The following is a 57,671-nucleotide window of genomic DNA, read 5'->3' as shown; positions in this document are numbered from 1 at the left end:
TGTCAAAGAAGTTCGAGACGGCAGACTGGGTGTCTTTACCCTTGATCAAGTAGGTGATGTTGATGGCTTTGACGATTAAAGACATTAAAAGTCAATTAGAGGCCATTAATGACCTCACTAACCCTCTTTTTGCTACTTTTGATACAGATAGCCGTGCAGGGGTCAAGAAGGCTTCAGAGGCGAGAAAAAGGGCTATTCAAGCTATACTTGATGAAGACCAGCGCCTAGAGAATATGTTACGCTATGAAAAATCCTTATATGCTCAAGGCTATCAAGCCATTGCTGGTATCGACGAAGTAGGTCGTGGCCCCCTTGCAGGTCCAGTTGTCGCAGCCTGTGTTATTCTGCCGAAAAACTGTAAAATCACTGGGTTGAATGATTCCAAAAAAATACCTAAATCTAAACATGAAATGATTTATAATCTGGTTATAGAGAAAGCAATCGCAGTTGGTATTGGTTTAATGACTAACGAAGTGATTGATGAAGTTAATATTTATCAGGCTACTAAATTAGCCATGCAAGCCGCAATCAATAACTTAGAAGGTGACAATTTGACTCCTGATTTTCTCTTGATTGACGCGATGAAACTTGAGAATTCTATTCCTCAAGAATCAATTATTAAAGGAGATGCCAATTCTTTATCTATAGCGGCAGCTTCAATTGTTGCTAAAGTCACTCGTGATCGCTTAATGGTTGATTATGATAAGGCATACCCAGGTTACGATTTTGCCAAAAATGCTGGATATGGAACAAAGAATCATTTGGAAGGCTTGCGCAAATTGGGCGTGACTGAAATCCACCGACGTACATTTGAACCAGTTAAATCCATGCTTTAATACTAGTTTTCAGCAGAAAAATAGTAGTTTTTCGTTTAAATACTTTTTAACTAGTTACGAGGAGATGTGAAATGACTGAATTTGAAAAAATGATTGCGGGTCAAATGTATGATGCTAGTGATAGCGATCTTAAAGCCATGCGTCAGAAAAAACGTGACTATATGGCACGCTTCAACAATGAGTTAGATGGGGATAAAAGAAGTCTAATTTTGAAGGAATGGCTCGGGTCGACTGGTGATAATATCTTTATGGAAGCCAATTTTGCCTGTGATTATGGTACCAATATCTACCTAGGTGAAAACTTCTATGCTAATTTTAATACGACTATGTTGGATGTTTGTGAAATTCGCATTGGTAATAATGCTATGTTTGGACCTAATTGTCAGTTATTGACGCCTTTACACCCACTTAATGCTGAGGAAAGAATTGCTGGGCTTGAATTTGGTGCTCCGATAACTATTGGAGACAACGTTTGGCTGGGTGGTGGTGTAACTATCTTACCTGGAATCACTCTGGGTGATAACGTCGTTGTTGGAGCTGGCAGTGTCGTTACAAAATCCTTTGGGGATAATGTTGTTCTCGGTGGAAATCCTGCTCGTGTGATAAAAAATTTATAATGAGTAAATCCCTTTTAGGGATTTTTTTCTTATTCGAATAATATAGTGAGAGGTATTATTATGAATAATTTCGAACTATACAAATTGAAAAAAGCTGGACTAGAAAATCATCGCATTTTAAAAATTATCGCCTATCAGGAAAAATATGACAAAAAACTTTCCTTACGTAATATGGCACTCATATCTGAATGCAAGCAACCAATCATTTTTATTGAGAATTATAAATCTTTAGACATTGGTGCAATAAAAAATGAATTCAATCTTTTTCCTTCCATTTCAATTTTTGATAAAAACTACCCAATTTCTTTAAAATCAATCTATAATCCACCAGTTCTTTTATTTTATCAAGGGGATATTAGCTTATTAAATCAGCCTATTTTAGGTGTAGTGGGCTCGCGTCAGGCAACAAAAAAAGGTATTCATGCCGTTGATAAAATTATCGAAGAGTTAAATAGTAAGTTTGTTATTGTAAGTGGATTAGCCAGAGGGATTGATACGGCTGCCCACTTTGCAGCTATCAAAAATGGAGGGAAAACAATTGCTGTAATTGGTTCAGGGATGACTAAATTTTATCCAAAAGAAAATCATCGACTGCAAAAGTATATTGCGAATAACCATCTATTGATTAGTGAATATGGACCAGCAGAAGAACCTTTAGCTTATCATTTTCCTCAACGGAATCGGATAATTGCAGGGCTATCATTAGGAATCATAGTCTGTGAAGCCAGAGTCCGTTCTGGAAGTCTAATTACTTGTAAGTATGCACTGGATGAAGGAAGAGATATTTTTGCAATACCAGGAACGATTGTCAATAATAATTCAGAGGGATGTCACCAGCTTATCAAAGAGGGTGCAAAATGCGTCACAAATGGCTTAGACATCCTTTCCGAATACCAATAATTCTCAAGTTTCTTCCTATATAACAAATTTTTTTATTGACAGTTCCAAAAAAATGGGATATTATTCTAGAAGCTTTAACCAATAAGTTATAGGAAGTGTGTCAATTTGGTAACGAAAACTACAAGTAAGGCAAAAACTACTAGTAAAAAAGCCACAAGTAAGAAAAAAACAACCAGTCCAAAAAAGAATTTGGTCATCGTTGAATCACCTGCAAAAGCAAAAACAATTGAAAAATATTTAGGACGCAACTACAAAGTTGTCGCATCAGTTGGTCATATCCGTGATTTAAAAAAATCATCAATGTCAATTGATTTTGAAAACAACTACGAGCCAGAATATATCAATATTCGTGGTAAAGGTCCACTGATTAATTCACTTAAAAAAGAAGCAAAAAATGCAAAACAAGTTTTTCTGGCAAGTGACCCGGACCGTGAAGGAGAAGCAATTTCATGGCATCTATCTCATATTTTAGGACTTAATCTTGAAGATAAGAATCGTGTTGTCTTTAATGAAATCACGAAAGATGCAGTAAAAAATGCATTTATTGAGCCTAGACAAGTTGATATGAATCTAGTTGATTCTCAACAAGCAAGGCGTGTTTTAGACCGTATTGTTGGGTATTCTATCTCACCAATTCTTTGGAAAAAAGTCAAAAAAGGTTTATCTGCTGGTCGTGTCCAATCTGTTGCACTAAAGCTTATTATTGACCGCGAAAATGAAATTAAAGCTTTTAAACCTGAAGAGTACTGGACAATCGATAGTCTCTTTAAAAAAGGTACAAAGAAATTCCAAGCTTCTTTTTATGGGGTTGACGGCAAGAAAGTTAAATTAAATACTAACGAAGAAGTAAAAGACGTTCTTTCTCGCATTAAAAATGATGATTTCACAGTCGAGAAAGTTGAGAAAAAAGAACGCCGTCGTAATGCTCCATTACCGTATACAACTTCCTCATTACAACAAGATGCTGCCAACAAAATTAATTTCCGTACGCGTAAAACAATGATGATAGCTCAAAATTTATATGAGGGTATCAATCTTGGTAGTCAAGGAACACAAGGTCTAATTACCTATATGCGTACTGACTCAACAAGGATTAGTCCATCTGCTCAAAACGAGGCAGCTACTTTTATTAGTAATCGTTTTGGTAGCAAGTATTCTAAACATGGAAGTCGTATTAAAAATGGAAGTGGCGCACAAGATGCCCATGAAGCAATCAGACCTTCAAATGTTAATCATACGCCAGAGTCAATTGCCAAACACTTAAATAAAGATCAACTCAAACTCTATACTTTAATATGGAATCGTTTTGTTGCCAGTCAAATGACTGCAGCTATCTTCGATACTGTTAAAGTTACTCTTGAGCAAAATAAAGTTACTTTTGTTGCAAATGGTAGTCAAATTAAATTTGATGGTTATATGGCAGTCTATAATGATTCAGATAAAAATAAAATGTTGCCTGAAATGACAGAAAGTGAAACAGTTAAACGAGAGTCAAGTTCACCAGAACAACACTTTACACAACCACCAGCTCGTTATTCAGAAGCAACTCTAATCAAAACCTTAGAAGAAAACGGTGTTGGTCGTCCGTCGACATATGCTCCAACCTTGGAAGTTATTCAAAGACGGTACTATGTTAAATTAGCTGCTAAACGATTTGAGCCAACAGAGTTAGGTGAAATCGTTAATAAACTGATTGTAGAATTTTTCCCTAATATTGTTGATGTGGCATTTACGGCCAGTATGGAAGCTGAACTTGACCAAGTTGAAGAAGGACAAGTTAAATGGCAGACTGTTATTGACCATTTCTACAAACCATTTTCAAATGATCTTGTTAAGGCTGAAGACGAGATTGAAAAAATTCAAATTAAAGATGAACCAGCTGGTTTTGACTGTGATCTTTGTGGCCATCCAATGGTTATCAAATTAGGCCGTTTTGGTAAATTCTATGCTTGTAGCAATTTCCCAGATTGTCGTAACACAAAAGCAATCACCAAAGAGATTGGCGTCACTTGTCCAATCTGCCAAAAAGGGCAAGTCATTGAACGTAAAACAAAACGCAATCGTATTTTCTATGGTTGTGATCGTTATCCTGAATGCGACTTCACTTCTTGGGATATTCCAGTCGGCAGAACATGTCCTAAATCTGGTGATTACTTAGTTGAGAAGAAAATTCGAGGTGGTGGCAAACAAGTTGTATGTAGTAGTGAGACGTGTGATTACAAAGAAGAAAAAGTTAAATAACAAAAAAGAATTTTAGGATGTCCTAAAATTCTTTTTTAATTTGTTTTAATGGTTGCTAGCAGTTCTTCAATCATTGGACTAAAAGAATAATCATCACGATAGGCAATACCAATTGGATAAAAATCATTTTTATCTTGGAAAGGAATCCAAACTAGTTCTTCAATTTGGCTTAGCGGTTTAAATTCAGAGGCTAGAATTGCTACAGCATCTAAACTCTTTAAACTGTGAATAATAACCTCCCAGTCATCATGCTTGAAGACAATATTTGGTTCAAAACCAAGTGTTCTTGCACGACGAGGTAGCATCTCACCTAGCATGAAATTCTCTGATAATGATGCAAATTTACAATCTTTTAAATCGATTAATCGCAACGATTCTTTTTTTGCCAATGGATGATTTTTTGGAAGTACAATACTGACTTGATAACCTTTGGTTGTTGTCTGTAATGGTTCAATGGTAATATTGTTGAAGATACTCGGAAATGATAAGAGCCCAATATCAATTTGCCCCAATGAAAGTAGTTCCTGGAGTTTGCGTGAACCGTCTTGGATCATCGAAATTTCAACGTTTGAGTGTTTTGCCATGAAGGTTGAAATTTGTTTCATAAACTGAATTGCAAAAAGACCCGTTAAACCTATTCTGATCGTTTCTTTCTTTTCCTGACCTAATTGTTGAATTTCTTCTGTAATTTGATTGAAATCTGCTAATAAATCTTTTCCTCGTTTGTAGAGTATTTCCCCTGCCTCGGTTAGAAGTAGTTGACGTCCACTTTGTGAAAATAAAGTAGTATTTAATTCAGCTTCTAGTTTTTTTATTGATTGAGAGAGGGTAGGTTGTGTAACAAATAAACTTTTTGCTGCATGCGAATAGTTCTTTGTTTCAGAGACTGTGATGAAATAAGTTAATTGTCTGATATCCATGATAATTCCCTTTCCTATGATTAGTATAGCACACTTCAATGTACATTTTCTGGTCATTATCATTATAAAAATGTATTTTACTGTAAAACATATAGTACAATAAGTTTTACTAAGTTTAGTTATCTGCGTCTATATGTTAATATAAATATAGTTAGTGAAATCACAAGCAAAGAATATGAAGGAGACATCTTATGTCAGAAGTTACAAAAAGACAAACAGCTAAGTCATTTACTATAAATATCTTAAATGGTTTAGCATTAGGCACTGTTATTGTTCTTATCCCAGGAGCTATTCTTGGAGAATTGATGAAAGCTCTTTTACCATTGTGGTCAGGTTTCGGAACACTTATAGCCGCAGCAGGATTAGCAACAACTATGATGGGTCTTGTTATCGGGATGCTAGTTGGTAATAACTTTAAGTTCAACCCAATTCAATCTGCTTCATTAGGTCTAGCAGTAATGTTCGCTGGTGGTGCTGCCAATTTTGTTAAAGGAGCATTTATGCTTCAAGGTACTGGTGACATCATTAATATGGGTATCACAGCAGCTCTTGGTGTATTATTAATCCAATTCTTATCAGATAAAACTAAATCATTTACATTGATTATTGTACCAACAGTTACTCTACTATTAGTAGGTGGTATTGGACATTTTCTTTTACCCTATGTTAAAATGATTACAACTATGATTGGTCAAGGTATTGCTTCATTACTTGGTTTACAACCAATTTTAATGTCAGTATTGATTGCCATGATTTTCTGTTTCCTTATTGTGTCACCAATTACAACTGTTGGTATTGCCTTAGCAATTAGTTTAGCGGGTATTGGTTCAGGTGCAGCCAATCTTGGTATCTGCGCAGCAAGTTTCGGTCTTTGTATGGCAGGTTGGGCAGTAAATTCAAAAGGTACCGCTTTAGCTCACGTTCTTGGTTCACCAAAAATTTCAATGGCTACTGTTTTAGCTAAACCAATTATTATGTTACCAATGCTTTCATCAGCAGCAGTTCTTGGTGTTTTAGCTGCATTATTTAACATTCAAGGTACACCTGCAAGTGCTGGTTTTGGGATCAGTGGTCTAATTGGCCCAATCAATGCTTTGAACTTAGCAAAAGGTGGCTGGTCATTTGCCAACATTCTTATTGTTGTTATTGTCTTTGTTGTTGCTCCAATTGTATTGAACTATGCATTTAATTATTTATTTATCAAAGTCTTAAAATTTATCGATCCTAACGACTATAAATTGGATGTTTAGTGAGGAGAAATAGATGAAATTAAAATGTTATAATGTCCGCGGTGAAGAAGCCGTACTTGCTGAACAATGGGCAAAAAATAATCAAATCGAAGTATCTTTAGAAGAAGGCCCATTAACTCCTGAAACAGCTAAAAATGCTGCTGGTTTTGATGGTGTTGTTAATGCACAAATTGGTCCATTGGACGATGCAGTTTACCCAATCTTAAAAGAGCTTGGCATTAAACAAATTGCACAACGTAGTGCAGGTGTTGATATGTACAACTTAGATTTAGCAAAAGCTAATGATATTATTGTCAGTAATGTACCAAGTTACTCACCGGAGTCAATTGCTGAATTTACAGTTACTATTGCCTTGAACTTAATCCGTAAAGTTGAATTAATCCTCGAAAACGTTAAAAAACAAAACTTCACATGGAGCCTTCCTGTTCGTGGCCGCCTTTTAGGCGATATGACCGTCGCTATTATTGGCACTGGAAGAATCGGCCTAGCGACAGCCAAAATTTTCAAAGGCTTCGGATGTAAGGTCGTTGGATTTGATATTTATCATAGCCCTGCTGCACAAGAAATTTTGGAATATAAGTCATCTGTCGAAGAAGCAATTAAAGACGCTGATGTGGTTTCACTCCATATGCCACCTACAGCTGTAAATATTCATATCTTCAATAAAGATATGTTTAGTAAATTCAAAAAAGATGCTATCTTACTAAATATGGCACGTGGTGCTCTAGTTGAAACACAAGATTTACTAGATGCTTTAGATAATGGTCTCTTAGCCGGTGCTGGAATTGATACATATGAATTCGAAGGTCCATACATTCCTAAGAATTTCGAAAATCAAGAAATCACTGATGCCCTCTTTAAACAATTGATAACTCATGATAAAGTTATTTATACACCTCATGCTGCCTATTATACAGATGAAGCTGTTAAAAACTTAGTTGAGGGTGGTCTAAATGCAGCTGTTCAAGTTATAGAAACTGGAACAGCTGACACGCGTGTCAATTAATTAATTTTTACAAGGAAAAGTCCGTTATAACGGACTTTTTATAAAATGTCTATTATAACGGACATTTTTCATAATGTCTGCTATAATAGACATAGTGAAGGAGAAGATAATGAACTATCTAGCAGTAATAGGTGATGTGATTGATTCAAAGTCACTGGAAAATCGTTATGACGTCCAAAACAATTTTAAAGCCTGTCTTCAAGCCATTAATGAAAAGTATAAAGAAGAAATAGTTTCAAAATTTTCACTAACATTAGGTGATGAATTTCAGGGGCTTCTCTCCACCCAAGTCAATATTTTTCAAGTAATTGATGATATTATTTTGCTTATGAAACCATATCAGATTCGTTTTGGGATTGGCTTAGGACAAATTTTAACAGACATAAATCCAGACGTAAGCATTGGTGCTGATGGACCTGCATATTGGAATGCTAGACAAGCCATTAATTACATTCATGAAAAAAATGATTATGGCCAAAACCATTTAGCCTTTCAATCTGATAATAAACTAACAAGTAAGGTCATTAATAGTCTGCTAGCAGCAGGAGAAGCTATCAAAAACAATTGGGTGACAAGTCAGCAGGAAGTTTTTGAAACCATGTTATCAGAAAATATTTATGCTGAGGACTTTAATCAAGCACTATTAGCAAAAGAAATGAAACTGGACCCAAGTGCTCTCTCAAAACGTCTAAAATCTAGCAGCATAAAAGTCTATTTTAGAACAAGATTGACGGCATGCGACCTCTACCAGCAAGGGCTTGAGGAGGAAACTAAATGACTGGATTATCGACATTTTTAACAGACAACCCACTAATAATTATGTATTTAATAGCTCATTTTTTATCTGATTTTCAATTGCAGAGTCAAGAAACATCAGATAAAAAGAACTCAGAAATGAACTATTTAATAAAACATCTTCTAGGCGTTGCTTTGCCACTTGTAATTATTTCTATCATGATTCCGTCAACTGTCGACATTAGCCTACTCGTATGGCTGAGCCATGCAGTTATTGATTTCAGCAAAACTTACTTAGCCAAATTATTGAAACTAACACAGATTAAAAGCTTTGCCATTGACCAAATCCTCCATATAATATGTATCTTAGGTTTCGTTTTCCTACTTTGGAAGGGACAAGTTCCTGCATTTTTAGAGAATTCTTATCTCAAAGTCATCTTATTTATGGTTTTAATCACCAAGCCAAGTAATATTGCATTCAAAATCTTTTTTGAGCGTTTTCAGCCACGGACGCAAGCTAAACTTGATACGATTAGTGGTGCAGGTGCCATGATTGGTAATTTGGAAAGAATTGTCATTGGAATTTGTATTGTCTTGGGCCAGTTTGCGTCAGTAGGACTTGTTTTTACTGCCAAATCTATTGCTCGTTATGATAAAATTTCCAAGGATCCTGTTTTTGCTGAGTATTATTTAATTGGTTCTTTATTTAGTATTTTATCTGTTTTTGTAGCAGCTTGGATTTGTTTTTTTTAGAACAAATTACATAGATATAGTTATGTAAAAGAGAGAAAGTTTTTTTTAGTTTTAGTTATAAATTTGCTATAATATAGCAATTAAAAATTTTAGAAAGATTTGTGGAGTATTTTTACTCTAAAGAGGTATTGGTCTATTGTCTCAATCTTATATTAATATTATTGGAGCCGGTTTAGCTGGCTCGGAAGCTGCTTATCAAATTGCTAAGCGTGGTATTCCTGTCAAACTTTATGAAATGCGTGGTGTTAAATCAACACCTCAGCATAAGACTTCAAATTTTGCTGAATTAGTTTGTTCTAATTCATTTCGTGGTGATAGTTTAACAAATGCTGTCGGACTTTTGAAGGAAGAAATGCGTCGTTTGGATTCAATCATTATGCGTGCTGGCGAGAAACATCGTGTGCCTGCTGGTGGTGCAATGGCTGTTGACCGCGAAGGTTATGCGGAATCTGTGACTACGGAATTAGAAAATAATCCTTTGATTGAGGTTATCCGCGGTGAAATTACGGAGATTCCAAATGATGCCATTACCGTTATTGCAACTGGTCCTTTGACTTCAGATGCTTTAGCCGAAAAAATTCATGCTTTAAACGGTGGTGATGGATTCTACTTTTATGATGCGGCAGCTCCAATCATCGATAAGTCAACGATTGACATGAACAAGGTTTATCTCAAGTCTCGTTATGATAAAGGAGAAGCTGCTTATCTGAACTGTCCAATGACTAAAGAGGAGTTCATGGCATTTCATGAGGCTCTCACGACAGCAGAGGAAGCACCGCTTAATTCTTTTGAAAAAGAAAAATATTTCGAAGCATGTATGCCAATCGAAGTTATGGCCAAACGTGGGATTAAAACAATGCTCTACGGGCCAATGAAGCCTGTTGGATTAGAATACCCGGAAGATTACTCTGGACCTCGTGACGGCGAATTTAAGACGCCTTATGCAGTTGTTCAATTACGTCAAGATAATGCTGCTGGAAGTCTTTATAACATGGTTGGTTTCCAAACGCATTTAAAATGGGGAGAGCAAAAACGAGTTTTCCAAATGATTCCTGGTTTAGAAAATGCTGAATTTGTAAGGTATGGTGTGATGCATCGTAATTCCTACATGGATTCTCCAAATTTACTTGAGGAAACATTCCAATCACGCGCTAATCAAAATCTTTTCTTTGCTGGTCAAATGACAGGTGTTGAGGGTTATGTTGAGTCTGCAGCCTCTGGTTTAGTAGCAGGAATTAATGCAGCTCGTCTATTCAAAGGTGAAGAGAAAGTTGTTTTCCCATCAACTACTGCAATTGGTAGCTTACCTTATTATGTCACACATGCAGATAGTAAGCATTTCCAACCTATGAATGTTAACTTCGGTATTATTAAGGAACTTGAAGGCAAACGAATTAGAGATAAAAAAGAACGGTATGAAGCTTTCGCTAAACGCGCTTTAACAGACCTAGAACCATTTTTAAGTAAATAAAAAGAACCCTAGGGTTCTTTTTATTTACTTATTAAATGGAAATTTGATATGTTTAACGTTCTCAATTGCATCAGCAACCTTTTGATTGAATTCAACTGAACGAAGGGTATCTTTATCTCTTAATTCTTGACTTTTTTCTAGCATATTTAAATCAGCAAAGTAGAGTTTTACTAATGACCCTTGAGGATATTTACCACTTTTAGGTGACATTGTGATAACTTCATTGAGCTTACAATCTGCATAATGCTTATCTGGACGAGCCGGAATAGTAGCAACAATAAACCCTTGCTTTTCAATATGTGCCTTGGCATCATCTAAAGAAATATTAACAACATCATCCAAACGTCTTAAATTTTCTTGGCGTTGATGACGTTGATCCATATATTTTTCAACAATTGGTCGTGTATTTTCCATTCCTTTTCCAATTAATTCAGTTGTGTCAGGAATAAATGAAATAACTTTACCTAATGTACCTAGTGAATTCGTAAGTCGTCTTTTTTTTACCATGTCTTTTCCCCTATCTAAGGATTGATAAGTATATTATAACAAAATGCTTGTCTAATAATGAAAATAAAACTTACAGAATTGTAAGTTTTGGACTTGCTCTTGTAAGTTTAACAGGCAAGATAATGTTTATAATTAAGAGTATAAAAAAGGTTATAATAGAAATAGGAGATTAGCACATGTTATTAGAAATTAATCATTTACAAAAGACCTATCGAACACGATTCTCAAAGGAAGTTACACATGCCTTACAAGATATAGACTTTAAAGTGGATAATGGTGAGTTCATTGCAATCATGGGAGAATCTGGTTCAGGTAAAACAACTCTCTTAAACATTTTAGCCACCCTAGAAAAACCAACAAATGGTACGGTTTTATTAAATCGTGAAGATATTACAAAAATTAAAGAAAGCCAGTTAGCACATTTCCGCCTTAAAAATCTGGGTTTTGTATTTCAAGATTTTAATTTACTAGATACCTTGTCTATCAAGGATAATATCTTTTTACCATTAGTACTTGACAGGAAATCGTATCATGAAATGGAAAAACGATTATCCCAAATTGCAAGGAAACTACATATTAATAACTTGGTAAATAAACGTCCTTTTGAAATATCTGGTGGACAAAAACAAAGAGTAGCAATAGCCAGAAGTTTAATTACCCAACCACAGATATTATTAGCAGATGAGCCGACAGCTGCCTTAGATTATCGAAATTCTGAGGATTTATTAGATCTATTTGAAGAGATAAATATGGATGGTCAAACCATTCTCATGGTGACTCACTCTTCAAATGCAGCAAGTCATGCAAAACGCGTCTTATTTATCAAAGATGGTCGTATTTTCCATCAAATGTACCGAGGAAATAAATCTAATAGTGAATTTAGTAAATCAATTTCACTTGCAATGACAGGTTTATTGGGGGGTGAATAGCATGTTCTACCTAAAATTAGCATGGAATAATTTAAAAAAATCAAAAGAAGTTGTAGCCCCTTTTTTATTAGCCAGTACTGTTTTATTTGTGCTGAGTTGTATCGTTTCAATTATTTTATTTAGTCCCATTACAACTAATATGTCCTATGGTAACATCCTATTAACAATGGCGATGGTGATCCTTAATATCTTTACATTGATAATGGAGATATATAGCTATAATTTTTATTTAAAGCAAAGAAACCGTGAATTTGGACTATATAATATATTAGGTATGAATAAAAGCCAAATTGGACTTGTATCAAGTATTGAATTGCTGATAATCTTTGGCTTGACAATTATTCTCGGAAGTCTATTCTCTTTTATATTTTCAAAATTATTTTATTTAATTTTTGTAAATTTATCTCACATGAATCAATTATCCTTACCGTTTAATAGTAAAGGATATATCATTACAAGTTTCCTATTCCTAGGATTCTTTGTCATATTAGAACTCGTAGGACTCTTAAAAATTAAAAAAACATCTCCCCTTTTACTTTTTCAGGATCATCAACATGGAGAATTAGAGCCAAAAGGAAATATCTTATTTGCTTTTTTAGCCATCCTATCAATCGGAATTGGTTATTACCTTTCCCTAAGTTCTGAAAAAATAGCAGCCTTAGCAGTCTTATATCGGTTCTTTATTGCTGTTGTCTTTGTAATTATCGGAACCTATCTCTTTTATATTTCATTTGTTTCTTGGTATCTAAAAAGAAAAAAAGCTAATAAACGATATTATTACAAGCCTGAGCACTTTATTTCAACGTCCCAATTAATTTTTAGAATGAAGCAAAATGCTCTTGGTCTAGCAAATATTACACTTTTAGCTTGTATGGCATTTGTTGCTATTGCAACAACAACAGCTCTGTATACTAATACAGAAGATGCAATCGACAAATTGTTTCCCAAAAACACTTCAATTGAATTTGTTTCAGAAAATGAGACAGTAGCCAAAAAGCAATTGAATGATTTTGTTTTAAAACCACTACAATTAAGTCAAACAGATTACATTGAATCAACTAGCACTATGTTAGCATTTCCAGGAGCTAAAGGTAGTAAACTTCAAGTCACTGCTAAGGATTTAAATCAACCTATCCCAACTAAAACTAGTTATACCTACTTAATACATTCTAAAGAATTTGAAAAATTTGGAAATAAAGCACCAAAACTTAGTAAAAACCAAGTTGCTTATTTTACACAAAAAGGTGATAGTCAACTTAAGTCAATATCTGTCCTTGGAAAAACTTATCAGGTAGTTAAAAATTTTAAAAAAGTAGTCTATCCAGATGTTACGAATACCTATTACCCATCACTAATAATCGTCAAGGATCAGACAGTTTTTAACCAAATAGTAGAACTTGTAAATACTGAACAAAAATATAAGATCAGACCTAACTATAAAGTCTATGCTGAGCTTAATCAGAAACAATTAAATCAAATTCTAGATAAGAGTGGAAACATCAGTAACACAAAAGAATTTATTGCTCATGTCGATCAAAAAAATAGATTTAAAGATGAATCATATACTCTGTTTGGTGGATTTCTATTCACAGGATTTCTTTTGGGACTTACCTTTATAATGGGTGCTGCCTTAATAATTTACTATAAACAGTATACTGAAGGCCACCAAGACAAAAAGAGTTATAAAATCTTACAAGAAGTTGGAATGAGTCAAAAACAAGTTAAAAAGACAATTAACTCTCAAATTCTCCTTGTCTTTTTCATGCCAATAATAATGTCAATCATCCACTTTAGTGTTGCCCTAGTGATGATTAAACAGATGTTATTACTCTTTGGAGTTACTAATACAAGCCTTATCTATACTGTTTGTGCATCGACAATAGCTATTATCATTGCGATATACTTTATCATTTATAGTATTACTAGCCGAACTTATTATAAAATTATAGAAAGATAGAAAGATGGCGATTTTTCGCCTCTTTTTTGTTAAAATAGTCATATGAAAATACATCAAAAAATTTTTATCATTGAGGATGACTCGACAATAAAGAATATGCTAACGCAACATTTATCCCCAAATTATCTAGTAGCAAGCGTCCTAAATTTTAGAGATATTAAACGTGAAGTCACAGACTTTGCCCCAGACTTAATCTTGATGGATATTACCCTTCCCTATTATAATGGATTTTATTGGACAACTGAAATCAGAAAAGAGCTGACAGTTCCAATAATTTTTATATCTAGCTCCTCAGATGAAATGGATGCTGTAATGGCTCTAAATATGGGTGGAGATGATTTTATCAGTAAACCCTTTTCACTAACTATTTTAGATGCAAAAATTTCTGCCTTCTTAAGAAGAGCGCAACAATTTACCAAATCAGACTTGACCTTTCAAGATTTCACCCTCATGTTTGATGGCAATTTGGTTAAGGGTGAGGAACAAATTGCCTTGTCTCCGACAGAACACAAAATTTTAGCTCTGCTATTCTCAAAGCAAGGACAAGTAGTAACCAAGGAAGAAATTTTGACTAACTTATGGGAGAATGATCAGTTCATTGATCAAAACACCTTGAATGTCAATATGACCAGACTTCGCAAACGCGTCGGTGAGCTTGGGATGGATAACATTCATACGGTGAGAGGAGTAGGTTACGTACTGAAATGATTAGATTATTTATTAAAGAGTACAAATCTTGGTATATCTTATATTTTCTCTTACTATTTCTAAATTTTCTTGTTTTTTATTTGGTCCATTTACCACTCGATTATTTTATTACTGCTGGATGGGTTTCATTAGGGGTTCTATTGCTATATACAGTTCCCAGTTATTTGAAATTCAAAAGGAAAATAGAAATCTTACAAGATTTTATTTATGTAAACGAGTTAAATGATTTACAATCTCCCAGTGAACTTGCCTACTTGAATGTTATTCAAAAAATCTTAAGTCAAAGTGATTTTAGTCAACAAGAGCTGATCAAACAAAAAGAAAACTTAAACCAAATGATAAAAATGTGGGTCCATCAAATGAAGATTCCGCTTTCTGTTCTTTCACTAATGGAACAAACCAAGGCTTATGATAAGGTAGAAGGTAAGATTCAGCTATTTAAAATGGAAAATTACCTGAAACAATTATTAACCTATTTGAAGTTTTCTGATTATAATGATGATTACATTTTTGAACAGGTCCAAGTAGCAGATCTAATCAAACAAATCATCAAAAGTTATGCTTATGTTTGTATATCTAAAGATATTAGTATTAGTGTATCTGGTCGATGTAAACTTAAGACTGATAGAAAATGGCTCAGTTTTGCTTTAGAACAAATTATTGACAATGCCATTAAGTATTCCAAACATGGTGGCAACATAAAAATTGAACTAAGAGATGATAGTATTGAAATATCAGATACAGGTATCGGAATACTAGATTCGGATATCAATCGTATTTTTGATGATGGTTTCACTGGTTTTAATGGTCATGAACATCAAAAAGCCTCTGGTCTTGGGCTTTATATGACAAAAAAAGTACTCAACAACCTTGAGTTAGAGATTTCTATTACTAGTGAAGTTGAACAAGGTACACAAGTTAAAATCACAAGGTTAAAGAGGTAAGTAGAAGATAGCAGCCAATCTTAACAAAAGTTGAGCATGTTTCAAAAAATTGTTATCATAACAATTTCAGACTGCACACTAGAAAAGAAATAGATAGGCAATTACCCTTTTTAATTAATGAGGCGTATAACTTGTGATAGGAGATTAATAATGGCAGAAATTTGGGATATCTATGATATCTACCGCAATAAAACTGGTCGTACAATGGAACGTGGCAGTAATTTTAAAGAAGGCGACCTCCACTTAGTTGTCCATCTTTGTATCTTTAATACTAATGGTGAACTCTTAATACAACAACGACAAAAGGATAAAGAAGGCTTTCCAAACATGTGGGATATCTCCGTCGGTGGCAGTGCCTTAGCAGGTGAAACACCTCAGCAAGCCGTCATGAGAGAAACTCTGGAAGAATTAGGTATCTGCATAGACCTCTCGCAAATCCGTCCACAGTTTACAATCAATTTTGATCAAGGATTTGATGACACCTTTCTAGTCATTGCAGATGTAAATCTGAATAGTTTAACCTTACAAGAAGAAGAAGTACAAGATGCCAAATGGGCAAGTCGTCAAGAAATTTTCAAGATGATGACAGAAGGAAGTTTTATTCCATATCATCTAGGGAAAATTCAACTCTGTTTTGACATGCTTGGTCAATATGGAGCACACGTTAATGGTATCGGTGCCTATACACCAGAAATGTTAGAACTGCCAAAAGATAGGACAAATCCATGACCGACAATCGGAAAATGACATCACAGTCTTTAAGAGTGTTGGTCAGCAGTTTTAGATATGTAACAGCCCAAGTAATTGTTGAAAAAGCTCAAAAAATGGGCATAGGTGATATTTACAAATCTTCATGAAAAACAAATAAAGCTATACAAAATTATGTAAATGCCTCAATACTCTTTAGTAAGGCAGGAGAAGAGGTCGGTCGTAAAGAAATTGAAGTCAAATAAGGAGAACTTGAAATTGAATAAATTAGCAATAATTACTTATCAAGATTATATGAAAAACATTTATAAAAGTCATCAGGGTGACCAAGGTCTTTTTATGAAACTAGTTGAAGAAGTTGGAGAAGTAGCTCAAGTTCTCAATATTAAAGAAGGTAGAAAACAAGCAGACATAAATATCGACGAAGCTCTATCTCAGGAATTAGCTGATATAATACATTATGCTTTTGCAATTGCATCCATTAATAATATTGATTTAGAGTCAGTAATTCTTGAAAAAGATAAAAGTGCTTCATTAAAATATGGAAGAACTGAGAATTTAATTAACTATATTCAAAAAGAAAAAACAAAATAATGACTTATAATATAGAAGTTTCAAGACAAAACACATATCAAGATTCCCGAATAAATATTTGGCTGTAGCCTCATTTATCAATACATCTAATGATGTCATTGTTCCAGTTATTAAAGACAGTCAGGGTCGCTATATATCTTTAGATGGACACAGTCGCTTAAAAGTTGCCCTTGACAAGGGAATTTCAACAGTAAAAGTCTATGAGAACCAAGCCGATGCTTATATTTTCGATTTTGTTCAAGAAGCAAAAAGCCGGCAGATAGAATCAATTAGTGATATGTCAGTTTTATCCCATGCAGATTATCAAAGCAAATAGATTGATTATTGCACTGATTATTTTAAAAAGTAATCCAATAGGATTGCTTTTTTTATTAGCGTGACTTTGTCCAATATGTTAAAATGAAAGAAAATTACAAAGGAGTTTCTTATGACTAATAAATTAACAGATAAAGTAACTTTCAGACATGGAGCAAGTGTTACTAATCGTATTGTCATGCCGCCAATGCTAACTTTTTCAGGTTTAGAAGGTGGTTTCGCTTCTGAAGACACACTAAAATACTATAATGCAAGATCTCAAGCTGCAGGCATGATGATTGTTGAATTTCATTATGTTTCCGAAAATGGTGGACCTTGTACAAAAGCTGGTGTACCAGAACAATTAGGAATCTATGACGATGACCACCTAGAGTCAATCACAAATATTGCTAAGGCTCTAAAGAAAGACGGCAATAAAGCAATCTTACAAATCCATCATGGTGGACGTGAAGCCATGGGACGAGCTGCAAAAGGCAAGGAAGTCTTAGCACCATCAGCAATCGATTTTGACTTTTTAGATTATCCTGTTCGGGAAATGACTAATGAAGAAATTGAAGAAATCATTAAAGATTTTGGTCGTGCAACAAAACGTGCCATTACAGCTGGCTTTGATGGGGTTGAGATTCATGGTGCTAACCATTATGGATTACAACAGTTCTTTTCAGCAATTTCAAATCAGCGAGAAGACAAATGGGGCGGTAGCCTAGAAAAAAGAATGGCTTTTCCACTAGCTGTAGTTGATGAAGTGAAACGTGTCATTGCCGAATCAGCACCCGAAAACTTTATACTTGGTTATCGATTCAGCCCTGAAGAAATCCATGGCGAAACAGTAGGCTATACATATCTGGAAGGACTCGAATTAATTAAAGAAGTTATTAAACGCGAAATAGACTACATTCACCTTTCCCTTTGGAATGGCTACGCAACAGTACCAACTGGTGGAGAAAAAAGTTTTGGTGAGTATTATAAAGAAATCCTAGATGATCAGACAAAATTAATTTTAGTCGGTGGCGTGTTTGATGAAAAAGGTGCTCAAAATGCCATTGAAAACTATACTGATTTAGTAGCAGTAGGACGTGGTACCTTAGTCGATCCAGAGTTTGGTAAAAAAATCTCAGAGGGCAGAGGTAATACCATTATCCATGAGATAAGTCCTGAACAATTGAAAAAAGTATCCTGGACACAAGGATTAAAAAATGTCTATACAGCACCTGAAGGAACAAGCTTACCACCATTACCTAATGGTGAAAGTATCAAATAAAGCCAGAAAAAAAGTGAACTATTGACAGTTCACTTTTAAAACATTAGAGTAGTTTACATAAATATAATTATGTTATAATTTATCCAAGGCATTTTTTTGTTCGTCATTGACGATATGGGTATAAAGGTCAGTAACCTGTGTAGAGGCATGGCCTAATTGGTGACTAACTAAGACCTGAGACTTGGTTGCATCATAAAGTCTGGTAGCCAGTGTATGGCGTAATTTATGGGGCGTAACCCGGATTTTGAAATCTTGTGAGTACTTAGCAACCATTTTTTCTATAGAAGAGGCATCAATTCGATTAGGAACACCGCGATACTCAGTTAGAAAGAAAGCAAGATCTTGTTTTTCCGCCTTGTACCGGTTCTTGCGAATGGCTAAATAATTCTCGATATATGGTTTGGCAAAGCCAGCAACGTTGACAGAATCACGTTTTCCACCCTTACGCGTTACCTCGATGACCATCATTTTTAGATTCAAGTCTTTTACATCAAGGTTGACAGCTTCTGAGAGTCGAACGCCAGAAGCAAGAAGAAGCGCAATAATAGCAAGATCACGTTCCTTATTTTTTCGGAAAGATGATTTAGCTCGATTTGACAGTAAATTTTCGTACTCATTATCAACATACTCCAGAAATTCCATGGTTTCGTCACCTAAGAAGAGTTTTTGCTTAATATTTTCAGCCCGTGAGGCTAAAGTTTCTTTTTTTTTCTTAGTAGAGACCTTTTTCATGACATTTCTGTAGAAATAAGGTTCCCCTTGGTCATTTTCAACCTCCTCAGTCAAATACTTGTAGAGACTGGATAAGGCAGACAAAGTTCTGTTAATGGTCGTTTGTGAGACACCAGACTTAGTTGAGTATGTATTAAGAGAAGGACGTTCACGTAAATAAAGAACAAAAGCCTCCATATCTTTCTTAGTCAAATGTTCCAAAGTAGATAAATCAATATCAGCAATTTTAGTAACATTTGAGATGTCAGCATCAATTAACCATTCAAAGAAACGTTTATATTCCTTAAGATATTCATATAAGGTTGTAAAACTATAAGGCACTGACAATTTAGATTGATAATAATCTAAAACATACCAAGGCATAATTGATTTATAGTCTTCAATTTTTTTTAAAAGTAATTCACGTCTCATTAATATTTACCTTAATTTGCCTTTTTTCATAAGGCCTTTTTCTATATTGTCTATAATAGAAGTATAACATAACCTTATATGTTTTTCAAGAAAATTACAGTTTTTCGGAAAGATGTTATCGGGAATATATGGGAATGTTTTTATTCCAATACCTTATTATTATTGAACAAATCAGCAAACATCTACTTTATGAAAATTCTTACCCACTTTTAGCTTTTATATTTTTTTCGAATAGCTGAATAGCTCCCGTATTGTTCTTTGACCTAAATTGAATTTGATTTGAGCATCACCAATTATCTTTAACTAAGATGCTCTTTACTAATGAAATTTAAATTGCTTCTGATATGAACCTATTCCATTTAGAATTGTTTAGCTCATTTCTATTGATTTACTATTTAAGCTAATTTGCCATAATTTATATTTACCTTGTTTGTGCTTACACTGATAGGTGAAATCACTTGAAAATGTCTCAGAATGGCAATCTCAGCATTGCCGAATAATAACGATAATTCTAAAGATGATTATTGTATATATTGAAATAAATTATTTGATATTTTACATAAATATAATTATGATAATTTATATCGTTCTTCGATTTAAAAAAATAATGAACAAAAAATTTCTAGATATATCCTACCATAGCATTGCTCTTGTATATAAATGATTTAAATTTTTCCCTTGGCTAGAAATTATGGATTAACTTTAATAAATGTCCACCTTTTTCAAATACAAAAAGAAGACAAGGGCTTGTCTTCTTTTTGTTTCACGATATAAAATCCTATTTTCTTATTTTCTTTAAAATAACTGTTTTGATAATTGATTTCAAACTCTCTGTATCAACTGAACCATGTTCTTCAAATTGATTAATTAGTTTTTGGCCAATCGATTCTGTGATGGCAACAGCTACACCAGAACCAATAAGGGCGCCAACTACAGTACCAATTCCAGGGACAAATTTGATGATACTTGTAACTGCAGTTCTTCCTAATGTTGTTGCTGTTGTAGCTTGAACAACCCCAGATACAAGTCCTCGTGTAGTGCTTTGCCCATATGCTTTGAATATATTAGTAATCATCATTGTTTGAATAGGAACCAATAACATGGCATCCGAAAATGGAATTGGGCTTAAAGCCACTCCGGCAGCAGCTACGGATGCAGTATGCACAGCCTTCATGGCTGTTTCTTTTTGTACAATTGTCATATAATCTCCTCCTGAATAGCATTATACTATATTTCTATAAGAAAGCATTTTTTAAAAGTTCATAAATAAACAAATTATGTAATTAATTTTACTATACTATGTTTTTCTTTTTTAACACGTGACAAGTTTATAGGTAAATCCATATTATCAGTGTTCATAATTAGTCCTCATGTTACGTATTAGATATCATGATTTAGAATATTTTCAACTCGATCTTTTCTTTTTTTAAGGATTGATAAGCGAGTCGTGCTTGGATTTTTTGCAACCTTCAGTTGATTAATATTAGCTTGTAACTCTTGTAACTCCTCTAAATAAGAATTACGATTTTTTTCAATATAGATCTCTCTATTTTTACTTTTTTTATCATTTGCTTTTTTCAATCTATCTAATAAATTCATAATCTTCCTCATCGAACTTTCTTTGTCTATATATTATAACAAAATTTAAATCTTTTTGACCTTGGCTGTCAAAAAACCTAGTAAGTAATAATTTATATGTTGATTTAATTAAAATTATTAAATTTCATCATTGACATATTAGAAATATAGTTGTAATATAATCGTAACAATGAGAAATGATTACGTAATCTAAATTATTTAATAGTCTAATGAGCTCTAGTTATGTGGATTTATTACTTACTACCTACTGCTATTGCTTTCTTTTACTGCACACTAAAAAAAGGAATAATGAGATTTATGAAACTAATAAACTGTAAGAAAGAAATATTTATAAATTTACAAGAAGAATTTAAATGGTCAAATTTTCTACAATCAAACGAAATCTATGAGTTGCAAGTCTCTAGAAATAATTACTTGTTCTGTGAACGTCTAGCATTGGTCGAAAATGAGGAAGTCGTCGGTCTTGCAGTAATAAATTATGCAAAAAAATGGCGCTACTTTAAGCAGGCTCTTCTAATCCATGGTCCTCTTCTTAAAAATGGTAATAGTGAGCAGCGGTATCAGCAAGCTATAAAACTCATAGAAGAGCATGTCCGCACCAAAAAGGCACTTTCATTAATGATACATCCTAATCAAATTCGCACGCACAATAATGAAAATCTACAAGTGATCAGTCAGAACAATCATGCTTACATTAACAAGTTTCTTTTAGATAAGGGTTACTTGAACTATTATGATACCGACTTTCTTTTAGAAGGTGATAATCAAAACTTCATCAAAGACTTGAGGTCCTACAATTCTTACAAAGAGTTAGTGGACTCATTCTCGCCCGTCTTAATACGAAATATCAAGAAAAGTAAGGAAGCCTATGTAAAAGTAAGAGAACTAGATGAATCTGAAATATACCATTTTTATCAAATACTTGCCAAAACCGCCAAACGAAGAAACTTCTCAATTCCAGATAAACAGTTTTTTCAACAATTAAAGACAAATTTTGGTTCACGCGCCAAATTTATGTTTGCCTATCTCGAGTGCAAACCTTACGAAAAAAGCCTAAATGATCAAATTGTTGATTTTACTAAGAGAATTGCAGAGCTAAAGCAAAAACCAGACTCTAAAAAGCGGAATGTGGCTATCAAAAACACCAAACAAAAATTAAATAGTTATCACAAACGATTACAAGATTTTCATTCCTTTCAGATAAACTCAGATATTTTGCCACTGTCTTCCTATCTCTTCATTGAACATGGCAACCAACTGCTCTCATATTTTGGAGGTAATCTAGTAGAATATCTTGTCTTTGGCGGTGCTACCATGATTAATATCGAAATGTTGACCTATGCAGTCGACCATAGAATTGACTACTTCAATTTTGGTGGAACCATTGAAACGGATAAAAGTAAAGACGGCATAGGTAATTTTAATTATAAAAAGCAATTTGGTGGTCAACTTTGCCAATACTGGGGTTCCTACACTAAAGGATTAACAAGAGTCGGTAATCTAGCTGTCTGGATAAAAATAAAAAGACTTACCAACAGTAAGTCTAATGATTAATATGTAATTTTTCTTTCTTGACGAAATTATAGATCTCCAGGAAGGAATCAACTAAGAATACTGATAAAGCAATGGCACCTGAAACGAAGATTGATTCAATAAAATATTTTCCTGACAGACTAGGATTTCCTTGGATATAGTAATATGCAATGCGGTAAACCCCTGCTCCAGGAACTAAAGGAAAATAACTTGGTATATAGAAGACTGTGACTGGTGACTTAAGTATACGCGCAGCGATTTGCGACATAAAAGCAATCACAATGCCGCCACATAATGTTGCTAATCCAATCTGTGTATGAGGTAAGACGAGTAGATAAATCCAGTAACCTGCTGCACCGATGAATCCAGTTTGGTAGGCAACGTGTCGGGGAGTTTCGAGAAGGACGCCTGAAGTCACTGTTGCGACATAGGCACCAATTATTTGTAAAATCATACCCATGTGATAATTCCTTTCGCAATAAAGAGGCCTAAGGCAACACCTACACCTAAACTAACGGCAATAATCAACGCTTCAACAATTTTCGTAATCCCTGATCCATAATCTCCTTTGAAAGAATCACGAAAACCATTGGTAAAGGCTGTCCCCGGGAATAGAGGCATCAAAACAGAAATGACGACGATGTCAAATGACGGATTAGGCATTCGCGAGAGATGAATAATGACAGGAATGATGGTTGCTACTAAGAGTGTTGCGACCGTTCCGAAAATGAAATCATTTAAAGCTAAGAAGTCCTTTAATTTATAGGAAAAAAGTAAAAGAAAGGCCGCAATTACAGAAAGGAGGATTTCATTCATATCACCACCAAGCAGGATGGCAAATGAAATCACTAAAAGGATGGTCGATACGCCGACTACATTCTTGGAGTAATTCTTCTTATCCATGCGCATTAATTTGGCATAGGCTTCTTCAAAGGTAATCTTATTCGAAGTCAAATCACGCGAAATCTGATTAACGATATGAATCTTCCGTAAATTGGTATCACGCTTAGTAATTCGTTTAATCAGTGTTATTGGCTCGTCTAAGTCAGGACCGTCTAAGGTGATAAAAAGCCCTGTTGTATTGGCGAAGACCTCTGTAATTGGTTGTTCACTAACTTGAAGCATCCGTTGGACGGTATTTTCAACGCGGTAGCATTCGGCATTGGATTCTAACATCTCAATGCCTGCTTGCATGGCAACCTTTACGATATACTTGTTATAATTCTCTGTCATTAATGTTCATTACCTAAATATGTTAAGATAGCAACTACTGCTGCTTGGGTACCTGTTGTTAAGCTCGGCTGAATGGCTGGTGCAAACTTTGGATTGTGATTGGCATAAACCGTTTGATCCTCTGTAAAGCCACCAAATCCCCAGTAAAAATACGGAATACCAAGCTCTCTTGGGATATAGGAAAAATCCTCGGAGGCAGTCATTTGGTGATAAGAATTAGTGCGTTCTTCCCCTAAATATGTTTTAAAGGATTGACTAACCTGCTCTGCTATTTTACCATCATTATCCGTCAAAGGGAAGATATCATAGACTTCAAAGTCAGGTTTTTCTTGACAACCACCTGCTTGGCACTCCGCTTCTGCTATACGTTTGATGGCCTTGATCAGTTGGTCTTTGATTTGATCACTGTAAGCTCGGACATTGAGCAGTAAAGTCGTCGTATCTGGGATAATATTTGCTTTCAAACCAGACTGAAAAGCGCCAACACTGACAACGGCAAATTGAAAGGGATCGACTTCGCGTGCAACTATTGTTTGAAGCCGTGAGACGATTGCTGAACCAATAACAATCGGGTCTATACTTAAATGAGGCATTGAGCCATGGGCACCCTTGCCTTTGATGATAATTTTAATTGAAGCTGCCGTGGATAAAAATGGTCCAGACATAGTGCCAACCTGTCCAGCTACTGGTTCAGTTAAAACGTGTTGAGCGAGCGCAATTTCAGGGTGGGGAATTTTGTCTAGCAGTCCATCAGCAAGCATGGCTTTGGCACCTTGAGCAGTTTCTTCACCTGGTTGAAAAAGGGCAATGTAAGTTCCTGACCACTTGTCTTGATGTTGTGCAAGTGCCCAAGCTGCTCCTAGTCCTGCTGTGATATGCATATCATGTCCACAGGCGTGCATTACAGGGACCTGGTTGCCTTCTAAATCTTCCATCACAACTGTCGATGCATAATCTAAGCCACTTTCTTCTTTGACCGGTAAGGCATCAATATCAGCGCGAAAGAGGATTTTGGGACCCTGACCATTCTCCAAGATACCAACTACTCCGCCACCAATTTTTTGAGTTTGGTAACCATAAGATTCTAGTGTTTTAAAGATAAATTGGGCAGTCTCCACTTCTTGCATTGATAATTCGGGATGACTGTGCAAATGTTTATATGTTTCTTCTTGCCAGTCTTTGATTTCCTCTAAGGATTCTAATATCTCTTTTATTGCCATTATTACTCTCCTTTACCCAGTCTAATCTTAATATCTAGTATATCATTTATTTCTTATTTTCAGTTGTCGAGGCTTAAAATCGTTATCTCTTTTCTATATTTTTTTAAACATAAAAAGATGAGTAAGATACTCACCTTTTTATATAGTAATTTCTCTTTTAGCAATGTTCTTTGATTGCTGTTTCAGTCGCAATTCGACCAAAGGTAAAGATATCAGTTAGTGAGTTACCTCCTAATCGGTTACCGGCATGTAAGCCACCTGCAACTTCTCCGGCTGCGTAGAGACCATTGATAATTTGTCCCTTAGTATCAAGAACATGGGCTTGTGTATCAATTTTTATACCACCCATAGTATGGTGAACTGCTGGTTTACGAGGAGTTGCATAAAATGGAGCTTTCACAACTTTCAAATCAAAGGCACCCTTATTGAACTCTGGGTCAAATCCTTGATCGGCATATTTGTTATAGTTAGCAATTGTTTCAGCAAGAACTGATGGTTCCATACCAAGTTGAACAGCTAGTCCTTCAATAGTATCATCTCTGTAAAGTGTACCTGCTTTTACCTGAGCATCTATTTTTTCTTGACTAGTGTTATAGGCGGTTTCTTTAATCAGATCATCAGCAATGAGGTAGAATAAACCACCATTATCAATTGCTGCTTGTGAGAGCTGGTCACGACTGCCATACTCATTAACAAAACGTTTGCCTTCAGTATTGACCATAATGAAGTTAGCTGGTGGTACTTGTAGACCTGAGAATAATGCACCTGTTTCTGGATCTGAAACTGGCATCATTTGGGTGAAGCCCATTCCAACTAAATCAGCATCTACACTTTGACCTAATAGGATACCATCACCTGTCACAGCTGGTGTATTTGAAGTCTTGATATCGTCAGCAATTTCTGTCCAGTAGGTGTTATATTGTTGCAACATCTTGGTATTTGCCCCAAAGCCACCGGAAGCAAGAATAACAGCATTGGCATTAATTGTTAGTGTTTGACCATTACGTCCTCTTGCTATTACGCCCTTTACTCGACCTGCCTCAACAATTAATTCTTTAACTGGACTATCTGTTAAGATTATTCCACCATGTTCAAGGACATATTTATTAAGAACTGAAATGAAAGCAACCCCCATTGGCATAAATGGTTTGTGCCCACGACGCCAAAGTGCACCAACTGGCATTGTGACATCACTGTGGTCAAACTCTACTCCAACATCCTCTAACCAACGAACAGACTCTAAAGCACGTTCTGTCATGATTTTTACGAGATTATAGTCGCCATGAATTTCATTACCTTGTAAGTCTTTACGTTTACCACCGATATAAGTTTGAATCCGGTACAACAGTTTAGAATCAAATAAATAAGTTGGTTGTTTTAGATAATCTTCCAATTCAAGTTTCAAAGCATGGAAATCGTCTAAATATTCAGCATCTATTTGACTATCATCCATATTCATTAAACCTTCTAGATTATGTGCTTCGCCAGGATTGGCTGCAAAAGTTTTTTGCCAATCCGGATCAGGTGCATTCATAGGCCCACCTGCACGAACGGTATTCCCACCTACTGATGGGAATTTTTCAACCACAATAACTTTCTTATCCTCTTGCAAGGCTCGTGCAGCTGCTGCTAATCCAGCACCACCACCACCGACGATAACCAAATCAGCTTGATAGATTTTATCTTCATGGTCTAATGCTGACGGTGCTTTAGCACGACTTCTTAGTGCCGCTGGGTTTGCTCCTGCTTTTTTAATGGCTTTAGATACACCATCTAGTACACCATTAGATGTTACTGAGGCTCCTGAAACTGAATCAACATTTAAGGTTTGACCTTCAATGATTTCATTTGGGATACGTGTGAAGACCACATCAGCTATACCACCAGTTTCACCTGAAGAATCAATATCAATTTTTTCAATCCGATCTTGTGAGAAAGTAACTGCCATTGGCAGGTCACCATTATGGCCAACAGTTGTCACTTGATAGGTACCCGGTTCGTAGAATATTTCTTCATCTTGGTTAAGTTGATTTGCGATGGTTGCAAAACGAGCAAAACGGTAGAAACAAGATTCTAAGAAATCAACTGTTTTGCTATCCTTAATATTGCCATCTTGATCAAAAGCTTGATGAACATTACCTAATAAGAATTCACTGCCTGGCATAACAGTTGCATTTACACCTGGAGCATCTAAAATCTGACGAAGATGTAATTGTGCGCGTGAAGAGCCTTGCTCACTATATGAAGCTCCAACAATCATAACCGGCTTACCAGCTAATGGATGAACATTAAATGATAGCCATTCAATTAAGCTATTTAAAGAGGATGGGATAGAATGATTATGTTCTGGGGTTGCAATAATAACTCCATCAGAAGATTCAATTGTTTTAGTAATATCTTGAATAATTTGACTATGGGTTTGATCATCACTTTCATTAAACATCGGGACTTGATCAATTTCAAGCAATTCAATTGATGCTTGGTCCTCAAAATGTTTTTTCATGAAAGTTAATAACTGACGATTATAGGATGTTTTTGCATTAGTCCCAATAATTCCAACAAATTTCATAATGATATCACCTCTCTATTCTACTTTTTCCCAAGCAAACTGTCTTTTTCGTTCAGTATCTGATTGATTGACTAATTGAATGACCAGTTGAGAGAACTCAAGAAATTCTGCAAAGACATCTTCAAGTTCAGTAACTTTTTCAGGATACAACAACTTGTTTTCCGCATCAAAAGCTTGTTCAGAATGGCCAAGCAAGAATTCTGTCCCTGGCATTAAACGAGCTTTCAATTCTGGAGCATTTAAGATTTGTCGCAAGTGAGCTTGCGCGCGTGATGACCCTAAAGAACCTAAAGACGCTCCCACAATCATCGTCGGTTTATTAATTAAAGCACGACTAGTATAAGCAATCCATTCTAAGGCACTAGATAAAGGTGCTGGAATAGTATGATTATACTCGGGAGTTGCAATAATAACAGCATCTGCTTGACTAATTTTTTCAGAGTACTGAGCTACAGCTGTTGGTGCCAATTTATCCTCTGGCTCATTAAAAGCTGGTAAATCTTTGATTTCCAAAATACTAATATCTGCTTTATCCTTGAAATGCTCCTTCATAAAATAAAGCAATTTCCGATTGGTAGAACGGTCAGAATTAGTTCCGACAACTGCAACTATTTTCATTGTGATTTTCCTCCCAAAGATTTTTACATCTTAACTATAATCCAAATTCTAATAAATTGCAATAATTTTCATAAAGTTTAAGTTCTTTTGTGAAAGCCTTTTCTAAATGTAGAAATTTTAAAAGCACACTCAGTTGAGTGCGCTTTTAAATAACTAAAATTAGTCTTCATTAGGATCATTTTTAGCTTCCTCATGCGTTTTATGTACTGTACCAGGGACATGATCAGGACCTGCATAAATTGAGTAAATTTTCAGAGGTTTGTCACCAATATTGGTTACATTATGCCAAGTATCAGCAGGTACTAAAATTACATCATCATCTGAAACTTCTTGTTCAAATGTAAGATTATCTTCGTCATCTCCCATTTGGCATAAACCTTTACCTTCTTCGATACGGAGGAATTGATCGATACCCATGTGTACTTCTAAACCAATATCGTCACCGGGTTCAATAGCCATTAATGTAACCTGAAGTTTTTCACCAGTCCAAATTGTTGTACGGTAATTCTCGTTTTCTTTGGTATAATCCTCAATGTTAACGATAAATTTTTCTTTGCCATGATCTTTATAATCGAATGTCATTAGAAAGTCCTCCTTGTTCTTAATTAGACTAATTCTAATTAATTAATCTATACTATAGTAATAACATAAAACCGTTTACAAAGCAAAGAAAAAGATTATTATCTACCGTTTTTTTAAAGATGAAAAAAGCTCTCCAATCAGAGAGCTTAAGAGGATATTTTGACTAGTGTTTTTCCGACAGAATAGCCTTTTTTTACTTTCTCAAGCGCTAAATTAATATCTTCAAAATCATAAACTTGATCTAGAGAAATTGGGAAGGGCTTTTCTTGATAGATATCAGTAATTTCCTTTAATTGCTTTCCATTTGCGCCAACAAAGATAAAATCATAGGATTGATTATTTTTTGCAGCTTGGCGATTTAAGTGTAGACCGGTTAATGTAAACAAAAATCGTTTAATTGGTGAATGCAACATACTTTTGGCAAATTCTCGATTAGGTAGCCCTTTTAGACTGACCAACTTTCCGCCTCGTTTTAAAATCGAAAATTGTTTTTCAATCTCTTTTCCACCTAAGGTATCAATAACATAATCGACATTGGAGACCACTTTACTATAGTCTTCTTTTTTATAGTCAATAAAGCAGTCCAAGCCAAGTGATTTCAAGCGTTCTTCACTTTTACCATTACCACTGGCAATAACTGTTAAACCCTTTGCTTTAGCTAGGGGAATGGCTAGCGCACCAAAACTGCCACTTGCGCCTGAAATAAAAATTGTTTTATCTTTTTCAACCCGTAATTTTTCGAAGGCTTGCATAGCTGTAAGGCCAGTTAAAGGTATAGTTGCAGCTTCTTCCAAGGTTAAATTCTCAGGAATAAGTGCTAAATCAATCTCTGGCAAAGCAATAAATTCAGCGAAAGCACCTGCTTGATCAAGAGGTGTTTTAGTATAAACCTTATCACCAACTGCAAATTGTTTGACTTTTTCGCCAACTGCTTCAACTACACCAGATAATTCCTGACCAGCAATAATTGGAAGTTTGTAGGGCAAAATAATTTTCACTTTTCCTTCTGCAATCATATTATCAACAGGATTTATTCCTGCATAGGCGACTTTTACTAAGACCTCATAATCACGAATTGTCGGTTTCTCAACAGTATTAATTTGTAAATAGGAAGCTTGCTTTGTATAGGATATTAATTGTGCTGCTTTCATAGTTTCTCTCCCCTATTAGTGTAAGCTTTAACTTGTTTTATTAAAAATTATATTAGACTTATAGTTAGTATACTAACTATTGCAATTATACCATTATTTGTATAATAGTAAAAATATCTGACGAATTATAAACAGTTTCAACCTTGTTAGAACTCTATTTTATTAGAAGTCAAATTTATCTCCATTAGAATTTATAACATTTTTATACCAATAATAAGATTTTTTCGGAACCCGTTTTAAGGTACCCTTGCCTTGGTCATCCTTATCAACATAAATAAAACCATAACGCTTACTCATTTGTCCTGTCGAAGCAGCTACTAGGTCAATAATCCCCCAACTTGTATAACCTAACAAATCTACACCATCAATTTCCACAGCATCTTTAAGTGCTATAATGTGTTGTTTAGTATAATCAATCCGGTAGTCGTCTTCAACAAAGCCACTTTCATCAGGGACATCTATTGCTCCTAGTCCATTTTCAACGATGAACAATGGTTTTTGGTAACGATTATAAAGCATATTCAACGAAGATCTTAAGCCTAGTGGATCAATTTGCCAACCCCACTCAGTTGATTGTAAATGAGGATTCTTAATGGATTTGAAAAGATTTCCAGTTGACATTTGGTAGTCTTCCTCAAATGCCGAAACAGTGCGCGAGCAATAATAAGAAAAGGAAACAAAATCAACTGGGTTTTCCTTTAAAATTGCTTTTTCTTCTTCTGTCATGATAATCTGCAAATTATCACGTTCGAATTTTTTCAAAGCATAATTCGGATAGTAACCACGCGCTTGAATGTCAATAAAGAAATACTCCCCATTATCACGATGAATTGCTTCCAGATAATCCTCTGGCCGACAAGTATAAGGATAATGGCTCCCACCAGCTAACATACAACCGACTTTGTTTTCAGGATCAATCTCATGTGCCCATTTAGTAGCCAGTGCGGAAGCTAATAATTGATAATGGGCAGCCTGATATATGACTTCTTCCTTATTATCACCATCCTTAAATAAGATACCCCCACCTTGGAAAGGTTGATGTAAGAGAATATTAATTTCATTGATTGACAACCAGTATTTGACTAAGCCTTTATACCTGCTAAAGACTGTTTTGGCATAATTGACGTAAGCCTCAACCATTCTTGAATCACGCCAGGCTCCATATTTTTTGATTAAAGCCAAGGGCACATCAAAGTGGGCAAGGGTCACCAAAGGTTCAATCCCATAACTTTGTAATTTTTCAAAGATTTTTTGGTAATAGGCTAAGCCTTCTTCATTTGGTTCTTGATCATCACCATTTGGAAAAATACGGGTCCAGGAAATGGACATCCGAAAACACTTCAAGCCCATCCCAGCTAAGAGGTCAATATCCTCAAAATAGTGATCATGCATCTCAATGGCATCCTGACTAGGATAAAAGTAATCAGCTCTGCGCTCGAGGTTGTCCAGATCGCCTTTAGCAATCGCCATCCTGTCAGAACCCATCGGCACCACATCTGTATTGGTTAATCCACGACCTCCTGCAAGCATTCCACCTTCAGCTTGATTAGCCGCAACAGCACCACCCCATAAAAAATCATTTGGTAAGGTCATAATAGTCTCCATTTTCCTTGAAAATCTAGTTTTATTATACCTTGCATTATGGACAAATATTAAAATTTCAGATACACTTGGTATACGGTTTCACATTCTAGTGAACCTTCTCTTCAAAAATGAAATAGAGTGAAAAGGATAAATAAACTTATGCTGGATGATATAAATGAATTGGCGCAGATGGGGAAATCGTCTAAAGCTACAATAGCTCAATCGATTCTTGATAACCTTGGTACTATTGAACAACTATCCCTTGATGATATTGCTCGAATTAGCTTTAGTTCTAAGTCTAGTATTGTGCGTTTTGCGCAAGCTCTGGGTTATAAAGGTTGGACAGATTTTTTACCAGTTCTTTTATCTGAACGCTATTATTCTGAGACCCACTATTCTGATATTGATCACAGCCTTCCTTTTAATGAAGAAGACAGCGCCAGTGATATCATTCAAAAAATAGCTACAATTGAGAAAGAAAGTATTCAAGATACAGCTGATAAGTTGTCTGAGAATGAATTAAATAAAGCCGTTACTTTCCTCAGAAAAGCTAAACGTGTTGTTGTATTTGGACTCAGTCCTAATGATTATATCGCTCATCTTTTCAAGCGTAATATGTTAACTATTGGTAAAAGTATCGAGATTGCTAGCAGTAGTGAATTTGGTTTGATGGCTAACTCTTTAACCGAAAATGATGTCGCTTTAATTATTTCCTATTCTGGTAAATCAAAAAAGAATGATGCTCTACGCCATTTAGAGCAATTACATCAACAAAAAGTTAATATTATTGGTTTAACCAGTGAAAAAGGGCGCTATTTACAAGAACAAGCTGATGCTTACTTTACTATTTGTACCAGAGAAGATAAACAAAAGAAAATCGGAAACTTCTCCACAGAAGAATCAATCCTTTTTATTCTCAATACAATTTACGCCCTCTATTTCAAACAAGATTATTTCAGAAACTATGTTCGAAAAATCAACCTTTCCACCTCTCTCGAACATGATCGTTAAAAAAAGAACCTATTTTTAATAGGTTCTTTTACTTGTTTGTAATTTCTTGATATCTCTTAATAACTGGAGTATCTGATATTTTCTGTTCGCTTTTCTTTATTGACTGGAACATTTGGGTCTGATAAACCAACTGTTGCGACGAGTAAGTGGCTATACTGGAAAGAATTCATCTTTCCTAGTGCATGGGTCAGACCTTTAATACCAAAAGCATAGAGCGAACCAATATAAATAATAGTTTGATAGGTTTTGCTTTTATCAAACTTGTGAAAGTCGATTGCTTCAATGTCTAATAGACTACAAAAGGAGTTTTTAAAGCAATTGTATTGATTCATTGACTTTTACTTGGAGAACTTCTCTGATAAATGGGTACTTTTCCTTCATTTCATCAAACCAGTCTCCCTCAGATAGAAAACTACCACTGCCGTTGATTCTAAAACCTGTCCCTTGATAGCCATTAAATCCTTCAACCTGACGCGCAGCTAAGGTCAGGATTAACTGATTGTTGACAGCAATGTCCTCTTGTGTAGAATGCATACCTGCCACTGGGATTAGAATAATGTCATCGTCTTTAGGAACTAGGTAGGAATTCCATGTACAGGTGACGTGCGGCTCCTCATTACCCCAGCTGGTGATAGAAACTGGTCCTTCGTGTTTTAAAACTTCATAAAATGTCTCTGTGAACATAGGTTCTCCTTAAATTAAATTTTCTAGTGCGTAAGCAATGCCATCTTGATCGTTGGATTTTGTCTCTTTGTCGGCAATTTCTTTGAGCATATCGACAGCATTTTCCATAGCAAATCCTAATCCAACATAAGCAACCATAGTTGCATCATTTTGACCATCACCAAAGGCAATCATATCCTCAGGCTGATAGCCCATTGGCTTAAAGATGGTATCAATAGCTTTGGCTTTATCAATGCCCTTAGCCGTAAATTCATAATAGAAAGGTGCCGTAAACATGGCATTGACCTCATCGCCAAAAGGTGCTGAAATTTCTTGATAGTGCTGGTCCAAGTATTCCGGCTGACCTGCCAACAAAATTTTATTGAGCGGGAAATCAGCAAAAACAGCCATATTATCCACTTCACATAATTTATAGCCATTACTATGCGCCTCATAATCAATGACATTAAAATCAGTGCCCGCCAAGTCTAAATGCCCTGCAAAAACGTTTTTGACATAAGTATAGTCATCTTTGACCACCATCGGAATCACATCAAAATTCTCCACATGCTGTAAAATGGCTTGACCCTCTTCAACTGTCATTGTTTTGTTGTATAGGACTTGGCCGGTCTTGCAGTCCATGACCTGGGCACCATTAAATGAGATCAAAAAACCTTCATAAATGTCCATCTGCAAAGCTTTGGCCAGTGGTAAGATTCCGGGAAGAGGGCGACCAGATGCTAGAACTAATTTGGCTCCTTCTTGCTGCGCAGCAATCAAGGCATAGTGTGTCTTAGGACTAATTTTTTTCTCTGAATTAAGCAAGGTCCCATCAAGGTCCATAAAGATAAGTTTGTGTGCTAACATGATTTTTCCTCTATGATTGTTGCATACGAATAAAATGAATAATAAAGATGATAATTAGTATCCAAAAAATAACAATTGGTAAAGCATAATACCATTTCTTAGGTTTACCATTAATCCACATATTCTCTGATTGTTTTTGTGATTCTAGCCAAATATCTTCTGGGATCATTTTAATCAAAAGATACATGAGTGCTGGTAAAATAAAGATATCATCAAGATATCCCAGAAATGGAATGAAATCTGGAATCAAATCAATTGGTGACAAAGCGTAAACCACAATAATTAGAGCCATTAACTTGGCTAAAATTGGTGTATTAGGATTCTTCATAGCCAAAAAGACGGCTGGTAAATCTTTTTTCAAATGTTTGAAGCGTCTAACTAATTTAAATTTACTAGGTTTTTTCTTAAACAAATAGTCTCCTATTTAAGTGTCTTTTGGTAGGCTTTCAGGAAGTCATCTTGACTGACCTGTTGGCAAAGTTTACCTATTAACTCATAAGGAATTGTCTTCATATTTTTAAAACGAATACATGATTTCCCCATATCCGGCTTTGTCTTCATATAGAGTGGGTATTGGGTCAAGAACCATTCTTTAACATGGTCAAACATATAAATGCCATTATGATAGATAGCAATATGATTCTTCTGAGAACCGATGGTAATGAAGGAAAGATTATCTTCAGGATTACAATGATAGCCCTCTGGGAAAACATCGTGAGGAACTACATAGGAAATCATCTGATACTGTAATTTTTCTTCATATTTATCCGGCAAATTATCTTTGATAACTTGTCTCAACTGATTGATTACGTCCCTACGGTCATCAGGCAAGGCCTGTAAATAATCTTCGATACTGTCTACTTGATATTGCATGGTCTTGTCTCCTTTACTGTTTACTCATATTATAACGGTAAGGGCATTAAAAGTCCTGAAAAAAGGTTAGACTTGTCTAACAATTACTAAAAAGCCCATCGTAAATGATGGACTTTTTAGTATCGAAATAACCGTTAATTATCCTTGCCATGCTTCCATTTGGCGGATGCCTTCTTCGATGATTTCGATTTGGCGAATGGTTTCTTCGTCTTTAACGACTTTTTCTTTACCTAAGATGATACTATCGTGGATAGCTTGGTACATACGGGCATAGCTTCCTTTTTCAGAAATGACTTTTTCTTCGTGATATTGACCATTGTCATCCATATAAGTCAACGTACCATAGTGTTCTGGACTATCTACACCAAAATCAGCATTATCTGGCATATAGAAGCGTTTTAAGTCATCTTCTTGACGGTCTTTAGTTTCTTTCACGAACATCCCTTTTTTGCCGTATATGACAAAACTTGGGCGTTCCTTGATACGGAAATAACTTGATTTAATAGAGACTTTCTTAGCACCATAATAGAAGTCTAAATCAAAGTAGTCATTCATGCGTCCTTTGCCTAATAGCTGGCGCACGTCATAGTGAACTGATTCTGGCATGCCAAAATATGAAATGACTTGGTCAATTGTGTGACAAGCGTGGCCATAGAGGTAACTTGTATTGATAGAGTACTCATCAATACTTTCAGGGATTTCCGGACGGAAATAATCAAAGTGCATTTCCACTTCTAGGATATCCCCTAAAACACCACTGTTAATTACTTTTTGAACAGTTAGGAAGTCTGAGTCAAAACGACGGTTTTGATAAGCTTGAACAAAAACGCCTTTTTCTTTAGCAATAGCAAATAATTCTCTGGCTTCTGTTGCCGTCTCTGTAAATGGTTTTTCAACTAGGGTATTCTTGCCAGCAAGTAAACATTGTTTAGCAACTGAGTAATGAGCTGATGGAGGAATGGATAGAACAATTAATTGGATTTCTGGATCTTCCAATACATCAGCAATATCATTAGTATAAATAACCCCTTCAATTGGCTCCCAAGGACTTGGTACTGGTGAATAGATTGTTTTTATTTTAATATCATCCAATTGGTTAACAAATGGAATGTGGTAGCGGTTAGCACTTTTTCCATTTCCTATATATGCAATAGTTAACATGGTTACATCTCCTAGAGTTTTATTGGCAAATTGTATATATTCAAAAAATGAATATTTTTACAATTTAAAGCCAAATCAATGATACGCTATCTGATGAAAAATGTCAAAAAATCTAATAATTTTCATGACAAAAATCTTGAATTTGTCAAATGGATTTGTTATAATTTAGTAAAGTTATAACTTTACTAAAGGAGCTAAGGTATGTTTTCAGGTAAACAATTAAAAAAAATTCGTCAACAACACAAGATGAGTCAAGAGCAATTAGGTCAGGAACTTGGAGTAAACAAGATGACTATTTCCAACTGGGAAAAGGATAAGAACAGTCCTAATCAAAAGCATTTAAATGCTTTAGTCTCTATTTTTGAGACAGATCAAGACTACTTCAATCACTATCAAGAGATTATCATTCCCTACAAACAACTAACTAAACAAAATCAATCTAAGGTTGTGACCTATTCAGAGAAATTACTAGCACAAGAAAGTAAAATTATTACCTTGCCGACTAAGAAAAAGGAACTATTTTCTTATCGTGTTTATGAAAGTTTATCTGCTGGTACTGGTTACTCTTACTTCGGTGATGGCAACTATGATGTGGTTTTCTATGATGAACAAATGGATTATGACTTTGCTTCATGGGTCTTTGGGGATTCTATGGAACCAACCTACCTCAATGGTGAAGTTGTTTTGATCAAACAAGAAGGTTTTGATTATGATGGGGCTATCTATGCTGTCGAGTGGGACGGACAGACCTATATTAAGAAGGTTTATCGTGAAGAGGAAGGCTTACGTCTGGTTTCTTTAAATAAGAAGTATTCAGATAAGTTTGCGCCTTTCGATGAGAATCCACGCATCATCGGTAAAATCATTGCTAACTTTATGCCTCTGGAAGTTTAAGGCTTACCATGTCTTACATTGATTATTCACGTGAACCCAGGTCAGACATTGCCTTTGTGGATATGAAATCTTTTTATGCCAGTGTTGAGTGTGTTGATCGAGGCTTAAACCCTTTACGCACCTCACTCTGTGTCATGAGTCGAGCAGATAATAGCAATGGACTTATTCTGGCTTCTTCTCCTACTTTTAAACGTGTTTTTGGCAAATCGAATGTAGGTCGTTCCTATGATTTGCCTTTTAATATCCAAACAAGACGTTTTAACTATCAAGTTGCCCAAAGAAAAGGCTGGACAGTAAGCCCTGCTCTTGTCGCCTATATTGAAGCCTGGGCTAAGCATACGTTAGTGGTTCCTCCTCGCATGGACCGTTACATTGAAAAAAATATTCAGATTCAACATATTTTTCAAGAGTTCGCTTCACCGCAGGACATCTTAACCTATTCGATTGATGAAGGCTTTTTGGATTTAACCTCTTCCTTAAATTATTTTATTCCTCATAATGATTTAAACCGTAAGGAAAAATTAGATGCGCTAGCTAGTCGTATTCAATACCGAATTTGGAAAGAAACGGGGGTTTATTCAACTGTTGGCCTCAGCAATGCCAATCCCCTCTTAGCCAAGTTAGCCTTGGATAATGAGGCCAAGCATAGCGATTCCATGCGTAGTAATTGGTCCTATGAGGATGTGGAAAATAAAGTCTGGCAGATTAAAAAGATGACGGACTTTTGGGGAATTGGTGTCAGAACAGAAAAAAGGATGCATAAGCTAGGTATCTTTTCCATTAAGGAATTGGCTAATGCTAATCCGGATATCTTAAAAAAAGAATTCGGGGTCATCGGTCTTCAACTCTGGTTTCATGCTAATGGGGTGGACGAAAGCAAGGTTCATAAACCTTACAAGCCTGTCAGTAAAGGTGTGGGGAACTCGCAGATTCTGCCTAGAGACTATTATCATCAAGCTGACATTGAACTTGTTTTAGGAGAAATGGCTGAACACGTGGCCAGACGTTTGCGGCGTAAGGAAAAGAAAGCTAGTGTGGTCTCTATTTATGTGAGCTTTTCTAAAGGACAGGAACAAAAGCCCATCAATAGTCAAATGACCATTGATCCTGCTTATAGCAATAAGGTGATTCGTCAGGCCGTTATCTTCTTGTTTCGCAAACATTATGTAGGGGGTGTGGTTCGGCAGATTGCTGTCAGGTGTGATGGCTTGGTCGATTCCTCTATTGAGGTTTTCTCTTTGTTTGACGACTTTGAAAAAAAGGAAAAAGAAAATCATTTAGAGGCCACTATTGACCAAATCCGTGACCGCTTCGGCACTATGGCTTTACAAAAGGGTTCTTCTTTATTGGAAGCTTCGCGTGTTGCTGAACGTAGCCAACTAATTGGTGGCCATTCAGCTAGTATTGATAGAGAAAGGAAAAAGCTCCATGATTGATCGTTCTTATTTACCCTTTGCTTCTGCCCGGTCTTATTACGATCGTAAAATGGCTAAATGGATGGGCTTCTTTCTGTCAGAGCACAACCATTCGCTAGAGGAAGACCGGCAACGTAAAAATGTTTTTAGTCTACTAGCTCTAGAGGAAAAACAATTACTTTTGAGTCAGGCCTATAGTCAGCAATTGCCTGTTAAGGTCCGTATTTTTGAAGATAATCAATTTAAAACTTATTTTGGGAAGATTAGCCGAGCTAGTCGTGATGATTTTCAAATCAAATGCAAGGCAGTCTACTACAGCTTTCCCATAGAACTTTTAATTTCCATTGAACAAGAGGAGTCGACCGACCATGACCATTCACTCTTATAACCAAAATAATTATCAGTTTGATTTTTTTAGTAAGGATTACCGCTTGTTTGAAACGGATTTTTACAAGTACTCTGCCCTGCGCATTCCCCTAACCTTCTTAACAGATGATATTCTACTGACCTTAAATCGGTCACAGTCGACCTTCTTTAAACTCAATAAAGAAAATGCCATTGATCAAAAGGACCACTACTTCTATTTTAAGCTGACGGAACATCCTAAGCATCCGGAAGTGAAGTTTTATGCCTATCAAGGGGTCGATTTATTAACTAAAGAAAAAATGGCTTAATATTCAGAAAAAGCTTTACTGTTATTTATGAAGTTTTCTGACTTAAGAAAAAGTCTTCACACAAATTGTGAAGACTTTTTAATATGATTCTATAAGATGTTAAAGGAGTTTATCGTAGACTATCGAATCTTTACCCTTTAGGAAAATAGGACTGAAGACCTGGATTACTCATTTACCAAGAAAACTCTTCAAAATAAACACGTTCCGGATCCATGCCAGCTTCTTGCATCACTTTTTGCCAATGGCGTCCCATGGCTATTGGTCCCCCTAAGAGAACAATACAATCGTCACGATTTTCTGGTAACTGCCCTAAAATTTCTTGGTCGGTATAACGTCCTACTTGGCAATAGGATTTGAAATTCGGATTTTCTTGCCACTGCATGAGGCGGTCTTGGTAGATAAACTGCTCTGGACTTTTTACGGTGTAAAAGAATTGAGTTGGTATATGTGGGTTACCTTCTACTACTGATAGCAAGGGCACAACTCCGATACCTCCAGCAATGATGATAGTTTCTTTAGGCTTAAAGCTCTTAATCAAGGACTGGTATTTGCCGAAGCCGCCATCTACTCGGATAGGTGAATTATTGGGGACCTGAGCTAGTTGTCTGGTGAAATCACCGTCCCCGCGGATAGCAAAGGTTAAGACTCCCTCTCGCCCCGGTGCATTGACTAGGGAAAAGGGGTGAGGCTCTGCCATTCCTTTAAGCTGAGGAAAAGAAATAAAGGCAAAATCACCAGGATGGAATTTGAGCCGTGACCGTCTTGGAAGTTGAACTTGTAATTCGCGAATATTGGGAGCTATCTCGAAATTGGATATGAGGATTGCTTGGATTCCGTGGGCTGCTGGTTTGAAATGGAACCAGAGGTAGGCTAGGAAGACAAAGATGGAATAAAGCCAAATGAGGAGCATAAAAGCCTTATTAGAGACAATGAAATCGATCAGTTGGATGTGAATAAAAATCAACAAGGTTGCTAAGACATTGAGACGGTGTAACCAAACTGAGATTTCGTGCTTAAAGACACTTTCCAAAAGCTTTTTGATGGTTTCCAAGATTTGAAAACGACTGGTTAACCAACCAGCCATGAAAATCATGGAGTAAGCGGCCAAGCCTAAGAAAATAACAAAGGCAATATCACCAGTATTTTTGATTAAACCATTTGACGGGTCCAATTCTTTATGTAAAAAAGCTAAAAAAATGGCTAGCAGACTAATCATTCCATGGATCATATAAGCACTTGGTAAACCAAGCCAACGGTCAATCCATTTGGGTTTAGTGGCAATATAGGTTGAGGTCAGCATCCAAACATAAGCTAAGACACCTAGTGAAATGCCAAGACTACTATTAGCATGAACTCCTGTTAATCCTGTTTTTAAGGTATACAAAAAAGGTAACGGTAAAATAAATAGAATGACGAGCCAAGATAAGCCAGTTCTACTAGTCAGTTTATTAAGCATAATGGATTTCCCCTTTGTTAAAGATAATCAAATCTTCTTGGTGGCAAATGAGACCCGAAAGTCCTTCTTTAGTGATAAATTAAGTGAAATCGGACTCCAATTCCCAAAATTTTTTTATGTATTTTCCCTCTTTAGATTGATTATAAATAAGAATAAAGCAAATGTCTTAAATAAAACTAAAAAGACAAAAATTTTAATAAAAAATAATGGAAAGTCAGATAATTAAAAAAATACCAATAAAAAGAAAGTCAGATAATTATTAAAGCAAATAATAAATGACAAAAAATTAAAAAGCGCTTCCTCAAAATAAAAACTTGAAAGAATCTAGAAAGCATATAAAATAGAAGATAGAATTTCTGGATTAAAAATGAAATTGTAAGAAGAAAGAATCCATTCAGGAGGAGAAAAACAATGACTAATGTTTCTTTTGATCATTTTTTAAAAGAAGAACTTCAGAATGAAAACTTCAGACAAGAGTTTCAAACAGAAAAAGCAATCTTAGAAATTGCTCTAGCAGTATCTAAGGCGAGATCTAATGCTGGATTAAGTCAAAGACAATTAGCAGAATTATCACATGTTCCTCAATCAACAATAGCAAGAATTGAAAGGGGACATAATACCAGTATTGAAACCATGAGTAAAATTGCTGTTGCCGTAAATCAAGAATTAAAAATTCATTTTGGTTAAAAAACTCAAAAAAGCTAGTTGGTTCATATGAACCAACTAGCTTTTTCTATTTGCGCTTTGTTATTATTTACGTTTTTTCTTGGCTTTTTTAAGTTTGTTAACTTGGCGTTTCATTGATTGCTTCATTGCAAACTCACCAACTTTACCTTTAAGGCCGCCACCAAACATTTGGCTCATATCCATATCACCACCAAATGCCGACATGTCAGGCATACCACCTTGGCCCATCATGCCTTCCAAGGCTGACATATCCGGCATACCACTACCACCCATATTAGGCATATTTTTTGGCATGTTATTTGGATTGATACCCATCTGTTTCATAGCTTTATTCATATCACCAGACATCATACCTTGCATCATTGTTTTAGCTTGGTTAAAGTCTTTGATAAATTTATTAACCTCGACAAAGGTATTACCAGATCCTGAGGCAATACGACGACGGCGACTTGGATTTAAGAGTTCTGGATTTTCACGTTCAGTAGGCGTCATTGATGAGACAATGGCACGTTTACGAGCAATTTGTTTTTCATCAACTTTGATGTTTGCTAAGGCAGGATTACCAGCCATTCCAGGAATCATCTTCAAGAGATCTTCCATTGGTCCCATATTTTGAACTTGGTCTAATTGGGCAATAAAGTCATTGAAGTCAAATGTGTTCTCACGCATTTTTTCAGCTAACTCTAATGATTTTTGTTGGTCATAATCTTGACTAGCTTTTTCAATCAGTGTTAAGAGGTCACCCATACCCAAGATACGACTGGACATACGATCAGGGTGGAAAGTCTCAATATCAGTGATTTTTTCACCAGTACCAGTGAATTTAATTGGACGACCAGTGATTTCACGAACTGATAAGGCTGCACCACCACGAGTATCACCATCAATCTTGGTAAGAACAACACCAGTGATTTCTAATTGTTTGTTGAACTCATCAGCAACGTTAGCTGCTTCTTGACCAATCATACTGTCAATAACCAGTAAGATTTCATTTGGTTGTGCAAGAGCCTTAACATCGCGCAACTCGCCCATTAATTTTTCATCAATTTGTAGACGACCGGCCGTATCAATCAAGACATAATCATTACGATTTTCACGAGCTTGTTCTAACCCTTTTGTGACGATTTCTACTGCAGAGTGGTCAGTTCCCATATCAAAGACAGGAACATTAATTTGTTGACCTAAAGTCTTTAATTGATCAATGGCAGCCGGACGGTAGATATCGGCAGCAATCATCAAAGGACGAGCATTTTCTTCTTTGATTAATTTGTTAGCCAATTTACCAGCAAAGGTTGTTTTACCAGCCCCTTGTAAACCAACCATCATAATAATAGTTGGAATTTTTGGTGATTTAACGATTTCAGATGTTTCAGACCCTAAAATTGCAGTTAATTCTTCATTAACAATTTTTAAAATTTGTTGTGTTGGGTCTAAGGTATCAATGATTTCATGACCAACAGCGCGTTCACGAATACGTTTGATAAAAGTTTTAACAACAGGTAAAGCAACGTCGGCTTCAAGTAAAGCCAGACGAATCTCTTTTGTTACCTCTTGAACATCTTTATCAGATAACTTTTTTTTACCTCGGATATTTTTAAAGACACCTTGTAGGCGCTCTGTTAAACTCTCAAATGCCATAACTACTCCTCTTAATCTCTATTATCAATGCTTGTTAAAATGGAAATTTGCTCTGTAATAAAAGCATCTTCCGGATACTTTGCCGTAATGGCATCGAAGATTTCACTACGAACGATATAGTCTGAATACATATGTAATTTCATTTCATAGGTCTCAAGAATTTTTTCAGTTCGCTTAATATTATCATAAACGGCTTGACGGCTAACACCAAATTCTTCGGCAATCTCAGCAAGACTATAATCATCTGCATAGTACAGCTCAATGTAGTTCATTTGCTTATCTGTTAAAAGTGCTGCGTAAAACTCAAATAGAGCGTTCATCCGATTTGTTTTTTCAATTTCCATAACCTTAATTTTACCATATAATCAGGGATAATAACAATACTTAATCACGATTGTGGCCTTAAAACCAAATTGAGCAGAAAAGAAAAAGGTTACCACTAATAAGCAAGCCTTTTTTAACTTAATTGTTTTCTAGATAGAATTCAAAACGGTCGCCCACATACTGGCTACGCACATATTCAAATGGATTCCCGCTGGTGAAATATGATACTTGGGTCATAGCAAGAATAGCGTGGCCTCTGCTAACGCCTAAATAGGATGCAACACGTTCACTTGCTGATCTAGCATAAATGATTTGTCGGCTTTTGCCAATTTCAAAACCATTGGTCTCCAAGGTTTTGAAGAAATGCTCAGTAATATCTTCACGTCGAAAATTACGGATGTACTTCTCTGGAATAGAGGCCACTTCGTAAACGAGGGGAACGTTATCAGCAAAGCGAATCCGTTCCATTCGAATCACGTGATCTGTCGATTCCAATTGCAATTCTTTAATTTCAGTATCACTGGCAAGTTGCTTTTGATAGGAAATCAGTTTTGAAGACGGCTTTTTCCCTTGAGAGTTAACAATTTCCGTGAAACTGGTCGTTCCGCGCATTTTATCTTGTACACGTTGACTGGCAACATAAGTTCCACTGCCAATCCGTCTTTCCAAGATACCTTCCTCAACTAGTAAAGTAATAGCTTGTCTTAAGGTCATTCGACTGACTGCAAATTTTTCAGCTAGCGTCCGTTCACTTGGTAAACGATCACCAATGGGCCAAATGCCGTCATCAATATCTTTTTTTATTGTATCATGGATTTTTATATAGGCTGGTAGCATGATCCCATTCTCCTCAAGACTTTTATTGACTCTATTTTAACATAATTCTGACAATTTTGGATGAGAAATAAAATGAAAGAATACTAAATATAATTGGAACTAGTTTTTTGTATTTAATCAATAACATTATTATTTACCAAGCTATTCGCTGATGGAGGAAAATGGATTGGTTCTAATACCCAGGTTTGTTTATGAGCAAAACCATTAACTAAGCTCTTATGGAAATAATTTCCTTCAATTACTACATGACCAACCTTTGAAGAATGCTGACCGATTGATGCTCCATATGCAATCAGTTTGCCCTGATGATTAATGAATGGTAAAAATTGATTATTTTTAATAACTATATGATCACTAAGGAATCTAAAATTATTATATATGCTGTAGTTGGGTTCAATAGCTTTTATTAATCCAGCATCCCAAATACCATTTTTTTCAGCAGCATCAAGCTGGATAGCTTCAGCATAGTAGTCATGAAGATTCTTATCTGCTGTTATTTTTGCTATTGAGGTTAACTCTGGGGCGTAGCCAACAAATTGATTATATTCAAAAATTGAATTTTGAAGAGAGCCTAAATCAAAAATATGATTTCCTTTCTTTTGGACCAATTTAAAAGTATTATGGTGAATATACCAGTTATTTCCATGGTCGGCCATAATTAACAACTGAGCTCCAAGCTTCAGATTGTTAGCCCTAAATTGAATATGTGACAGTTCAAAATTACTAACCCCATCTCGTGGAGAAGGACCTGTTGCCAATCCAAACCAGTAGGAGAAATTATCAATGATGAGTTGAGTATGATTTCCGATTATGGAAGAATTTGATGGTAAAATAAAATAATCTTTTTTTGGATACTTACTACCTATCATATACTCACCCATTGGTAGAAATATATCTGTTTGTTTATGTTTATTTGCATATGAAAAAGCTTTATTTAGTATTTTATTATTTGCTTTTTGATTAGTTTTAGAATGGAAGTGAACAAAATAGGTTTTACAGAGTTGTTCTTCATCTATTACTTTTGTTTTTTTATTATTTTTAGCAAGCAAATGATAAGTTGTATAAACTTTACCTTGTTTAAGAAATATTTGCACATTCTTAATTTTGTATAGTTGATGAGAGCTAAAATAACTTATTTTACCATCATTTATTACTGCTTTATCCTTAATAGTTACTAACTCATTTTTTTTGAATGCTGAATGACCAGTTAAATTTTTAATATGACTTTGTTCCACCTCAGTTTCAACAATGTGCATGCCAGTTCTATAAAATATAGAATAATGAATTTTTCTATGCGCACGTCTAATCTTATAAATTGTACCCAATTTAGGAGAGGAGTTTTTAAAATTAAATGTAACTTTATCACCTACAGAATAGCTTTGTTTTATTTTGGTCGGTATATTCTTAATTTTAATTGACTGATAAAAATTGTTTGGTTTTAGGCAAAAAGAAAGCACGCAAATGAAGAAAACTAAAAATAATACTGCCCTCTTTTTCTTATTACTAATCATATGAGCCTCTTTCAACAAATAAATAACTTAATGAAATTAAAATTTTCCTTTTACTTATTAAAGTAGCATTACATTCGTAACTTACAATTAACTTAAAACACTGGATATAAATACGGTTTAAATCTACGTACATATTTTAATAAATGCATCAGAATGTTAGGCTTTAACGAGAAAAAATGGAAAATTTATAATGAATATTTGAAAAAAATATGCTACAATGAGATGTAAAACTCTTAACAGATCGTTAAGATAAATGAAAGGATTACAATGACTGAAATTTCAATTTTGAATGATATTCAAAAAATTATTGTTCTTGATTATGGTAGTCAGTACAACCAATTAATTGCACGACGTATTCGTGAATTTGGTGTGTTTTCTGAATTAAAGAGCCATAAAATCACTGCTAAAGAACTTAAAGAGATTAATCCAATCGGTATTGTCCTATCTGGTGGGCCTAATTCCGTTTATGCTGAGAATGCTTTTGCTATTGACCCAGAAATTTTTGAACTTGGTATTCCAATCCTCGGAATCTGTTACGGTATGCAATTAATTACTCACACGTTGGGTGGTAAAGTTGTTCCTGCAGGTCAAGCTGGTAACCGTGAGTATGGACAATCAACTCTTCGCTTACGTGCTGAGTCAAAACTTTTTGCAGGTACTCCTGAAGAACAACTAGTATTAATGAGTCATGGTGATGCTGTTACAGAAATTCCAGAAGGTTTCTACCTTGTGGGAGATTCAAACGATTGCCCTTATGCAGCTATTGAAAATACTGAACGTAACTTTTATGGCATCCAGTTCCACCCAGAAGTAAGACATTCTGTATATGGTAACGATATCCTTAAAAACTTCGCTGTTTCTATCTGTGGAGCGCGTGGTGACTGGTCAATGGATAACTTCATTGATATGCAAATTGATAATATTCGCAAGCAAGTTGGTGACAAAAAAGTCCTTCTTGGTTTATCAGGTGGTGTTGACTCTTCAGTTGTTGGCGTTCTTTTACAAAAAGCTATTGGCGACCAATTAACATGTATTTTTGTTGATCACGGTCTTCTTCGTAAAGATGAGGGTGACCAAGTTATGGGAATGCTTGGTGGTAAATTTGGTCTTAATATCATCCGTGTGGATGCTAAAAATAGATTCTTAGATTTACTAGCTGGTGTTGATGATCCTGAGAAAAAACGTAAGATTATCGGTAATGAATTTGTTTACGTCTTTGACGATGAAGCTAGCAAATTGAAAGGTGTAGACTTCCTTGCACAAGGAACACTGTATACTGATATCATCGAATCTGGCACAGAAACAGCCCAAACAATCAAATCACACCATAATGTCGGTGGTCTTCCAGAAGATATGCAATTTGAATTGATTGAACCTTTAAATACTTTGTTTAAGGATGAAGTGCGTGCGCTTGGTATCGCTCTTGGAATGCCAGAACATATCGTTTGGCGTCAGCCATTCCCTGGCCCAGGCTTAGCCATTCGCGTCATGGGTGCTATCACTGAAGAAAAATTGGAAATAGTCCGTGAATCAGATGCCATCTTGCGCGAAGAGATCGCCGCAGCTGGACTTGACCGCGATGTATGGCAATACTTCACTGTTAATACTGGCGTTCGTTCGGTTGGTGTTATGGGAGACGGTCGTACATATGACTATACTATTGCTATCCGTGCTATCACTTCAATCGACGGCATGACAGCAGACTTCGCACAACTACCATGGGATGTTCTTAAAAAGATTTCAGTCCGCATCGTAAACGAAGTTGACCACGTCAACCGCATCGTCTATGACATCACAAGCAAACCACCAGCAACGGTTGAATGGGAATAAACAAGTCCGGTGGACTTGTTTAGCCCGAGCCCTAAAACTGAAAAGCGAGGGGAATAACAAAAGGAAACAGTAATGTTTCCTTTTTCTTATATCTGGGGCACCTTTATATTAGTAGAACTGTTTCACAGTTCCTTATTTCTAACCTCAAAGACTCACTCCCCTGACTCTTTGAGCCTCTCGCCAAGAAATATAAAAAGAAGCCGAAAGGCTTCTTTTTTTGCCAGTGGACCTTTACAAATGAATCTCTTCAAGTATCACCATAATCATGCTATAATATTATCGATACTCAAATTTTTTATCTCGGAGGAATAATGCAAGAACTTTTACATATTACGATTATTTTATTTGCTAGTCTCCTAGCGACCCAATTCTCAGGTCGAATCGGTATTCCTGCCGTTGTAGGGCAATTACTTGTTGGCATTCTGATTAGTCCCGCTGTGCTCAATCTTGTCCATCAAGGGGAATTAATTCATTTTCTATCTGAATTAGGTGTTATCTTACTGATGTTTCTGGCTGGGATGGAGGCTAACTTAGAATTACTTAAAAGATACCTCAAGCCAAGTCTTGTTGTAGCTATCTCCGGTGTAATCATACCTGTTGCAGCCTTTTACTTGGTAACTTTAGCAATGGGTTATCAAGCACATACTGCAATATTTTACGGTATTGTATTTGCGGCGACCAGTGTTTCTATCACTGTGGAAGTTCTTCAAGAATATAACAAAGTCAAGACCAATACAGGGGCAGTTATTTTAGGTGCTGCTGTGGCAGATGATATCATTGCAGTGCTACTTCTTAGCTTCTTTATCTCAAGTAGTAAATCCGATTCTGGATCATCAAATCAACTGATTTTTGAAGTACTAGGACAACTTGCTTTTCTTTTATTTCTAATTGCCTTGGTCAAATACATCGTTCCAGCCATTTTTAAATTTGTAAACAAGTTTGATAACTTTGAGAAAAATACTTTCTTAGCCTTACTCCTCTGTTTTACTACGGCACTACTTGCTAATATCGTTGGCATGTCTGCAGTTATTGGTTCTTTCTTCGCGGGACTTGCCATCGGACAGACTAAATATGCTACTGAGATTGAGCACGAAACCTCAATTTTTGCCTACATCTTTTTCATTCCGATTTTCTTCGCCTCAATTGCTCTGCCATTAAAACTAGACGGCATCATTAGCAACTTACCGATAATCGTCCTCTTCACAGTCCTGGCCGTCGCAACTAAACTGATTCCCTGCTATATGGTTGGGCGTTCCTTTAAATTTTCGAAAATGGATGCTCTAACAATTGGTGGAGGGATGGTCAGCCGAGGAGAAATGGCTTTGATTATTGTACAAATTGGCTTAGCTGACAAACTGATTTCAAGCCACACCTATTCAGAACTGGTCATTGTAGTCATCCTCTCTACAATTATTGCACCATTTATACTGAAGCAATCCTTTAAAACAAAGAAAGCCTAAGGGCTTTTTTTACTACATTTTTCACAGAAAGAATTCACTAGTAGCCTTGGTCTAATTAATGAAGAGTACTTTGTCATTATCTATACATGTATAAAATTGATTTATACACAGTTTATGGTATTATTATCTGATTTTATATTCTAATCTTATTGACATGTCTGATATATTAATGTATTCTAATAAATAGTTATTAAAAGGAGAGTTCAATGAATCAGACAGATACAAAAACATTTTTTGGACACCCTCGTGGTTTGTCCACTCTTTTTTTCACTGAAATGTGGGAAAGATTTTCTTACTATGGTATGCGAGCAATTTTGCTTTATTACATGTACTACAGTGTTGCGGATGGTGGGTTAGGATTTGATAAAGCGACCGCAGCATCGATTATGGCTATTTATGGCTCACTTGTTTACCTATCCTCAGTTTTGGGCGGCTATATTAGTGACCGTATTTTAGGTAGTCGTAAAACTGTTTTATATGGTGGAATTTTAATTATGCTTGGTCACATAGCCCTTGCAACGCCATTCGGCAAAACTGCCCTTTTCTTTTCAATTGCCTTAATCATTTTTGGGACTGGTTTACTTAAGCCAAACGTTTCAGATATGGTGGGGAGTCTATACGCCGAAAAGGATTTGCGTCGTGATGCTGGTTTCAGTATCTTTGTTTTTGGAATTAACTTAGGCGCTTTTATTGCTCCTGCATTAGTTGGTTATCTTGGGCAAGAAGTTAACTTCCACCTTGGCTTTTCACTAGCAGCCGTTGGGATGTTACTTGGTCTCATCCAGTACGTCCGTGATGGCAATAAATACCTATCACCAGACAGTTTGGTCCCAAGTGACCCTTTATCAGCAACTGAGAAATCTTCCTTAATCAAGAAAGCAGTTGCTGCTCTGGTTGCTATTACACTTGTTCTACTTCTACTTCAAGTGACTGGTTTATTGTCAGTTGATTTAGTCATCAATTTCTTTACTATTGTCGCAATTGTCATTCCAATTTATTATTTCGTGTCAATTCTCAAAAGTAAGAAAATTACAAGTGAAGAGCGTTCACACGTCTTTGCCTACATTCCACTCTTTATTGCCTCAATTCTCTTTTGGTCAATTGAAGAGCAAGGCGCCGTTGTCTTAGCCCTATTCGCTGATGAACAAACTCGCCTCTACTTCACCTTCTTTGGCCACCACATCAACTTCCCATCTTCATACTTCCAAAGTATCAACCCACTCTTTATTATGCTCTACGTGCCAATTTTTGCGTGGATGTGGGCTAAACTTGGAAGCAAACAACCCTCATCAGCCAAAAAGTTCTCTTTTGGTTTAATGGCCTCAGGCTTATCATTTGTTTGGATGGCAATTCCAGTTATGCTCTTTGGAAGCCAAGCCAGAGTTAGTCCAATGTGGTTAATTATGAGTTGGGCAATTGTTATTGTCGGTGAAATGCTTATCTCACCAATTGGCTTGTCAGTTACAAATAAGCTAGCGCCTAAAGCATTTAAAGCTCAGATGATGTCGATTTGGTTCTTGAGTAATGCATCAGCTCAGGCCCTTAATGCTCAATTCGTTAAATTCTATACAGATCACACTGAGATAGCCTATTTTGCAATAGTTGGTGGTATAACCATCCTATTTGGTTTCTTATTACTATTTTATGTACCAAAAATTGATAACTTAATTAATGAATAATAACCATCCGTATAACGGGTGGTTCGAACAAGAGCTATAAGCCCAGAATACAAGCCAGCGCCTTTAGACGCTGGCTTTCACTTTGTTCAAACTTCATTGCTCTTGAATAGTCACAGGCCATTCATATTTGCCACTATCCTAAAGGGACCTTCACATTTTTTTGCACTTAATTTATCCAGTGCGATATCATGTTTATCCTAATATTGTATGTGTTTTTTTATTGTGGCTTCGTATACTCCTACAGTACTTACATAATATCCTTCCGCCCCAAAACGTCGATTAGCAAACTTAGATTTGAGATTGGCGTGTTTATCAAACATCAAGAGTGCACTTTTATCTTTTATATATCCCATAAAATTTGAGACACTAAGCCTTGGTGGAATACTCACCAACATATGGACATGATCCAGCATCAAATGTCCTTCAATTATTTCTACGCCTTTTTAGCTACACAATCTCTGAAAAATTTCACCAAGACTGCTTCTATATTGATTATAGATTATTTTTCGTCTATACCTAGGGGTGAACACAATGTGATACTTACACATCCACTTTGTGTGTGATAAGCTATATGCCTTTCTGTACATACTCTAACTCCTTTCGCAATACAATTGGCTTGAACACCCTTATTGTATCGTGTTAGGAGTTTTTTGGGTATAACCTTCAATGCGCACCCGCATAGCGGGTAGTTAATTGCTTCACACCTTTGGAGTGGAACGGACTAAGAGCCACATAATTTTAAAGCTATAACATTTGGTGTTATAGCTTTTCTGTCTTAATCAATATGAGAAAGAATAATTCCTGTTAGCTTTTCTAAACCAGCTGGTGTTGGTATATAGGCATTAAATGGAATATTATCGACTGGTTTATGATGAAGCTTAGCATATTCCGTGATTGGTTTGAAATACATTTTGGTTTGAGGACTAACCAAATATAAGTCGTATTCATCCTTATTCACTATATTTTTTGAATCACTTGTTGTTGTAGCATCAACATGAATATCTTTTCCCTTTACTTTTAATAAATCACTTGCTTTCTTAGCCATCAAAGATGACGACATTCCGGCATTACAAAATATCATTACTTTTTTCATTAGATTTCCTCCACAATTCCTTCTATTTCAGCTTGTTTTTTAGCTGCTTTTTGAGCAACAATGACAAATGGCCAGTAAAATAATGCTGTAACAATTAAAATAATGATTTGCACAAGAACAACTTTAATATCACCTTGCGATGCGAGGAAACCACTGATTAATGGTGGTGTAGTCCAAGGAACCATTACCGTTAAAGGTTTCACAAATCCTACCACAGTTGCAAAATAACCAATTAAAGCACCAATAACAGGACTAAGAACAAAAGGAATCATCATTGGAAGGTTGAAGACAATTGGGAAACCAAATATGATTGGTTCATTAATTTCAAATAAGCCTGGGCCAACAGATAATTTAATGATATCTTTAAATGGTTTATATTTGATAAACAACATGACTAATATGACCAATGCAAAAGTTCCACCTGTACCACCCATTTGAGCATAACATGTTTGGAATGCAGAATTTAAAATGTGCGGAGCTTCCTTACCAGCCTGAACAGCAGCCATATTTTCATTCATGTTCAGAAGCATTAAGGGTTCAGTTAATGTAGCATTGATTACTGATTGGTGAATCCCCAAGGTGAAAAGGAAATTACCAGTAGAGTATATTAATAAGTAACCAAATAAGGAAGTATTGACACGGCGCAGCGGCTCTTGAACCAAATTAGTAATCAAGGTCACCATATCAGTGTTGAACAAATTCAATAGCAATGCGGAGATTAAAGCAAAGAATGAAACAGTCAACATCAAAGGAATCATTGTTGAAAATGATTCACCGACTGCAGGTGGAACATCGTCGCCTAGTCTAATACGCAAATGTTTATTTTTGGTTAATTTGATAAACATTTCAGTTGCTAGCATCCCAATAATAATACCGGCAAACAATCCAGTTGTTCCGATTTCTTTAAAAGTGACAAGCCCGGAAACCTCAATTGCTTTTTCAGCTCCATTTGGAATCACTTCTTTAATCATTGGCAACATGACAAATAATGATGATATCGCTACAACTGATGAACTGATTGGCTTATCAAAATCACGATGTTGTGACAAAAAGTAAGCAATAACTGGTGTAATTAATAAACCAGCAATGTTTAGGGAGCCATTTGTTAACATGTTCCCATAGGTTTGAAATTTAGCTAAAACATCTCCATTAAATAAGGCAGTAAACACGACATTATTTAAAAGAACAGCTAAACCAGCCAAAATAAACAGTGGCATAATAGTTGTAAAAGCATCACGTAAGGTTCTTAGATGAATTTGATTCCCTAATCTTGCAGAGAACTCAGCAAATTTTTCTAAAAAATTTCCCCATTTACTTTCTTCCATAACACTACTCCTTTAATCTTCAAAAACTGAAGAGCCATTACTAGCAATCATATTCTTGAACCAATCAAAACTCTTCTTAGGAACTCGTTTCATATCTTTTAAATCATGGTTGCTACGGTTAACATAAACTAAGCCATAGCGTTTTTCCATATCACCTTTAGAACTTAAAATATCAATCAAGCCCCAACCAAGGTAACCAATTACCTCGACACCATCTTCCGTCATTGAATCAAACATAGCTTTGATATGATCTTTGTGATAATCAATACGATAATCATCTTGAATTGGATTTTCACCATCCCAAGTTTCACGAACCCCAATCCCATTTTCAATTGGGAAAACTGGTACTTTATATCTTTGATAGAGTTTATTGAGGACATCTCTGAAACCAAGTGGATCAATTTGCCATTCCCATTCTGTAGACTCAATATAAGGGTTAGCCTCCTTACCAAAGTCCAGATAAAAGTTTGGCGGTGTCCCTTCAGGGATATTCTTAGCACTTATCGTTGTAGAACTATAATAAGAAAAACTCATGAAATCACTCTTAAGTTTAGCCAGACTCTCCATTTCGCCGTCGATAATACCTAAATCAATAGCATTTGCTTTGGCATAGGCCAAATGCTGACGAGAATAGTTCCCATTGACATAACATTCAATTAAAGTCTGATTAACAAATTCATCCCATTCCCTTGCTACCTTGATATCTTCTGGACGAGGCGAAGCTGGGTACACCTCAGAATAAGCTAACATGCCACCTATTTTAGCATCTGTAGTTTCGTGGATATAATTGGCTATTTCAGCATGACAAATCATGACATTATGAGCAATTTGGTAAAGATCCTGAATAGATTCATCACCTTGATCATATCCAGAAATGTGAAAGCCTTCTCTAAAATGGAAGATGTTTTGTTCGTTAAAAGTAATCCAATACTTAACCCTGTCCCCAAAACGATCGACCATTTCTTTACCATATCTGATGAATGCATCTTTTACATATTTAGACATAAAACCATTGTAATCTTTAGCTAAATGTAATGGCATATCAAAATGATAGAGACAAATCATCGGTTCAATTCCACGCGCAAGTAAGTCATCTATAAACTGAGAATAATATGCAATCCCCTCCTCGTTAAATTCACCATCACCTTCTTTAACCACACGTGACCAAGAAATTTGGAATCGATACATATTCATACCAAGTTCTTTCATGTAGTCAAAATCTTCAATGTAATTATTATAGTTGTCATTGGCACAATGCCAATCACTTAATTGATCAGTAGCTTCTCGAATATCATAGACAGATAAACTCTTGCCACCTTGATTCCATCCACCTTCAGTTTGCATACTTGAAACTGAGTTACCCCAAAAGAATTTTTCCATGTCATACTCCTTTTTGAAATCGTTTACATTTACAGTATAATAAAAGAAGCTAGGCTTGTATATAGCCTTAGCTTCTCATGTACAGTTTTCAGTTTACATAGTCGCAATATAAGCATCAAACTGCTTCATTATATGCCCTAAGCAGGAGTCAAGATTAGTTTCAGTTTGACTAATTAACTGATCAGGTATTCCATAATAGACTCCAGAAATTGATCCCGTGATGGCTGCAATTGTATCAGAGTCTCCTCCTATCGAGATTGCATTTCTGATAGAGTCTTCAAAATCAGTGGATTCATAAAAGGCTTGTAATGCTTGTGGGACAGAGCCTTGACAGGATACATCAAAGCCATAAGTCTCTCTAATTTCATCTAAACTAAAATCAATCTGATAGTAATGATCCAAAGTGTATTCTAAAATATCTTCTTTCGATTTTCCTGCTTTTGCTAGATAGACTGCGGCAGTTACTGCCTCTGCCCCTTTAATTGCCTCAGGATGATTATGGCTGACCTTTGTTACTTCTTTCGACAGAATGATAGCTTCTTCTAAGGAAGAGGCAGCCAGAGCTACAGGAGAAATTCTCATTGCTGCACCATTACCAAAACTGCCATAAGGTTGAGGATTCTGTTCATTTAACCATTGATAAAATCGTGAACCAAATCCGGCGTGAGGATATTTTCGACCTAGTTTTTGCATCGAATGAATGACTACTTCTGATAAATCCGAAAAGTCCTCTTTGCTCTTCATTAGTGCCTCAGCAACTGCTAGCGTCATCAGACTATCATCAGTTAGATGGCAATCTTCTGTAAATAGTTGAAAATCTTTTGATTTGTGATTGTTCCATTCAAAACGTGAACCAATCACATCACCTACAACTGCTCCTAACATTTTTTCTCCTTCTATCTGAAATCAATATAGTTTACTGATGCTTTGGTATATTTTGCGCGTGTTTGGGAATATTCAAAGGGCCTGCCATCTTTGAGAAAGACAACTTGTTCGATTTCTAATACAGGATCATCCTTGGCACATTCTAAATATATCTGATCAAAATTATCGGGTTTATCTGCTCTAATCTGTCGAATGCCTGAGCCAATTTGTAAATCTAATTCTTCAATAATGTATCTGTAAATAGATTGATCTAGTATGTGACCATTTAATCCAGGAATTATATGACATGGATAAATAGAATATTCTAAATGAAATGGTTCATTATTTAAATACCTTAATCTGATAATATCAAAGACTGTTTGATTTGATAAGAGTTTTAACTTATCCATTTCTTCAGGGACTGGTAAACGTGTTTCAAAAGATATCACTTTACTTGTCATATTACCTTGATTGGAATAATAGCTTGATGTGCCTACGATCGTTCCGACATCAGTACCATACTTATCTTGCTGTAACGGTGGAAAGGTTACATAGGTTCCCTTACCTCTTTTGGTATACAAAAAACCTTCAATCTTAAGCAGATTAATAGCTTTTTGAATCGTCATTCGACTGACCTGATAATGGTTGGCTAATTCAAACTGGTCCGGAATAAGACAATCTTTTTTATAGCTTTCATTCAATATCTGTTTCCGAATATCGTTAGCAATCTTTTCATACTGTGTCATTTGTCACCCCTATTTAAATTAAACTATCACCTAATATGATTACATTATCATCATCCAATTAATTTGTAAACCTTTTCCGACTAAGTCATTCTGTCTCTCATCATACTCATTTATCAAATGATAAAATATGCTTAGATATGCTATTTCACTAAAAACTAACTTCTCCTTTATATGAACGTTTTAAGTCATTGTTTTCATAAATATCCGACTTTTGCTTGAAATGATTATTTAATTACGATATAGTTAAGGAGAACTATTTGATAATTAGGAGGATGTGTAGATGCCAAGCAAGAGAGAGACATCTCCAACTAAGTCCCGTGAAGTGAGAGTTTTAGGGAAACTTTATTCTAATTTCACTGCAGCTTGTCGGGAGCTAAATGCAACACCGAAGAAAGTCATTACAGTGGCTAATCGTTTGAATATCTCACGCGACGAGGCCCTGGAAAAAGTAACTCAAGGATTCGAGTTGAGTCCTGGCCCAATTTTTGAAATAAAAGAAAGACGCGATCCATCAAAACTTAATAATCGAATCTTCAACTTAAGAATGGAACTTGGCGAAACAGATCGTCAGTTTGCTGAACGATTTAACATCTCCTTATCCTCTGTTAGTCACTGGGAAATTGGTCGCTCAAAACCAAATGTAACTATCCTAAAGGAAATGGCTGAATTAGCAGGCCAGAGTTTTGAAGAGTTTTATTTTGGGAATTAAAACAAAACACTTAGTATTGAAATACTAGGTGTTTTTTAATATATCTATTGATTTTTTTACTAAAACTAGTCCTTTAATAAAATTTCTAAATCCTGACGAATCTCTTGAGGGGCGGTCTTAGAGGAATAACGTTTTACGACTTGGCCGTATTTGTCAATCAGAAATTTGGCGAAGTTCCATTCAATTGCTTTACCTAGTAGCCCCTTCTTTTGAGCTTTTAACCAGACATACATTTGGTCTGCTTCTTTACCATTCACATTTACCTTAGCGAATCTAGGAAAAGTTGTTTGGTAATTGAGACTACAAAAGTCATTAATTTCTTCGGCATTACCAGGTGCTTGCCCAGCAAATTGATTACAAGGAAAGTCTAAAATCACAAAACCTTTGTCGACATACTGATCGTAAAGTTCCTGGAGACCTTGGTATTGGGGAGTCAAACCACAGCCCGTTGCTGTATTGACGATGAGAAGTACCTTACCTTGAAACTGACTAAGGGAAATGTCCTCTCCATGTTGGTCTTTAACTGTAAAATCATAAAGTGATGTCATATATCCCTCCTTTAGGCTGTGCTTGCATTATAACATAATATAGAAATAAGCTGTTCAGAATTGTTCTCAAAAAAAACAGACCAGGTCTGCTTTTTTTACAACTGATAAAAGCGCTTAATATACCTATTATACCACATTTAAT

Annotated in this window: 59 protein-coding genes and 1 pseudogene (1 of these 60 cut by a window edge); 29 read left to right on the top strand and 31 right to left on the bottom strand. The window is 35.7% G+C overall.

The window, feature by feature from the left end; genetic code table 11:
- The 5 genes from ylqF to topA form a co-directional block, all read left to right on the top strand.
- On the top strand, positions 1–79 hold the 3' end of the coding sequence (gene ylqF / locus SPB_RS02860) for a ribosome biogenesis GTPase YlqF (protein ID WP_003105571.1). The gene continues 776 nt to the left of window position 1, outside the view; 79 of the gene's 855 nt are visible here — the last part of the coding sequence; its start codon lies off the left edge, out of view; it ends in the stop codon at positions 77–79.
- A complete protein-coding gene (rnhB, locus tag SPB_RS02855; protein ID WP_003105815.1) occupies positions 63–836 on the top strand; it encodes a ribonuclease HII in 774 nt (257 codons plus the stop codon). Before ylqF ends, rnhB begins: the two co-directional genes overlap by 17 nt.
- A gap of 71 nt (positions 837–907) precedes the next feature.
- Positions 908–1,453, top strand: a complete 546-nt coding sequence (locus SPB_RS02850) for a sugar O-acetyltransferase (protein WP_003103370.1) — start codon at positions 908–910, stop codon at positions 1,451–1,453.
- Between the two features lie 60 nt (positions 1,454–1,513).
- The gene (gene dprA / locus SPB_RS02845; RefSeq protein ID WP_003105308.1) at positions 1,514–2,353 is read left to right on the top strand and encodes a DNA-processing protein DprA; all 840 of its coding nucleotides are present in this window, start codon (positions 1,514–1,516) and stop codon (positions 2,351–2,353) included.
- A gap of 105 nt (positions 2,354–2,458) precedes the next feature.
- The gene (topA, locus tag SPB_RS02840) at positions 2,459–4,594 is read left to right on the top strand and encodes a type I DNA topoisomerase (RefSeq protein WP_003105989.1); all 2,136 of its coding nucleotides are present in this window, start codon (positions 2,459–2,461) and stop codon (positions 4,592–4,594) included.
- Positions 4,595–4,629: 35 nt separating this feature from the next.
- Here the strand turns inward: topA and SPB_RS02835 are convergent, their stop codons facing one another.
- Positions 4,630–5,514, bottom strand: coding sequence for a LysR family transcriptional regulator (locus SPB_RS02835; protein WP_003102535.1), 885 nt, complete (start codon positions 5,512–5,514; stop codon positions 4,630–4,632).
- A 191-nt stretch (positions 5,515–5,705) separates the two neighbouring features.
- Between SPB_RS02835 and SPB_RS02830 the strand changes: the two genes are divergently transcribed.
- The 5 genes from SPB_RS02830 to trmFO all read left to right on the top strand — a co-directional run bounded on the left by SPB_RS02830 (position 5,706) and on the right by trmFO (position 10,729).
- Positions 5,706–6,764 carry a PTS sugar transporter subunit IIC gene (locus tag SPB_RS02830; protein WP_003103421.1) on the top strand — a complete coding sequence of 353 codons (1,059 nt, stop codon included), beginning with the start codon at positions 5,706–5,708 and terminating at the stop codon, positions 6,762–6,764.
- 13 nt (positions 6,765–6,777) lie between these two features.
- On the top strand, positions 6,778–7,770 hold the full coding sequence (locus SPB_RS02825; RefSeq protein WP_003102912.1) for a D-lactate dehydrogenase: 993 nt from the start codon (positions 6,778–6,780) through the stop codon (positions 7,768–7,770).
- A gap of 109 nt (positions 7,771–7,879) precedes the next feature.
- A complete protein-coding gene (locus SPB_RS02820; protein ID WP_003103686.1) occupies positions 7,880–8,548 on the top strand; it encodes a SatD family protein in 669 nt (222 codons plus the stop codon).
- Positions 8,545–9,258, top strand: coding sequence for a DUF3307 domain-containing protein (locus SPB_RS02815; protein WP_003103669.1), 714 nt, complete (start codon positions 8,545–8,547; stop codon positions 9,256–9,258). The genes SPB_RS02820 and SPB_RS02815 overlap by 4 nt, the downstream gene beginning before the upstream one ends.
- Positions 9,259–9,394: 136 nt before the next feature.
- The gene (trmFO, locus tag SPB_RS02810) at positions 9,395–10,729 is read left to right on the top strand and encodes a methylenetetrahydrofolate--tRNA-(uracil(54)-C(5))-methyltransferase (FADH(2)-oxidizing) TrmFO (RefSeq protein WP_003102504.1); all 1,335 of its coding nucleotides are present in this window, start codon (positions 9,395–9,397) and stop codon (positions 10,727–10,729) included.
- Between the two features lie 24 nt (positions 10,730–10,753).
- On the opposite strand, the gene SPB_RS02805 is transcribed toward trmFO, so the two are convergent.
- Positions 10,754–11,236 (bottom strand): PASTA domain-containing protein, encoded by a 483-nt coding sequence (locus SPB_RS02805; RefSeq protein ID WP_003106110.1) that lies wholly within the window; start codon positions 11,234–11,236, stop codon positions 10,754–10,756.
- Between the two features lie 176 nt (positions 11,237–11,412).
- Between SPB_RS02805 and SPB_RS02800 the strand changes: the two genes are divergently transcribed.
- The 8 genes from SPB_RS02800 (at position 11,413) to SPB_RS02765 (ending at position 18,652) form a co-directional block, all read left to right on the top strand.
- Positions 11,413–12,165 (top strand): ABC transporter ATP-binding protein, encoded by a 753-nt coding sequence (locus tag SPB_RS02800; RefSeq protein WP_003105207.1) that lies wholly within the window; start codon positions 11,413–11,415, stop codon positions 12,163–12,165.
- 1 nt (position 12,166) lies between these two features.
- The gene (locus SPB_RS02795; RefSeq protein WP_003103250.1) at positions 12,167–14,122 is read left to right on the top strand and encodes an ABC transporter permease; all 1,956 of its coding nucleotides are present in this window, start codon (positions 12,167–12,169) and stop codon (positions 14,120–14,122) included.
- A gap of 42 nt (positions 14,123–14,164) precedes the next feature.
- Entirely contained in the window at positions 14,165–14,830 is a 666-nt protein-coding gene (locus SPB_RS02790; RefSeq protein WP_003105928.1) for a response regulator transcription factor, read from the top strand.
- Positions 14,827–15,774, top strand: a complete 948-nt coding sequence (locus SPB_RS02785; protein WP_003104955.1) for a sensor histidine kinase — start codon at positions 14,827–14,829, stop codon at positions 15,772–15,774. The genes SPB_RS02790 and SPB_RS02785 overlap by 4 nt, the downstream gene beginning before the upstream one ends.
- 150 nt (positions 15,775–15,924) lie before the next feature.
- On the top strand, positions 15,925–16,503 hold the full coding sequence (locus SPB_RS02780; RefSeq protein ID WP_003104595.1) for an NUDIX hydrolase: 579 nt from the start codon (positions 15,925–15,927) through the stop codon (positions 16,501–16,503).
- Positions 16,504–16,740: 237 nt separating this feature from the next.
- A complete protein-coding gene (locus SPB_RS02775) occupies positions 16,741–17,076 on the top strand; it encodes a MazG nucleotide pyrophosphohydrolase domain-containing protein (RefSeq protein WP_003103364.1) in 336 nt (111 codons plus the stop codon).
- 58 nt (positions 17,077–17,134) lie between these two features.
- Entirely contained in the window at positions 17,135–17,392 is a 258-nt protein-coding gene (locus tag SPB_RS02770; protein ID WP_254655063.1) for a ParB N-terminal domain-containing protein, read from the top strand.
- A gap of 111 nt (positions 17,393–17,503) precedes the next feature.
- Complete coding sequence (locus tag SPB_RS02765; protein ID WP_003104137.1) at positions 17,504–18,652, top strand: NADH-dependent flavin oxidoreductase; 1,149 nt, start codon at positions 17,504–17,506, stop codon at positions 18,650–18,652.
- A 72-nt stretch (positions 18,653–18,724) separates the two neighbouring features.
- Here the strand turns inward: SPB_RS02765 and xerS are convergent, their stop codons facing one another.
- From xerS to SPB_RS02750, 3 genes are all read right to left on the bottom strand, one after another.
- Positions 18,725–19,795, bottom strand: coding sequence for a tyrosine recombinase XerS (gene xerS / locus SPB_RS02760; protein WP_003104890.1), 1,071 nt, complete (start codon positions 19,793–19,795; stop codon positions 18,725–18,727).
- A gap of 778 nt (positions 19,796–20,573) precedes the next feature.
- Complete coding sequence (locus SPB_RS02755; RefSeq protein ID WP_003102761.1) at positions 20,574–20,996, bottom strand: YcjF family protein; 423 nt, start codon at positions 20,994–20,996, stop codon at positions 20,574–20,576.
- Between the two features lie 179 nt (positions 20,997–21,175).
- Complete coding sequence (locus tag SPB_RS02750; protein WP_003102769.1) at positions 21,176–21,394, bottom strand: hypothetical protein; 219 nt, start codon at positions 21,392–21,394, stop codon at positions 21,176–21,178.
- A 288-nt stretch (positions 21,395–21,682) separates the two neighbouring features.
- Here SPB_RS02750 and SPB_RS02745 point away from each other — a divergent pair, with 288 nt between their 5' ends.
- Positions 21,683–22,948 carry a peptidoglycan bridge formation glycyltransferase FemA/FemB family protein gene (locus SPB_RS02745; protein WP_254655062.1) on the top strand — a complete coding sequence of 422 codons (1,266 nt, stop codon included), beginning with the start codon at positions 21,683–21,685 and terminating at the stop codon, positions 22,946–22,948.
- Here SPB_RS02745 and SPB_RS02740 read toward each other — a convergent pair.
- The 8 genes from SPB_RS02740 to SPB_RS02705 all read right to left on the bottom strand — a co-directional run bounded on the left by SPB_RS02740 (position 22,938) and on the right by SPB_RS02705 (position 31,893).
- Positions 22,938–23,387 (bottom strand): threonine/serine exporter family protein, encoded by a 450-nt coding sequence (locus SPB_RS02740; protein WP_003103682.1) that lies wholly within the window; start codon positions 23,385–23,387, stop codon positions 22,938–22,940. The two genes, SPB_RS02745 and SPB_RS02740, sit on opposite strands and share 11 nt — an antisense overlap.
- A complete protein-coding gene (locus SPB_RS02735) occupies positions 23,378–24,160 on the bottom strand; it encodes a threonine/serine exporter family protein (protein WP_003105439.1) in 783 nt (260 codons plus the stop codon). The genes SPB_RS02740 and SPB_RS02735 overlap by 10 nt, the downstream gene beginning before the upstream one ends.
- Positions 24,160–25,380: an amidohydrolase gene (locus SPB_RS02730; RefSeq protein WP_003105837.1), complete on the bottom strand. Its 1,221-nt coding sequence runs from the start codon at positions 25,378–25,380 to the stop codon at positions 24,160–24,162. Before SPB_RS02730 ends, SPB_RS02735 begins: the two co-directional genes overlap by 1 nt.
- Before the next feature lie 157 nt (positions 25,381–25,537).
- A complete protein-coding gene (locus tag SPB_RS02725; protein ID WP_003104551.1) occupies positions 25,538–27,949 on the bottom strand; it encodes a flavocytochrome c in 2,412 nt (803 codons plus the stop codon).
- A gap of 15 nt (positions 27,950–27,964) precedes the next feature.
- Entirely contained in the window at positions 27,965–28,567 is a 603-nt protein-coding gene (locus SPB_RS02720) for an NADPH-dependent FMN reductase (protein WP_003103016.1), read from the bottom strand.
- Between the two features lie 159 nt (positions 28,568–28,726).
- A complete protein-coding gene (locus SPB_RS02715) occupies positions 28,727–29,149 on the bottom strand; it encodes a cupin domain-containing protein (protein WP_003105968.1) in 423 nt (140 codons plus the stop codon).
- Between the two features lie 146 nt (positions 29,150–29,295).
- The gene (locus tag SPB_RS02710; protein ID WP_003104833.1) at positions 29,296–30,300 is read right to left on the bottom strand and encodes an NADP-dependent oxidoreductase; all 1,005 of its coding nucleotides are present in this window, start codon (positions 30,298–30,300) and stop codon (positions 29,296–29,298) included.
- A gap of 162 nt (positions 30,301–30,462) precedes the next feature.
- Positions 30,463–31,893 (bottom strand): 6-phospho-beta-glucosidase, encoded by a 1,431-nt coding sequence (locus SPB_RS02705; protein ID WP_003104083.1) that lies wholly within the window; start codon positions 31,891–31,893, stop codon positions 30,463–30,465.
- Positions 31,894–32,043: 150 nt separating this feature from the next.
- On the opposite strand from SPB_RS02705, the gene SPB_RS02700 reads away from it, so the two are divergent.
- Entirely contained in the window at positions 32,044–32,895 is an 852-nt protein-coding gene (locus SPB_RS02700; RefSeq protein ID WP_003106062.1) for a MurR/RpiR family transcriptional regulator, read from the top strand.
- 56 nt (positions 32,896–32,951) lie between these two features.
- On the opposite strand, the gene SPB_RS02695 is transcribed toward SPB_RS02700, so the two are convergent.
- The 6 genes from SPB_RS02695 to SPB_RS02670 form a co-directional block, all read right to left on the bottom strand.
- Positions 32,952–33,227, bottom strand: coding sequence for a hypothetical protein (locus SPB_RS02695; RefSeq protein WP_003106875.1), 276 nt, complete (start codon positions 33,225–33,227; stop codon positions 32,952–32,954).
- Positions 33,205–33,579, bottom strand: a complete 375-nt coding sequence (locus SPB_RS02690) for a pyridoxamine 5'-phosphate oxidase family protein (RefSeq protein WP_003104459.1) — start codon at positions 33,577–33,579, stop codon at positions 33,205–33,207. The genes SPB_RS02695 and SPB_RS02690 overlap by 23 nt, the downstream gene beginning before the upstream one ends.
- A gap of 9 nt (positions 33,580–33,588) precedes the next feature.
- Entirely contained in the window at positions 33,589–34,425 is an 837-nt protein-coding gene (locus tag SPB_RS02685) for a Cof-type HAD-IIB family hydrolase (RefSeq protein WP_003103471.1), read from the bottom strand.
- 10 nt (positions 34,426–34,435) lie between these two features.
- Positions 34,436–34,837, bottom strand: coding sequence for a YkvA family protein (locus SPB_RS02680; protein WP_003104357.1), 402 nt, complete (start codon positions 34,835–34,837; stop codon positions 34,436–34,438).
- An 8-nt stretch (positions 34,838–34,845) separates the two neighbouring features.
- A complete protein-coding gene (locus SPB_RS02675; RefSeq protein ID WP_003104369.1) occupies positions 34,846–35,298 on the bottom strand; it encodes a DUF1801 domain-containing protein in 453 nt (150 codons plus the stop codon).
- A 138-nt stretch (positions 35,299–35,436) separates the two neighbouring features.
- Positions 35,437–36,459 carry a Gfo/Idh/MocA family oxidoreductase gene (locus SPB_RS02670; protein WP_003105471.1) on the bottom strand — a complete coding sequence of 341 codons (1,023 nt, stop codon included), beginning with the start codon at positions 36,457–36,459 and terminating at the stop codon, positions 35,437–35,439.
- 201 nt (positions 36,460–36,660) lie between these two features.
- Between SPB_RS02670 and SPB_RS02665 the strand changes: the two genes are divergently transcribed.
- From SPB_RS02665 to SPB_RS02650, 4 genes are read left to right on the top strand one after another with little or no spacing between them, the layout of a single operon-like run.
- Complete coding sequence (locus SPB_RS02665; RefSeq protein WP_003103167.1) at positions 36,661–37,353, top strand: LexA family transcriptional regulator; 693 nt, start codon at positions 36,661–36,663, stop codon at positions 37,351–37,353.
- Positions 37,354–37,361: 8 nt separating this feature from the next.
- Positions 37,362–38,789 (top strand): Y-family DNA polymerase, encoded by a 1,428-nt coding sequence (locus SPB_RS02660; protein WP_003104283.1) that lies wholly within the window; start codon positions 37,362–37,364, stop codon positions 38,787–38,789.
- Complete coding sequence (locus SPB_RS02655; protein ID WP_003104950.1) at positions 38,782–39,156, top strand: hypothetical protein; 375 nt, start codon at positions 38,782–38,784, stop codon at positions 39,154–39,156. Before SPB_RS02660 ends, SPB_RS02655 begins: the two co-directional genes overlap by 8 nt.
- Complete coding sequence (locus SPB_RS02650) at positions 39,137–39,442, top strand: DUF5960 family protein (RefSeq protein WP_003102729.1); 306 nt, start codon at positions 39,137–39,139, stop codon at positions 39,440–39,442. The genes SPB_RS02655 and SPB_RS02650 overlap by 20 nt, the downstream gene beginning before the upstream one ends.
- 172 nt (positions 39,443–39,614) lie before the next feature.
- Here SPB_RS02650 and SPB_RS02645 read toward each other — a convergent pair whose 3' ends face one another.
- Entirely contained in the window at positions 39,615–40,898 is a 1,284-nt protein-coding gene (locus SPB_RS02645) for an FAD-binding oxidoreductase (RefSeq protein WP_003103630.1), read from the bottom strand.
- A gap of 411 nt (positions 40,899–41,309) precedes the next feature.
- Between SPB_RS02645 and SPB_RS02635 the strand changes: the two genes are divergently transcribed.
- Positions 41,310–41,585, top strand: a complete 276-nt coding sequence (locus SPB_RS02635; protein ID WP_003105369.1) for a helix-turn-helix domain-containing protein — start codon at positions 41,310–41,312, stop codon at positions 41,583–41,585.
- A gap of 63 nt (positions 41,586–41,648) precedes the next feature.
- On the opposite strand, the gene ffh is transcribed toward SPB_RS02635, so the two are convergent.
- The 4 genes from ffh to SPB_RS11460 form a co-directional block, all read right to left on the bottom strand.
- Positions 41,649–43,223: a signal recognition particle protein gene (gene ffh, locus SPB_RS02630; protein WP_003102749.1), complete on the bottom strand. Its 1,575-nt coding sequence runs from the start codon at positions 43,221–43,223 to the stop codon at positions 41,649–41,651.
- Between the two features lie 11 nt (positions 43,224–43,234).
- Positions 43,235–43,567 (bottom strand): putative DNA-binding protein, encoded by a 333-nt coding sequence (locus SPB_RS02625; RefSeq protein ID WP_003104908.1) that lies wholly within the window; start codon positions 43,565–43,567, stop codon positions 43,235–43,237.
- Positions 43,568–43,685: 118 nt separating this feature from the next.
- On the bottom strand, positions 43,686–44,384 hold the full coding sequence (locus tag SPB_RS02620) for a GntR family transcriptional regulator (protein WP_003102378.1): 699 nt from the start codon (positions 44,382–44,384) through the stop codon (positions 43,686–43,688).
- 113 nt (positions 44,385–44,497) lie between these two features.
- Entirely contained in the window at positions 44,498–45,895 is a 1,398-nt protein-coding gene (locus tag SPB_RS11460; protein ID WP_003103621.1) for a hypothetical protein, read from the bottom strand.
- A 267-nt stretch (positions 45,896–46,162) separates the two neighbouring features.
- Here SPB_RS11460 and guaA point away from each other — a divergent pair, with 267 nt between their 5' ends.
- The 3 genes from guaA to SPB_RS02600 all read left to right on the top strand — a co-directional run bounded on the left by guaA (position 46,163) and on the right by SPB_RS02600 (position 50,864).
- The gene (gene guaA / locus SPB_RS02610; RefSeq protein ID WP_003104676.1) at positions 46,163–47,725 is read left to right on the top strand and encodes a glutamine-hydrolyzing GMP synthase; all 1,563 of its coding nucleotides are present in this window, start codon (positions 46,163–46,165) and stop codon (positions 47,723–47,725) included.
- Positions 47,726–48,036: 311 nt separating this feature from the next.
- A complete protein-coding gene (locus tag SPB_RS02605; protein WP_003105668.1) occupies positions 48,037–49,185 on the top strand; it encodes a cation:proton antiporter in 1,149 nt (382 codons plus the stop codon).
- A 206-nt stretch (positions 49,186–49,391) separates the two neighbouring features.
- Entirely contained in the window at positions 49,392–50,864 is a 1,473-nt protein-coding gene (locus tag SPB_RS02600) for a peptide MFS transporter (protein ID WP_003102916.1), read from the top strand.
- Positions 50,865–50,974: 110 nt separating this feature from the next.
- On the opposite strand, the pseudogene tnpA reads toward SPB_RS02600, so the two are convergent.
- The 6 genes and pseudogenes from tnpA to SPB_RS02570 form a co-directional block, all read right to left on the bottom strand.
- Positions 50,975–51,451: pseudogene (gene tnpA, locus SPB_RS02595) on the bottom strand (IS200/IS605 family transposase).
- Positions 51,452–51,639: 188 nt separating this feature from the next.
- The gene (locus tag SPB_RS02590; RefSeq protein WP_003104151.1) at positions 51,640–51,957 is read right to left on the bottom strand and encodes a PTS cellobiose transporter subunit IIB; all 318 of its coding nucleotides are present in this window, start codon (positions 51,955–51,957) and stop codon (positions 51,640–51,642) included.
- A complete protein-coding gene (locus SPB_RS02585; RefSeq protein WP_003105236.1) occupies positions 51,957–53,282 on the bottom strand; it encodes a PTS sugar transporter subunit IIC in 1,326 nt (441 codons plus the stop codon). The genes SPB_RS02590 and SPB_RS02585 overlap by 1 nt, the downstream gene beginning before the upstream one ends.
- 12 nt (positions 53,283–53,294) lie before the next feature.
- Positions 53,295–54,662 (bottom strand): glycoside hydrolase family 1 protein, encoded by a 1,368-nt coding sequence (locus SPB_RS02580; RefSeq protein WP_003104385.1) that lies wholly within the window; start codon positions 54,660–54,662, stop codon positions 53,295–53,297.
- A gap of 93 nt (positions 54,663–54,755) precedes the next feature.
- On the bottom strand, positions 54,756–55,547 hold the full coding sequence (locus SPB_RS02575; protein ID WP_003105592.1) for an ADP-ribosylglycohydrolase family protein: 792 nt from the start codon (positions 55,545–55,547) through the stop codon (positions 54,756–54,758).
- A gap of 11 nt (positions 55,548–55,558) precedes the next feature.
- The gene (locus SPB_RS02570) at positions 55,559–56,272 is read right to left on the bottom strand and encodes a GntR family transcriptional regulator (RefSeq protein WP_003104407.1); all 714 of its coding nucleotides are present in this window, start codon (positions 56,270–56,272) and stop codon (positions 55,559–55,561) included.
- A 280-nt stretch (positions 56,273–56,552) separates the two neighbouring features.
- Between SPB_RS02570 and SPB_RS02565 the strand changes: the two genes are divergently transcribed.
- On the top strand, positions 56,553–56,981 hold the full coding sequence (locus SPB_RS02565; protein WP_003104320.1) for a helix-turn-helix transcriptional regulator: 429 nt from the start codon (positions 56,553–56,555) through the stop codon (positions 56,979–56,981).
- Between the two features lie 65 nt (positions 56,982–57,046).
- Here the strand turns inward: SPB_RS02565 and SPB_RS02560 are convergent, their stop codons facing one another.
- Positions 57,047–57,529 carry a glutathione peroxidase gene (locus SPB_RS02560; protein WP_003102485.1) on the bottom strand — a complete coding sequence of 161 codons (483 nt, stop codon included), beginning with the start codon at positions 57,527–57,529 and terminating at the stop codon, positions 57,047–57,049.
- Positions 57,530–57,671 lie beyond the last annotated feature (142 nt).

The organism is Streptococcus parauberis NCFD 2020, from assembly GCF_000187935.1.
In the GTDB taxonomy this organism is placed as follows: domain Bacteria; phylum Bacillota; class Bacilli; order Lactobacillales; family Streptococcaceae; genus Streptococcus; species Streptococcus parauberis.
This window is presented reverse-complemented; position numbering and strand designations above follow the sequence as displayed.

Bases quoted from the DNA above. Each gene is read 5' to 3' on its own strand.
- rnhB (WP_003105815.1), top strand. From the start codon at position 63: ATGGCTTTGACGATTAAAGACATTAAAAGTCAATTAGAGGCCATTAAT.
- SPB_RS02850 (WP_003103370.1), top strand. From the start codon at position 908: ATGACTGAATTTGAAAAAATGATTGCGGGTCAAATGTATGATGCTAGT.
- dprA (WP_003105308.1), top strand. From the start codon at position 1,514: ATGAATAATTTCGAACTATACAAATTGAAAAAAGCTGGACTAGAAAAT.
- SPB_RS02835 (WP_003102535.1), bottom strand. From the start codon at position 5,514: ATGGATATCAGACAATTAACTTATTTCATCACAGTCTCTGAAACAAAG.
- SPB_RS02830 (WP_003103421.1), top strand. From the start codon at position 5,706: ATGTCAGAAGTTACAAAAAGACAAACAGCTAAGTCATTTACTATAAAT.
- SPB_RS02825 (WP_003102912.1), top strand. From the start codon at position 6,778: ATGAAATTAAAATGTTATAATGTCCGCGGTGAAGAAGCCGTACTTGCT.
- SPB_RS02820 (WP_003103686.1), top strand. From the start codon at position 7,880: ATGAACTATCTAGCAGTAATAGGTGATGTGATTGATTCAAAGTCACTG.
- SPB_RS02815 (WP_003103669.1), top strand. From the start codon at position 8,545: ATGACTGGATTATCGACATTTTTAACAGACAACCCACTAATAATTATG.
- SPB_RS02805 (WP_003106110.1), bottom strand. From the start codon at position 11,236: ATGGTAAAAAAAAGACGACTTACGAATTCACTAGGTACATTAGGTAAA.
- SPB_RS02800 (WP_003105207.1), top strand. From the start codon at position 11,413: ATGTTATTAGAAATTAATCATTTACAAAAGACCTATCGAACACGATTC.
- SPB_RS02795 (WP_003103250.1), top strand. From the start codon at position 12,167: ATGTTCTACCTAAAATTAGCATGGAATAATTTAAAAAAATCAAAAGAA.
- SPB_RS02790 (WP_003105928.1), top strand. From the start codon at position 14,165: ATGAAAATACATCAAAAAATTTTTATCATTGAGGATGACTCGACAATA.
- SPB_RS02785 (WP_003104955.1), top strand. From the start codon at position 14,827: ATGATTAGATTATTTATTAAAGAGTACAAATCTTGGTATATCTTATAT.
- SPB_RS02780 (WP_003104595.1), top strand. From the start codon at position 15,925: ATGGCAGAAATTTGGGATATCTATGATATCTACCGCAATAAAACTGGT.
- SPB_RS02765 (WP_003104137.1), top strand. From the start codon at position 17,504: ATGACTAATAAATTAACAGATAAAGTAACTTTCAGACATGGAGCAAGT.
- xerS (WP_003104890.1), bottom strand. From the start codon at position 19,795: ATGAGACGTGAATTACTTTTAAAAAAAATTGAAGACTATAAATCAATT.
- SPB_RS02755 (WP_003102761.1), bottom strand. From the start codon at position 20,996: ATGACAATTGTACAAAAAGAAACAGCCATGAAGGCTGTGCATACTGCA.
- SPB_RS02750 (WP_003102769.1), bottom strand. From the start codon at position 21,394: ATGAATTTATTAGATAGATTGAAAAAAGCAAATGATAAAAAAAGTAAA.
- SPB_RS02745 (WP_254655062.1), top strand. From the start codon at position 21,683: ATGAGATTTATGAAACTAATAAACTGTAAGAAAGAAATATTTATAAAT.
- SPB_RS02740 (WP_003103682.1), bottom strand. From the start codon at position 23,387: ATGGGTATGATTTTACAAATAATTGGTGCCTATGTCGCAACAGTGACT.
- SPB_RS02735 (WP_003105439.1), bottom strand. From the start codon at position 24,160: ATGACAGAGAATTATAACAAGTATATCGTAAAGGTTGCCATGCAAGCA.
- SPB_RS02730 (WP_003105837.1), bottom strand. From the start codon at position 25,380: ATGGCAATAAAAGAGATATTAGAATCCTTAGAGGAAATCAAAGACTGG.
- SPB_RS02725 (WP_003104551.1), bottom strand. From the start codon at position 27,949: ATGAAATTTGTTGGAATTATTGGGACTAATGCAAAAACATCCTATAAT.
- SPB_RS02720 (WP_003103016.1), bottom strand. From the start codon at position 28,567: ATGAAAATAGTTGCAGTTGTCGGAACTAATTCTGACCGTTCTACCAAT.
- SPB_RS02715 (WP_003105968.1), bottom strand. From the start codon at position 29,149: ATGACATTCGATTATAAAGATCATGGCAAAGAAAAATTTATCGTTAAC.
- SPB_RS02710 (WP_003104833.1), bottom strand. From the start codon at position 30,300: ATGAAAGCAGCACAATTAATATCCTATACAAAGCAAGCTTCCTATTTA.
- SPB_RS02705 (WP_003104083.1), bottom strand. From the start codon at position 31,893: ATGACCTTACCAAATGATTTTTTATGGGGTGGTGCTGTTGCGGCTAAT.
- SPB_RS02700 (WP_003106062.1), top strand. From the start codon at position 32,044: ATGCTGGATGATATAAATGAATTGGCGCAGATGGGGAAATCGTCTAAA.
- SPB_RS02695 (WP_003106875.1), bottom strand. From the start codon at position 33,227: ATGAATCAATACAATTGCTTTAAAAACTCCTTTTGTAGTCTATTAGAC.
- SPB_RS02690 (WP_003104459.1), bottom strand. From the start codon at position 33,579: ATGTTCACAGAGACATTTTATGAAGTTTTAAAACACGAAGGACCAGTT.
- SPB_RS02685 (WP_003103471.1), bottom strand. From the start codon at position 34,425: ATGTTAGCACACAAACTTATCTTTATGGACCTTGATGGGACCTTGCTT.
- SPB_RS02675 (WP_003104369.1), bottom strand. From the start codon at position 35,298: ATGCAATATCAAGTAGACAGTATCGAAGATTATTTACAGGCCTTGCCT.
- SPB_RS02670 (WP_003105471.1), bottom strand. From the start codon at position 36,459: ATGTTAACTATTGCATATATAGGAAATGGAAAAAGTGCTAACCGCTAC.
- SPB_RS02665 (WP_003103167.1), top strand. From the start codon at position 36,661: ATGTTTTCAGGTAAACAATTAAAAAAAATTCGTCAACAACACAAGATG.
- SPB_RS02660 (WP_003104283.1), top strand. From the start codon at position 37,362: ATGTCTTACATTGATTATTCACGTGAACCCAGGTCAGACATTGCCTTT.
- SPB_RS02655 (WP_003104950.1), top strand. From the start codon at position 38,782: ATGATTGATCGTTCTTATTTACCCTTTGCTTCTGCCCGGTCTTATTAC.
- SPB_RS02650 (WP_003102729.1), top strand. From the start codon at position 39,137: ATGACCATTCACTCTTATAACCAAAATAATTATCAGTTTGATTTTTTT.
- SPB_RS02645 (WP_003103630.1), bottom strand. From the start codon at position 40,898: ATGCTTAATAAACTGACTAGTAGAACTGGCTTATCTTGGCTCGTCATT.
- SPB_RS02635 (WP_003105369.1), top strand. From the start codon at position 41,310: ATGACTAATGTTTCTTTTGATCATTTTTTAAAAGAAGAACTTCAGAAT.
- ffh (WP_003102749.1), bottom strand. From the start codon at position 43,223: ATGGCATTTGAGAGTTTAACAGAGCGCCTACAAGGTGTCTTTAAAAAT.
- SPB_RS02625 (WP_003104908.1), bottom strand. From the start codon at position 43,567: ATGGAAATTGAAAAAACAAATCGGATGAACGCTCTATTTGAGTTTTAC.
- SPB_RS02620 (WP_003102378.1), bottom strand. From the start codon at position 44,384: ATGCTACCAGCCTATATAAAAATCCATGATACAATAAAAAAAGATATT.
- SPB_RS11460 (WP_003103621.1), bottom strand. From the start codon at position 45,895: ATGATTAGTAATAAGAAAAAGAGGGCAGTATTATTTTTAGTTTTCTTC.
- guaA (WP_003104676.1), top strand. From the start codon at position 46,163: ATGACTGAAATTTCAATTTTGAATGATATTCAAAAAATTATTGTTCTT.
- SPB_RS02605 (WP_003105668.1), top strand. From the start codon at position 48,037: ATGCAAGAACTTTTACATATTACGATTATTTTATTTGCTAGTCTCCTA.
- SPB_RS02600 (WP_003102916.1), top strand. From the start codon at position 49,392: ATGAATCAGACAGATACAAAAACATTTTTTGGACACCCTCGTGGTTTG.
- SPB_RS02590 (WP_003104151.1), bottom strand. From the start codon at position 51,957: ATGAAAAAAGTAATGATATTTTGTAATGCCGGAATGTCGTCATCTTTG.
- SPB_RS02585 (WP_003105236.1), bottom strand. From the start codon at position 53,282: ATGGAAGAAAGTAAATGGGGAAATTTTTTAGAAAAATTTGCTGAGTTC.
- SPB_RS02580 (WP_003104385.1), bottom strand. From the start codon at position 54,662: ATGGAAAAATTCTTTTGGGGTAACTCAGTTTCAAGTATGCAAACTGAA.
- SPB_RS02575 (WP_003105592.1), bottom strand. From the start codon at position 55,547: ATGTTAGGAGCAGTTGTAGGTGATGTGATTGGTTCACGTTTTGAATGG.
- SPB_RS02570 (WP_003104407.1), bottom strand. From the start codon at position 56,272: ATGACACAGTATGAAAAGATTGCTAACGATATTCGGAAACAGATATTG.
- SPB_RS02565 (WP_003104320.1), top strand. From the start codon at position 56,553: ATGCCAAGCAAGAGAGAGACATCTCCAACTAAGTCCCGTGAAGTGAGA.
- SPB_RS02560 (WP_003102485.1), bottom strand. From the start codon at position 57,529: ATGACATCACTTTATGATTTTACAGTTAAAGACCAACATGGAGAGGAC.